At 69.2% G+C, this 56,715-nt stretch carries 52 protein-coding genes and 1 tRNA gene (1 of these 53 only partly in view); 41 read left to right on the top strand and 12 right to left on the bottom strand.

Annotation, left to right across the window (positions count from 1 at the left end; all coding sequences use genetic code 11):
* Positions 1-303 (top strand): OmpA family protein (locus JHB91_RS00005; RefSeq protein ID WP_199470727.1); only part of this gene is annotated, 303 nt, incomplete at its 5' end.
* A 98-nt stretch (positions 304-401) separates the two neighbouring features.
* Positions 402-983 (top strand): hypothetical protein, encoded by a 582-nt coding sequence (locus JHB91_RS00010; RefSeq protein WP_199470728.1) that lies wholly within the window; start codon positions 402-404, stop codon positions 981-983.
* A gap of 88 nt (positions 984-1,071) precedes the next feature.
* Here JHB91_RS00010 and kbl read toward each other — a convergent pair whose 3' ends face one another.
* Both kbl and tdh read right to left on the bottom strand, forming a co-directional pair.
* A complete protein-coding gene (gene kbl / locus JHB91_RS00015) occupies positions 1,072-2,274 on the bottom strand; it encodes a glycine C-acetyltransferase (protein WP_199470729.1) in 1,203 nt (400 codons plus the stop codon).
* A gap of 45 nt (positions 2,275-2,319) precedes the next feature.
* Positions 2,320-3,354: an L-threonine 3-dehydrogenase gene (gene tdh / locus JHB91_RS00020; RefSeq protein ID WP_199373272.1), complete on the bottom strand. Its 1,035-nt coding sequence runs from the start codon at positions 3,352-3,354 to the stop codon at positions 2,320-2,322.
* 227 nt (positions 3,355-3,581) lie between these two features.
* Here tdh and JHB91_RS00025 point away from each other — a divergent pair, with 227 nt between their 5' ends.
* The 7 genes from JHB91_RS00025 (at position 3,582) to JHB91_RS00055 (ending at position 13,418) form a co-directional block, all read left to right on the top strand.
* Positions 3,582-5,675 (top strand): S46 family peptidase, encoded by a 2,094-nt coding sequence (locus JHB91_RS00025; RefSeq protein WP_199472594.1) that lies wholly within the window; start codon positions 3,582-3,584, stop codon positions 5,673-5,675.
* Positions 5,676-5,869: 194 nt separating this feature from the next.
* Positions 5,870-7,960 (top strand): S46 family peptidase, encoded by a 2,091-nt coding sequence (locus JHB91_RS00030; RefSeq protein ID WP_233398550.1) that lies wholly within the window; start codon positions 5,870-5,872, stop codon positions 7,958-7,960.
* Positions 7,957-8,601: a histidine phosphatase family protein gene (locus tag JHB91_RS00035; RefSeq protein ID WP_199470731.1), complete on the top strand. Its 645-nt coding sequence runs from the start codon at positions 7,957-7,959 to the stop codon at positions 8,599-8,601. Before JHB91_RS00030 ends, JHB91_RS00035 begins: the two co-directional genes overlap by 4 nt.
* A 10-nt stretch (positions 8,602-8,611) precedes the next feature.
* Entirely contained in the window at positions 8,612-9,922 is a 1,311-nt protein-coding gene (gene folC, locus JHB91_RS00040; RefSeq protein WP_199470732.1) for a bifunctional tetrahydrofolate synthase/dihydrofolate synthase, read from the top strand.
* Between the two features lie 31 nt (positions 9,923-9,953).
* Positions 9,954-11,072, top strand: a complete 1,119-nt coding sequence (locus JHB91_RS00045; RefSeq protein WP_199470733.1) for an SPOR domain-containing protein — start codon at positions 9,954-9,956, stop codon at positions 11,070-11,072.
* A 64-nt stretch (positions 11,073-11,136) separates the two neighbouring features.
* Positions 11,137-12,609, top strand: a complete 1,473-nt coding sequence (gene purF / locus JHB91_RS00050) for an amidophosphoribosyltransferase (protein ID WP_199373162.1) — start codon at positions 11,137-11,139, stop codon at positions 12,607-12,609.
* Positions 12,606-13,418 (top strand): ferritin-like domain-containing protein, encoded by an 813-nt coding sequence (locus JHB91_RS00055; protein WP_199472595.1) that lies wholly within the window; start codon positions 12,606-12,608, stop codon positions 13,416-13,418. Before purF ends, JHB91_RS00055 begins: the two co-directional genes overlap by 4 nt.
* Before the next feature lie 18 nt (positions 13,419-13,436).
* Here the strand turns inward: JHB91_RS00055 and lpxH are convergent, their stop codons facing one another.
* Genes lpxH through JHB91_RS00070 form a run of 3 tightly spaced genes read right to left on the bottom strand, consistent with a single transcriptional unit; the run spans position 13,437 to position 17,370 of the window.
* Positions 13,437-14,174 (bottom strand): UDP-2,3-diacylglucosamine diphosphatase, encoded by a 738-nt coding sequence (lpxH, locus tag JHB91_RS00060; protein ID WP_199470734.1) that lies wholly within the window; start codon positions 14,172-14,174, stop codon positions 13,437-13,439.
* Between the two features lie 26 nt (positions 14,175-14,200).
* Positions 14,201-14,773 carry an ECF-type sigma factor gene (locus tag JHB91_RS00065; protein ID WP_199470735.1) on the bottom strand — a complete coding sequence of 191 codons (573 nt, stop codon included), beginning with the start codon at positions 14,771-14,773 and terminating at the stop codon, positions 14,201-14,203.
* Positions 14,770-17,370, bottom strand: coding sequence for a serine/threonine-protein kinase (locus JHB91_RS00070; protein ID WP_199470736.1), 2,601 nt, complete (start codon positions 17,368-17,370; stop codon positions 14,770-14,772). Before JHB91_RS00070 ends, JHB91_RS00065 begins: the two co-directional genes overlap by 4 nt.
* Positions 17,371-17,559: 189 nt before the next feature.
* On the opposite strand from JHB91_RS00070, the gene JHB91_RS00075 reads away from it, so the two are divergent.
* From JHB91_RS00075 to JHB91_RS00110, 8 genes are read left to right on the top strand one after another with little or no spacing between them, the layout of a single operon-like run.
* Positions 17,560-19,794: a response regulator gene (locus JHB91_RS00075; protein ID WP_199470737.1), complete on the top strand. Its 2,235-nt coding sequence runs from the start codon at positions 17,560-17,562 to the stop codon at positions 19,792-19,794.
* Complete coding sequence (locus JHB91_RS00080; RefSeq protein WP_199470738.1) at positions 19,791-20,165, top strand: response regulator; 375 nt, start codon at positions 19,791-19,793, stop codon at positions 20,163-20,165. The genes JHB91_RS00075 and JHB91_RS00080 overlap by 4 nt, the downstream gene beginning before the upstream one ends.
* Positions 20,166-20,188: 23 nt before the next feature.
* Positions 20,189-20,965 carry an anti-sigma factor antagonist gene (locus JHB91_RS00085; protein ID WP_199470739.1) on the top strand — a complete coding sequence of 259 codons (777 nt, stop codon included), beginning with the start codon at positions 20,189-20,191 and terminating at the stop codon, positions 20,963-20,965.
* Between the two features lie 27 nt (positions 20,966-20,992).
* Positions 20,993-21,853: a patatin-like phospholipase family protein gene (locus tag JHB91_RS00090; RefSeq protein WP_199470740.1), complete on the top strand. Its 861-nt coding sequence runs from the start codon at positions 20,993-20,995 to the stop codon at positions 21,851-21,853.
* Positions 21,846-22,733: a patatin-like phospholipase family protein gene (locus JHB91_RS00095; protein ID WP_199470741.1), complete on the top strand. Its 888-nt coding sequence runs from the start codon at positions 21,846-21,848 to the stop codon at positions 22,731-22,733. The genes JHB91_RS00090 and JHB91_RS00095 overlap by 8 nt, the downstream gene beginning before the upstream one ends.
* On the top strand, positions 22,730-23,911 hold the full coding sequence (locus JHB91_RS00100; protein ID WP_199470742.1) for a fused response regulator/phosphatase: 1,182 nt from the start codon (positions 22,730-22,732) through the stop codon (positions 23,909-23,911). The genes JHB91_RS00095 and JHB91_RS00100 overlap by 4 nt, the downstream gene beginning before the upstream one ends.
* 31 nt (positions 23,912-23,942) lie before the next feature.
* Entirely contained in the window at positions 23,943-25,340 is a 1,398-nt protein-coding gene (gene gltX, locus JHB91_RS00105; RefSeq protein ID WP_199470743.1) for a glutamate--tRNA ligase, read from the top strand.
* 58 nt (positions 25,341-25,398) lie between these two features.
* On the top strand, positions 25,399-25,899 hold the full coding sequence (locus JHB91_RS00110; protein ID WP_199373151.1) for a transcriptional repressor: 501 nt from the start codon (positions 25,399-25,401) through the stop codon (positions 25,897-25,899).
* Here JHB91_RS00110 and JHB91_RS00115 read toward each other — a convergent pair.
* Positions 25,896-28,100, bottom strand: coding sequence for a TonB-dependent receptor (locus tag JHB91_RS00115; RefSeq protein WP_199470744.1), 2,205 nt, complete (start codon positions 28,098-28,100; stop codon positions 25,896-25,898). The genes JHB91_RS00110 and JHB91_RS00115 overlap by 4 nt on opposite strands.
* A gap of 73 nt (positions 28,101-28,173) precedes the next feature.
* Here JHB91_RS00115 and JHB91_RS00120 point away from each other — a divergent pair, with 73 nt between their 5' ends.
* Together JHB91_RS00120 and JHB91_RS00125 are read left to right on the top strand one after the other, a co-directional pair.
* Positions 28,174-28,578 (top strand): MerC domain-containing protein, encoded by a 405-nt coding sequence (locus JHB91_RS00120; protein ID WP_199470745.1) that lies wholly within the window; start codon positions 28,174-28,176, stop codon positions 28,576-28,578.
* A 34-nt stretch (positions 28,579-28,612) separates the two neighbouring features.
* Complete coding sequence (locus JHB91_RS00125) at positions 28,613-28,846, top strand: 30S ribosomal protein THX (protein WP_255531423.1); 234 nt, start codon at positions 28,613-28,615, stop codon at positions 28,844-28,846.
* A gap of 72 nt (positions 28,847-28,918) precedes the next feature.
* Here the strand turns inward: JHB91_RS00125 and JHB91_RS00130 are convergent, their stop codons facing one another.
* Both JHB91_RS00130 and hutI read right to left on the bottom strand, forming a co-directional pair.
* Complete coding sequence (locus JHB91_RS00130; protein WP_199470746.1) at positions 28,919-30,139, bottom strand: dipeptidase; 1,221 nt, start codon at positions 30,137-30,139, stop codon at positions 28,919-28,921.
* A 14-nt stretch (positions 30,140-30,153) separates the two neighbouring features.
* Positions 30,154-31,374 carry an imidazolonepropionase gene (hutI, locus tag JHB91_RS00135; RefSeq protein WP_199470747.1) on the bottom strand — a complete coding sequence of 407 codons (1,221 nt, stop codon included), beginning with the start codon at positions 31,372-31,374 and terminating at the stop codon, positions 30,154-30,156.
* Positions 31,375-31,475: 101 nt separating this feature from the next.
* On the opposite strand from hutI, the gene JHB91_RS00140 reads away from it, so the two are divergent.
* Positions 31,476-32,729: a formimidoylglutamate deiminase gene (locus JHB91_RS00140; protein WP_233398483.1), complete on the top strand. Its 1,254-nt coding sequence runs from the start codon at positions 31,476-31,478 to the stop codon at positions 32,727-32,729.
* Between the two features lie 27 nt (positions 32,730-32,756).
* On the opposite strand, the gene JHB91_RS00145 is transcribed toward JHB91_RS00140, so the two are convergent.
* The 3 genes from JHB91_RS00145 to JHB91_RS00155 form a co-directional block, all read right to left on the bottom strand.
* Positions 32,757-33,287, bottom strand: coding sequence for a methylated-DNA--[protein]-cysteine S-methyltransferase (locus tag JHB91_RS00145; protein WP_199470749.1), 531 nt, complete (start codon positions 33,285-33,287; stop codon positions 32,757-32,759).
* On the bottom strand, positions 33,284-34,834 hold the full coding sequence (locus JHB91_RS00150; protein ID WP_199470750.1) for a DNA-3-methyladenine glycosylase 2: 1,551 nt from the start codon (positions 34,832-34,834) through the stop codon (positions 33,284-33,286). Before JHB91_RS00150 ends, JHB91_RS00145 begins: the two co-directional genes overlap by 4 nt.
* A gap of 76 nt (positions 34,835-34,910) precedes the next feature.
* The gene (locus tag JHB91_RS00155) at positions 34,911-36,080 is read right to left on the bottom strand and encodes an alkaline phosphatase family protein (RefSeq protein ID WP_233398484.1); all 1,170 of its coding nucleotides are present in this window, start codon (positions 36,078-36,080) and stop codon (positions 34,911-34,913) included.
* Positions 36,081-36,554: 474 nt separating this feature from the next.
* Here JHB91_RS00155 and JHB91_RS00160 point away from each other — a divergent pair, with 474 nt between their 5' ends.
* From JHB91_RS00160 to JHB91_RS00255, 20 genes are all read left to right on the top strand, one after another.
* The gene (locus tag JHB91_RS00160; RefSeq protein WP_199470752.1) at positions 36,555-36,968 is read left to right on the top strand and encodes a hypothetical protein; all 414 of its coding nucleotides are present in this window, start codon (positions 36,555-36,557) and stop codon (positions 36,966-36,968) included.
* A 48-nt stretch (positions 36,969-37,016) separates the two neighbouring features.
* Entirely contained in the window at positions 37,017-37,856 is an 840-nt protein-coding gene (locus JHB91_RS00165; RefSeq protein ID WP_199470753.1) for a type IV secretion system protein, read from the top strand.
* Between the two features lie 14 nt (positions 37,857-37,870).
* Positions 37,871-38,608 carry a TrbG/VirB9 family P-type conjugative transfer protein gene (locus tag JHB91_RS00170; protein ID WP_233398552.1) on the top strand — a complete coding sequence of 246 codons (738 nt, stop codon included), beginning with the start codon at positions 37,871-37,873 and terminating at the stop codon, positions 38,606-38,608.
* Positions 38,605-39,747 (top strand): TrbI/VirB10 family protein, encoded by a 1,143-nt coding sequence (locus JHB91_RS00175; RefSeq protein ID WP_199470755.1) that lies wholly within the window; start codon positions 38,605-38,607, stop codon positions 39,745-39,747. The genes JHB91_RS00170 and JHB91_RS00175 overlap by 4 nt, the downstream gene beginning before the upstream one ends.
* Complete coding sequence (virB11, locus tag JHB91_RS00180; RefSeq protein ID WP_199470756.1) at positions 39,747-40,817, top strand: P-type DNA transfer ATPase VirB11; 1,071 nt, start codon at positions 39,747-39,749, stop codon at positions 40,815-40,817. Before JHB91_RS00175 ends, virB11 begins: the two co-directional genes overlap by 1 nt.
* 8 nt (positions 40,818-40,825) lie before the next feature.
* Positions 40,826-41,578 (top strand): lytic transglycosylase domain-containing protein, encoded by a 753-nt coding sequence (locus JHB91_RS14060; RefSeq protein WP_199472596.1) that lies wholly within the window; start codon positions 40,826-40,828, stop codon positions 41,576-41,578.
* Between the two features lie 53 nt (positions 41,579-41,631).
* Positions 41,632-42,018 carry a TrbC/VirB2 family protein gene (locus tag JHB91_RS00190; RefSeq protein WP_199470757.1) on the top strand — a complete coding sequence of 129 codons (387 nt, stop codon included), beginning with the start codon at positions 41,632-41,634 and terminating at the stop codon, positions 42,016-42,018.
* Complete coding sequence (locus JHB91_RS00195) at positions 42,011-42,316, top strand: VirB3 family type IV secretion system protein (RefSeq protein WP_199373136.1); 306 nt, start codon at positions 42,011-42,013, stop codon at positions 42,314-42,316. Before JHB91_RS00190 ends, JHB91_RS00195 begins: the two co-directional genes overlap by 8 nt.
* Complete coding sequence (locus JHB91_RS00200; protein WP_199470758.1) at positions 42,313-44,784, top strand: VirB4 family type IV secretion/conjugal transfer ATPase; 2,472 nt, start codon at positions 42,313-42,315, stop codon at positions 44,782-44,784. Before JHB91_RS00195 ends, JHB91_RS00200 begins: the two co-directional genes overlap by 4 nt.
* 38 nt (positions 44,785-44,822) lie before the next feature.
* Entirely contained in the window at positions 44,823-45,569 is a 747-nt protein-coding gene (locus tag JHB91_RS00205; protein WP_199373134.1) for a hypothetical protein, read from the top strand.
* A 21-nt stretch (positions 45,570-45,590) separates the two neighbouring features.
* A complete protein-coding gene (locus JHB91_RS00210) occupies positions 45,591-46,724 on the top strand; it encodes a type IV secretion system protein (RefSeq protein ID WP_199470759.1) in 1,134 nt (377 codons plus the stop codon).
* Between the two features lie 216 nt (positions 46,725-46,940).
* Positions 46,941-48,848: a threonine--tRNA ligase gene (gene thrS, locus JHB91_RS00215; RefSeq protein WP_199373132.1), complete on the top strand. Its 1,908-nt coding sequence runs from the start codon at positions 46,941-46,943 to the stop codon at positions 48,846-48,848.
* Positions 48,849-48,917: 69 nt separating this feature from the next.
* Positions 48,918-49,463 (top strand): translation initiation factor IF-3, encoded by a 546-nt coding sequence (gene infC / locus JHB91_RS00220; RefSeq protein WP_199373131.1) that lies wholly within the window; start codon positions 48,918-48,920, stop codon positions 49,461-49,463.
* Between the two features lie 258 nt (positions 49,464-49,721).
* Positions 49,722-49,919 (top strand): 50S ribosomal protein L35, encoded by a 198-nt coding sequence (gene rpmI, locus JHB91_RS00225; protein WP_055249161.1) that lies wholly within the window; start codon positions 49,722-49,724, stop codon positions 49,917-49,919.
* 13 nt (positions 49,920-49,932) lie between these two features.
* The gene (rplT, locus tag JHB91_RS00230; protein ID WP_182820419.1) at positions 49,933-50,292 is read left to right on the top strand and encodes a 50S ribosomal protein L20; all 360 of its coding nucleotides are present in this window, start codon (positions 49,933-49,935) and stop codon (positions 50,290-50,292) included.
* 119 nt (positions 50,293-50,411) lie between these two features.
* On the top strand, positions 50,412-51,407 hold the full coding sequence (gene pheS, locus JHB91_RS00235; RefSeq protein WP_199373130.1) for a phenylalanine--tRNA ligase subunit alpha: 996 nt from the start codon (positions 50,412-50,414) through the stop codon (positions 51,405-51,407).
* Positions 51,408-51,416: 9 nt separating this feature from the next.
* Positions 51,417-53,792 (top strand): phenylalanine--tRNA ligase subunit beta, encoded by a 2,376-nt coding sequence (gene pheT, locus JHB91_RS00240; RefSeq protein WP_199470760.1) that lies wholly within the window; start codon positions 51,417-51,419, stop codon positions 53,790-53,792.
* Positions 53,793-53,805: 13 nt separating this feature from the next.
* Entirely contained in the window at positions 53,806-54,108 is a 303-nt protein-coding gene (ihfA, locus tag JHB91_RS00245) for an integration host factor subunit alpha (protein WP_182820422.1), read from the top strand.
* The gene (locus tag JHB91_RS00250) at positions 54,101-54,457 is read left to right on the top strand and encodes a MerR family transcriptional regulator (RefSeq protein ID WP_199373128.1); all 357 of its coding nucleotides are present in this window, start codon (positions 54,101-54,103) and stop codon (positions 54,455-54,457) included. Before ihfA ends, JHB91_RS00250 begins: the two co-directional genes overlap by 8 nt.
* 59 nt (positions 54,458-54,516) lie before the next feature.
* Positions 54,517-54,593, top strand: a tRNA-Pro gene (locus tag JHB91_RS00255).
* A 71-nt stretch (positions 54,594-54,664) separates the two neighbouring features.
* Here JHB91_RS00255 and JHB91_RS00260 read toward each other — a convergent pair.
* Complete coding sequence (locus JHB91_RS00260; protein WP_199470761.1) at positions 54,665-55,696, bottom strand: diguanylate cyclase; 1,032 nt, start codon at positions 55,694-55,696, stop codon at positions 54,665-54,667.
* A gap of 262 nt (positions 55,697-55,958) precedes the next feature.
* Here JHB91_RS00260 and JHB91_RS00265 point away from each other — a divergent pair, with 262 nt between their 5' ends.
* Positions 55,959-56,715 carry the 5' portion of a TraB/GumN family protein gene (locus JHB91_RS00265; protein WP_233398485.1) on the top strand. It continues 209 nt past the right edge of the window, so the window shows 757 of its 966 coding nt (coding positions 1-757); the start codon lies at positions 55,959-55,961; its stop codon lies off the right edge, out of view.

Below are 56,715 nucleotides of genomic sequence, written 5' to 3' on the forward strand. Positions count from 1 at the left end.
GACGCGGTGTCGATCCTCAACGAGGCGATCGAGATCCTGAAGCGTTACCCGCAGCTGAAGGTCGAAGTGGCTGGCCACACCGACTCGAAGGGCACCGACGCGTACAACCAGTCGCTGTCGGAGCGTCGTGCCACCACGGTCTATGACTACCTGACCAGCAACGGCATCGACTCCGGCCGCCTGGTGGGCCCGAACGGTTACGGCGAGAGCCGTCCGATCGCGCCGAACACCAACGACGACGGTTCGGACAACCCGGAAGGCCGCGCGCGCAACCGCCGCACGGAGCTGAACGTCCAGAACTGAGGACGTCGGCACAAGTAGTCCCGCGAAGCCCGGCCCAGTGCCGGGCTTCGCGCTTTCAGGGGCTGCTACACTTCGCGGCGCAGCAGGAGAAACCCCACATGAAGCGTGCAGCAATGTTGTTGATGGCCGGCCTCGCCGCCCCGGGCATGGCCCACGCGGCGATCGATTGCGCCAACCTTCCGGCCGCGAACGCGTCGGTGCAGCGCGTCACCGTGCTCGCGCCCCTGGCGCAGGAACTGGTCGCGCCCTCGTACCTCCTCGGTGGCAACAGCGGCGTGCTGTCGTACGCCTACGACGAGTCGCAGACCGTCGACGAAGTGCTGCTCCGCCAGCGCATCGAGGGCTGCCGCAACGTGGCCATCGCGGTGCCGGCCCCCAGCGTCGCCAACCCCGACGATCCGGGCGCCTACAAGCCGAAGACAGAGTTCGACAACACGCCGTGGCGGTTCGACATGAACCAGAACGGCAAGCGCATGACCGCCGACGAGTTCGATGCCTGGATGAAGTCGCGCGGCGTGCGCGTTGCGCGCGGCAGCGGACCCGCGCCGGTGGCGGCGACTGCCCCGGCACTTCCGGGCGCTGCGCCAGCGGCCGCGGACGGATCGCCGGCCCCCGCGGCCCCGCCGGCGTCGGATCCGCCTCCGGCCGAAGCGGCCAAAGGCGAAGCCACCCCCGGCTGATCGCATCGCCTGGCGCAGCAGGCCGGTTGCCCGCGCTGCGCCATCAGGCAACGCGCTTCGATGAAGTCGCGTTGCCCGAAAGCCCCGCTCAGCTCGCCAGCACGCCGAGCTCGCGGCCGATGCGCGTGAAGGCGTCGATCGCGCGGTCGAGGTGAGCGCGCGTGTGCGCCGCGGAAATCTGCGTGCGGATCCGCGCCTGGTCCTTCGGCACCACCGGGAAGAAGAAGCCGATCGCGTAGATGCCTTCCTCCAGCAGCCGCTCGGCGAAACGCTGCGCGAGCTTCGCGTCGTAGAGCATGACCGGGCTGATCGGATGCGTGCCCGGGCGCACGTCGAAGCCTGCGGCGGTCATTTTTTCGCGGAAGTAGCGCGTGTTTTCGACCAGGCGCTCACGCAGGTCGGCGGCGGCGGCCAGCATGTCGAACGCCTTGATGCCGGCCGCGACCACATGCGGCGGCAGCGAGTTCGAGAACAGGTAGGGACGCGAGCGCTGGCGCAGCATTTCCACGACCTCGGCCTTCGCGGTGGTGAACCCGCCCAGCGCGCCGCCCATCGCCTTGCCCAGCGTGCCGGTGATGATGTCGATCCGGTCCAGCACGCCCTTGACCTCGGCGGACCCGCGGCCGGTGGCACCCAGGAAGCCGGTGGCGTGGCATTCGTCGATGTGCACCAGCGCGCCGTACTTCGCTGCCAGTGCAGTGATCTCGTCGAGCGGGGCGATGTAGCCGTCCATCGAGAACACGCCGTCGGTGGTGATCATGATCGTGCGCGCGCCATCGGCGCGGGCCTGCTGCAGCTGCGTCTCCAGGTCCGCCATGTCGCAGTTGGCGTAGCGGTAGCGCTTGGCCTTGCACAGGCGCACGCCGTCGATGATCGAGGCATGGTTGAGCGCGTCGGAAATGATCGCGTCCTCTTCGCCCAGCAGCGGCTCGAACAGTCCGCCGTTGGCGTCGAAGCAGGCGGCGTAGAGGATCGTGTCCTCCTTGCCGAAGAAGCGGGCGATCGTTGCTTCCAGCTGCTTGTGCAGGTCCTGGGTGCCGCAGATGAAGCGCACCGACGCCATGCCGAAGCCGTGCGTGTCGAGCGCGTCCTTGGCCGCGGCGATGATGTCCGGATGGTCGGCCAGGCCCAGGTAGTTGTTGGCGCAGAAGTTCAGCACCGTGCGCCCGTCGGCGAGCGTGATCTCGGCCGCCTGCGGGCTGGTGATCGTGCGCTCGGACTTGAACAGCCCCTGGCTGCGGATGGCGTCGAGTTCGTCGGCGTAGCGCGTGGTGAGGCTGGTGTCGGACATGGGGCGGCTCCTGGCATGCAAGGCAGCCGTCATTCTATCCGGCGGTCAGTTCCAGCTCAGGACCACCTTGCCCGACTTGCCGCTTTCCATCAGGTCGAAGCCCTTCTGGAACTCGTCGACCGGCAACTGGTGGCTCAGCACCTTGTGCAGCGGGAACCCCGACAGCACCAGCTGCGTCATCTTGTACCAGGTCTCGTACATCTTCCGGCCGTAGATGCCCTGCACGGTAAGACCCTTGAAGATGATGCGGTCCCAGTCGATGCCGGCGCCCTGCGGCAGGATGCCGAGCAGGGCGACCTTGCCGCCGTGGTACATGCAGTCGAGCATGTCGTTGAACGCGCGCGGGTTGCCGCTCATCTCCAGGCCCACGTCGAAGCCTTCGAGGTGCAGGTCGGCCATGACTTCCTTGAGCGACTGCTGCGCCACGTTCACCACGCGCGTGGCGCCCATGTCGGCGGCGAGCTTCAGGCGGTAGTCGTTGACGTCGGTGACCACCACGTTGCGCGCGCCGATGTGCTTGCAGATGCCGGCTGCCATCACCCCGATCGGGCCGGCGCCGGTGATCAGCACGTCTTCGCCGACCACGTCGAACTCGAGCGCGCAGTGCGCGGCGTTGCCGTAGGGGTCGAAGAACGCGGCCAGCTCGCTGGGGATCTGGTCGGGGATGGGCCACAGGTTGGTGGCCGGCATGACGATGTACTCGGCGAAGGCACCGTCGCGGGTCACGCCGATGCCGACCGTGTTCGGGCACAGGTGCTGCTTGCCGGCGCGGCAGTTGCGGCAGTGGCCGCAGACGATGTGGCCTTCGGCCGAGACCCGCTGGCCCAGTGTGTAGCCGTTCACGCCCGGACCGATCTGCACGATGCGGCCGACGAACTCGTGGCCGATCACCAGTCCCGGCTTGACGGTGCGCTGGCTCCACTCGTCCCACAGGTAGATGTGCAGGTCGGTGCCGCAGATCGCGGTCTTCTCGAGCTTGATCAGCACCTCGTTCGGCCCCGGCGCGGGCACGGGCACTTCATCCATCCAGATGCCCTTGCCGGCTTCGCGCTTGACCAGCGCCTTCATGGTGGAGGGGATGACGGCGGGTGCGGTCTGCGACATGTCGGGCCTGCGGCGTGCGATCGAAAGCGCGATTGTAGCGCCGGCCCATGCAGCGACGCGTGTGCCGGATTTGCCTCGGCCGGTGCCAGCGCCTAAGGTCGCGGGCTTTATGCCTGCCCCGAGGAATGCCCGTGATCCTGCGCCTGCTGCCCGTCGCACTCGCCGCCGCCCTGTTTCCCGCCGCCGTGCTCGCCGATGAAGGCATGTGGATGCCGTCGCAGCTGCCCGCGGTGGCGGCGCAGATGGAGGCCGCCGGTTTCCAGGGCGATCCGAAGGATCTCGCCGACCTCGGCAGGCATCCGATGAGCGCGGTGGTGTCGCTGGGCGGCTGCACCGCGAGCTTCGTGTCGCCGCGCGGGCTGGTGGTCACCAACCACCACTGTGCGCACGGCGCCATCCAGCTGAATTCGACGCCGGAGAACAACCTGATCGTCAACGGCTTCAATGCCGCGACGCCTGCCGACGAGGTGTCCGCCGGCCCGGGCGCCCGGGTGCTGGTCACCGACCGCTTCGAGCCGGTCACGGAGCGGATCCTGGGTGCCGCCAGCGGCCTGCGTGGCCGTGCGTACTACGACGCGATCGATGCCGCCAGCAAGGCCGTGGTGGCCGAGTGCGAAGCCGAGGCCGGCTACCGCTGCAGCGTGGCCAACATGTACAGCGGCAGCGAGTTCCACCTGGTGCGCCAGCTGGAGCTGAAGGACATCCGCCTGGCGTACGCGCCGCCGGACGCGATCGGCAGCTACGGCGACGAGATCGACAATTTCATGTGGCCGCGCCACAGCGGCGATTTCGCCTTCTACCGCGCCTACGTCGGGCCGGACGGCAAGCCGGCGCCGTTCGCCGCGGACAACGTGCCGTACACGCCCGCTGCCTGGCTGGAGGTGTCCACCGATCCGATCGCCGAGGGCGATTTCGCGATGCTCGCCGGCTATCCGGGGCGGACGTTCCGACACCGCACCGCCGCCGAGTTCGCCGACCAGGTGGAATGGCAGCTTCCTTCGCGGGTCGCGCTCAACGCGGCCCTGCTGGAGACCATCGAACGCGCCAGCGGGGGCAGCGCCGAGGCCACCGTGCGCTACGCCGCGCACGTTGCCGGCATCAAGAACACGCTCAAGCGCGCGCAGGGTGAGCTGGACGGCCTGCAGCGCAGCGACGCGGTCGCGGTGCGGCGCGCAGAGGAGGCGGCCGTACTCGGCTGGCTGTCGCAGCAGCCCGACGCCGCAGCCAGCCGCGCCGACATCGACGCCGCCATGCAGGTCATCGCGCAGGCGCGCGCCACCCGCGAGCGCGACCAGCTGTTCGGCATGCTGCGCGGCCAGACCCAGTTGCTGAAGTCGGCGCTGCAGCTGCAGCGCCTGGCGCTGGAGCGCGGCAAGCCCGACCCCGAGCGCGAGAGCGGCTACCAGCAGCGTGACGAAGCACTGGTCGAGGCGGCCCTGAAGCAGGCGCAGCGCCGCTACGACCCGGCGGTGGAGCGGGCCATCCTGGCCACCCTGCTGGCGCGCTATCACGCGCTGCCGGCTGACCAGCGCATCGTCGAGGTGGATACGGTGTTCGGTGGCAACGATGCCGCCGCGGCGAAGGCGCTCGACGCGCTGTACACAGGCACCACGCTCGGTGACGAAGCCGTGCGCCTGCAGCTGCTGGCGGCGCCGCCGGCCGAGGTGCAGGCCTCGACTGATGCGCTGATGCAGGCCGCGGCCACGCTGCTCACCGCCGAGCTGCGCCTGGAAGACGAAGCCAAGGCGCGCGAAGGCGAGCTGCTGCGCCTGCGTCCGGCGTACATGCATGCGTTGGCCGGGCACGCCGCAGCGCAGGGCAGGGCGCTGTACCCGGACGCCAACTCCACGCTGCGCGTGAGCTACGGGCAGGTCAGCGCGCTGGCGCCGCGTGACGCGGTGCACTACACGCCGCTCACGACCGTGGACGGCATCGTCGAAAAGCACACCGGCGTCGCGCCGTTCGACGCGCCCGCGCCGCTGCTCGCCGCCATCGCGCGGCGCGATTTCGGCGCCACGGTCGATCCGGTGCTGGGCAAGCAGACCGTCAACTTCCTGACCAACCTCGACACCACCGGCGGCAACTCGGGTTCGCCGGTGATGGACGCCAGGGGCCGCCTGATCGGCCTGAACTTCGACAGCAACTGGGAGGCGGTGAGCGCCAGCTGGATGTTCGATCCGCGCTACAAGCGCGCGATCCACGTCGATGCGCGCTACATGCGCTGGCTGATGGCGCGCGTCTACCCGGCGCCGCAGCTCCTGCGCGAGATGGGGCTTCCGCTCGACCAGGCGAACTGAGACGGCTGGCCGGGCGGCAACCGTCTCTGGCGCGGTCAACCGGGCCAACCGGCAGGGTCCAGGCTGCGGCGGGGGAGGCTAAACTCCTCCCTTCACTGGCTATCCGGGATCCATCCATGCGCAAGACCTTCCTCGCGGCCGCCGCCGCAGCCGCCACGGCCGCAGTCGCCTTCCCCGTGCATTCGGGCGAGGGCATGTGGGTGCCGCAGCAACTGCCGGAGATCGCCGGACCGCTGAAGAAGGCCGGGCTGAAGCTCAATGCCAACCAGCTCGCCGACCTGACCGGTGACCCGCTGGGCGCGGTGGTCTCGCTGGGCGGCTGCACCGCGAGCTTCGTTTCCCCGCAGGGCCTGGTCGCCACCAACCACCACTGCGCCTACGGCGCGATCCAGCTCAACTCGACGCCCGAGAACAACCTGATGCGCGACGGCTTCTACGCCGCGGCCCTCGGTGACGAGCTGAGCGCGGGCCCGACCTCGCGCATCTACGCCCTGGAGGCCATCGAGGACGTCACCGAACGCGTCCAGGCCGCGGTCGCCGCCGCGCCGGACGCCATCGGCCGCACCAGGGCGCTCGATGCGATCGAAAAGTCGCTGGTCGCCGCCTGCGAGGCAGACGCCGGCTACCGCTGCCGCCTGTACAGCTTTGCCGGCGGCAACACCTACCGCCTGTTCAAGAACATCGAGATCCGCGACGTGCGCCTGGTGTATGCGCCGCAGGGCAGCATCGGCGCCTACGGCGGCGAGATCGACAACTGGATGTGGCCGCGCCACACCGGCGACTTCGCGTTCTACCGCGCCTACGTCGGCAAGGACGGCAAGCCGGCCGCCTATGCCGAGGACAACGTGCCGTTCCAGCCCAAGCGCTGGCTGAAGTTCGCGGACAAGCCGCTGGGCGCCGGCGACTTCGTGATGGTGGCCGGCTACCCCGGCCGCACCGCGCGCTACGCGCTGGCCAGCGAGTTCCAGGCCACCCAGGACTGGACGTATCCGGCCATCAGCCGCCACTACAAGGCGCTGCAGGCGCTGGTGGCCAAGGCTGGCGAGTCGGATCCGGATATCGAGGTGAAGTACGCCAGCACCATGCGCGGCTGGGAAAACGTCTACAAGAACTACGACGGCCAGCTGGCCGGTTTCGAGCGCACTGGCGCGCTGGGCACCAAGCAGGCGGCCGAGGCCGGGGTACTGGCATGGGCGGCCGCACAGGGCGAGGCCGGCAAGCCGGCCATCGACGCGCACGCGCGCCTGGTCGAGCTCGAGGCGGCAAGCAACGCAACGCGCGAGCGCGACCTGGTGTTCGGCCAGTTCAACGGCACCGGCCTGCTGTCGGCGGCCATCCGCAGCTACCGCCTGGCGATCGAGCGCGAGAAGCCCGACGCCGAGCGCGAGCAGGGCTACCAGGAGCGTGACCTGCCGACGCTGGAGGGCGCCATCCGGCAGATGGATCGCCGCTACGTGACCAGCATGGATCGTGCTTTGCAGCAGTACTGGCTGGACGCGTACGTGAAGCTGCCGGCCGACCAGCGCATCGAGGCGCTGGACACCTGGCTGGGCGGCACCGACGCCAAGGCGATCACGCGCACGCTGGACCGCGTCAACCGCAGCGAGCTGACCAATGCCGATGCGCGGATGACCTGGCTCAAGGCCGATCGCAAGACCTTCGAGCGCAGCAAGGATCCCGCGATCCGCTACGCGGTGGCGGTCATGCCCACGCTGCTCGCGCTCGAGGCCGAGCGCAAGACGCAGGCCGGCGACGCCCTGCAGGCGCGCCCGGTGTTCCTGCAGGCGATTGCCGACTACAAGGCCAGCAAGGGCGAGTTCGTCTACCCCGACGCCAACTCCTCGCTGCGCATCACCTTCGGCAACGTCAAGCCGTACACCAAGCTCGACGGCACGCCGCAGCAGCCCTTCACGAAGCTCGAAGAGGTGGCCGCCAAGGCCACCGGCGAAGAGCCCTTCGACGCACCGCCCGCGCTGCTCGAGGCGATCGCGGAGAAGCGCTACGGCGGCCTGGCCGACCGCCGCCTGAAGACGGTCCCGGTGAATTTCCTCGCCGACCTCGACATCACCGGCGGCAACTCCGGTTCCCCGGTGCTTGACGCGCGCGGCCAGCTGGTGGGCCTGGCGTTCGACGGCAATTGGGAGTCGGTGGCGTCCAACTGGGTGTTCGACCCGGTGATGACGCGGATGATCTCGGTGGACCAGCGCTACATGCGATGGGTCATGCAGGAGGTCTATCCGGCGCCGCGCGTGCTGGCGGAGCTCGGCCTGACGCCCAAACCGTGAGGATCCTGCTCGCCCGCCACGGCGAAACCGCCTGGAACCGCGAAGGCCGCTACCAGGGCCAGGAAGACATTCCGCTGTCGGACGCCGGCGCGAAGCAGGCGCTGCGCCTCGGCGAGCGCCTGCACGACGTGCGCATCGCGCGCGCCGTGGCGTCGCCGTTGGGACGCGCCTACGACACCGCGCGCCTCGCCCTGGGCGACGCGCGCGCGGACATGCTGGAGGTCGACAACGGCCTGATGGAGATCGCCCACGGCAGCTGGGAAGGCAAGCTCGCCAGCGAGATCCGCGAGTCCGATCCAGAGCGCCTCGCGGCCTGGCGCGACACGCCCGACAAGGTGCTGATGCCGGGCGGCGAGTCGCTCAAGCAGGTGCTCGCCCGCGCCTGGCCGGCGCTGGCGAATGCCTGCGAGGGCCTCGGCCCGGAGGACACGCTGCTGGTGGTGTCGCACGACGCGGTGAACCGCGTCCTGTTGTGCCGCGTGCTCGGCCTGCCGCTGTTCCGGCTGTGGACGTTCCGCCAGGCGCCGGCCACGCTCAACCTGCTCGAAGGCCCCGACGTCGAGCATCTCGACGTGGTGCGCATGAACGACTGCGCGCACCACACGCTGCTGTTCGGCGAAGCGGTGCACCGCGCACTCTGAGCGCGACGCGATGACCGTCATGCGCAGCCTCGGCGACTGGCTCCGGCATATCGAGGGCCAGCACCCGCATGCCGTCGACATGGGCCTCGACCGCGTGCGCGCGGTCGCCGCACGCATGCCGCTGGCGCGCCCGGCCACGCACGTCGTCACCGTCGCGGGCAGCAACGGCAAGGGCTCGACGGTGGCGTTCATCGAGGCCATCGCGCGCGCCAGCGGCCTGCGCGTCGGCGCCTACACGTCGCCGCACCTGCTCGCCTACAACGAACGCGTGCGCATCGACGGCGCCGATGCCGGCGATGCCGCGCTGGTGCGGGCCTTCGAGGCAGTCGAGGCTGCGCGCCACGACACCACGCTGACCTATTTCGAGTACGGCACGCTGGCCGCGCTTTGGCTGTTCGAGCGCGCCGGCCTGGACCTCGCGGTGCTCGAAGTCGGGCTTGGCGGTCGGCTCGACGCGGTCAACATCGTCGATCCCGACGTCGCCGTGGTCACCACCGTCGATCTCGACCACCAGGACTGGCTGGGTGCCGACCGCGAGGCGATCGGGCGCGAAAAGGTGGGCATCGCGCGCGCCTGGAAACCGCTGGTGCTGGGCGAGGACGATCCGCCGTCGAGCGTGCTCGGCCATGCCTACGCCATCGGCGCGTCGGCGATCCGCGGCGGCAGCGACTTCCGCTTCGGCCTGCACGACGACGCCAGCCCCGGCTGGTGGTGGCGCGAACCCGGCTTCGAGCTCGCGCTGCCCATGCCCCGGCTGGCGGCGCCGACGCAACTGCGCAATGCCGCGACCGCGATCGCGGCGCTGCGCGCGCTGGACGTGGCGATTGACGACGACGCCTGGGCCCGTGGCGTGGCCGCGGCTGATATCCCGGGACGCCTGCAGCGCTTCGAGCGCGGCGGCGTCACGGTGCTGGTGGATGTCGGCCACAACCCGCAGGCGGCGCGCGCGCTGGGCGAGTGGCTGCGCACGCAGGCCGGGCAGGGCGGGCGGACGCACGCGGTTTACGGCGCGCTCGCCGACAAGGACGCCGCCGGCGTGGTGGACGCGCTGGCGTCGCAGGTCGATGCCTGGCACCTCGCCGGACTTGCCGATGCCGGCCCGCGCGGTGGCGATGCCGACGCGCTCGCCGCGCGCCTGGTCGGCACCGCGGCCGCCGCCGGCAGGCGCCATGGCGATGTCGCCGCCGCATTGTCTGTCGCAATCGCACAGGCCGCCCCCGCCGATCGCGTGCTCGCGTTCGGCTCGTTCCATGTCGCCGCCGCCGCGCTGGCATGGTTGGCCGGCACGGGTTCAGAAGCCCATGCGAGTGGCGGCGTATAATTCGCCGGCCCCCTTGCCGCCCCGAGCGCATATGGAATCCGGACTGAAACAGCGCCTGATCGGCGCCGCGGTGCTGATCGCGCTTGCGGTGATCTTCCTGCCGATGCTTGTCCAGGGCCCAGCCCCGGACAGCGGCGTGTCCGACCTGTCACTGCAGGTGCCGTCGGCGCCAGGCGGCGAGTACGAAACCCGTGACCTGCCGCTGGTGGTGCCCAATGCCACCAGCAGCGCCGGCCTCCTTGCCGATGACGGCAGCCTTGCGACGGTCGACACCGCCACTGCGCCAACGCCTGCGGACATGCCGTCCGACGACGCCGCGGACCTGTCCAGCGCGCAGCCCCTGGTCGAGGAAGACGGCGTGGTCGCGACGCCGCTGCCGCCCGATCACGCGCCTGCGGCCGCAGCACCCGTTGCCGCGGCGCCCGCATCGCCGACCGCGGCTGTTCCGCCGGCCGGGACTCCCGCTGCAGCGACGCCCAAGCCGGTGGAAGCATCCAAGCCGGTCGCCACCGCGCCCGCGCAGCGCCTGCCGGCCGCCATCGCGGGCGGTGACTACGTCGTCAGCTTCGGCGCGTACGCCACGCGTGTCGATGCCGGTGCGGTTGTCGACCGACTGCGCAAGGCCAGCCTGCCGGGTTATGTGGAGGAAACCACGGTCAACGGCCGCGACGCCTGGCGCGTGCGCATCGGTCCCTACGCCTCGCGTGCGGACGCCGAGTCCGCGCGCATCACCGCCGGCGGCATCGGGTCGCGTGCGCAGGCGCAGGTGGTGGCGCTCGACGCCCGCCCGACCGCCGCGACGCCGGCAAGGCCGGCGGCCACGACCACCGCGAGCGTGAAGCCGCCAGCCAATACGCCGTCCGCTACGGTCGCGTCGTCCGCGCCGGCCGCCGCCACGCCACCCGCCGCCGCCGGCACCGGTTTCGCCGTGCAGCTCGGCGCGTTCGGCAACGCGGCGGACGCGCAGGCGCTGCGCGACCGTCTGCGCGCGGCCGGCATCGGTGCGTTCACCGACACCGTGCAGACCGACAAGGGCGCGCTCACCCGCGTCAAGGCCGGCCCGGTGCTGACCCGCGCCGAAGCCGAACAGCTCAAGGCGCGCATCAAGTCTTCGCAGGGCATCGACGGACTCGTCCGCGCGCATCCCTGACACCGCCGGTCGACCGACCGGCTGATCCTTTCCATCGCTCCATTCCAGACCCTGGCAGGACCCCATGTGCGGCATCGTCGGCATCGTTGGCACCACTGAAGTCGCGCCCGCGCTGTACGACGGGCTGACCGTGCTCCAGCACCGCGGCCAGGACGCGGCGGGTATCGCCACCGCGGTCGGCACGCAGCTGCGCGTGCACAAGGGCAACGGCCTGGTGCGCGATGTCTTCGACGCGCGGGCCATGGCGCTGCTGGATGGCCGCGTGGGCATCGGCCACTGCCGCTATCCGACGGCGGGTTCGGAAGGCAGCGATGAGGCGCAGCCGTTCTACGTCAACTCGCCGTTCGGCATCGCGCTGGCGCACAACGGCAACCTGGTCAACACCGACGCGCTGCGCCGCGAGGTGTTCGAGACCGACCGCCGCAACGTCAACACCCAATCCGATTCCGAGGTCCTGCTCAACGTGTTCGCGCACGAGCTTGACCGCAGCCGCGCGCTGTCGCCGGAGACCGCGTTCGCCGCCGTTGAAGGCGTGATGCGCCGCGCCAAGGGCGGGTTTTCGGTGGTGGCGGTGGTGCTCGGCCTGGGCCTGGTGGCGTTCCGCGACCGCAACGGCATCCGCCCGCTGGTGCTCGGCAAGCGCGAGACGGCGGAGGGCACCGAATACTGCGTGGCCTCGGAATCCGTGGCGCTCGACATCCTCGGCTTCGAGCGCCTGCGCGACGTGGCGCCCGGCGAGGGCATCGTGATCACCGCGCGCGGCGAGCTGCACGAGCGGCAGTGCGCGGAGCCGGCCGAGCATGCGCCGTGCATCTTCGAGTACGTGTATTTCGCGCGTCCGGACTCGATGATCGAGAACATCTCGGTGCACAAGGCGCGCATGCGCATGGGCGTGACGCTGGGCGAGAAGATCCTGCGCGAGCGTCCGGACCACGATATTGACGTGGTGATCCCGATCCCCGACACCTCGCGCGATTCCGCGCTCGAGCTCGCCAACGTGCTCAACGTGAAGTACCGCGAGGGCTTCATCAAGAATCGCTACGTCGGCCGCACCTTCATCATGCCGGGGCAGGTGGAGCGGGCGAAATCCGTGCGCCGCAAGCTCAACCCGATCCCGCTGGAGTTCCGCAACCGGGTGGTGCTGCTGGTAGACGATTCCATCGTGCGCGGCACCACCTCGCGACAGATCGTGCAGATGGCGCGCGACGCCGGTGCGCGCAAGGTCTACCTGGCCTCCGCGGCCCCGCCGGTGCGCCATCCCAACATCTACGGCATCGACATGCCGTCGGTGGAGGAACTGGTGGCCAATGGCCGCAGCGAGAAGGAGATCGAGGAACTGCTGGGCTGCGACTGGCTGGTCTACCAGGACCTCGCCGACCTCGAGGTCGCGGTGGCCGGGCACAAGTTCCCCGGCAAGAAGTTCGACAGCTCCTGCTTCAGCGGCGAGTACGTGACCGGCATCGAGCCCGGCTATTTCGAGCGCCTGCGCCAGCTGCGCTCCGACGAGGCGAAGAAGAAGCGCCGCGTCGGCGCCTGAGCGTGGGCGCCTCGCTGTTCGACGCCGCGCGCGACTGCCTCGCCGCGGCGTCCCCGGAGGACAAGGTGGCCGCGACGCACGCGGCCGCCGACGCGTTCCGGTGCGGCGGGCTCGCGATCGATGCCGCCGCGCCGCCGCCGCAGCCCATCACCATGCCCGGCCGCCCGCCGCGTCCGCGACTGGTGCATCCGCGCGAGCTTCCGCGCCGCGGCTTCGGCACCGACGAAGGGCGTGCGGCGTTCATCCACGCGATCGCGCACATCGAGTTCAACGCCATCGATCTCGGCTGGGATGCGGTCTACCGCTTCCGGGGCATGCCGGCGCAGTACTACGCCGACTGGGTGATGGTGGCCGACGACGAGGCGCGGCACTTCTCGATGCTGCGCGCGCGCCTGCAGGCAATGGGCTTCGACTACGGCGATTTCGACGCGCACAACGGGCTGTGGGAGATGGCCGAGAAGACCGCGCACGACGTGCTGGCGCGCATGGCACTGGTGCCGCGGGTGCTCGAGGCGCGCGGGCTGGACGTCACGCCGGGGATGATCGTGAAGCTGCGCGCGCTGGGCGACCAGGCGACCGCCGACATCCTGGAGGTGATCCTGCGCGAGGAGATCGCGCACGTGGCCGCCGGCAGCCGCTGGTTCCGCTGGTGTTGCGAGCGCGGTGGCATCGATCCGGAGCCGCGCTTCCGTGAATTGCTGACCGAATACGCGCGCGCGGTGCTGCATGGGCCGTTCAACGTCGATGCGCGCAGTGCGGCGGGTTTCAGCGAGGACGAGCTGGCGGCGCTGGTGCAGATTTCCGGCTGAGCGCTGGAGGTCGTGCGGTCAGGCCTGCAGGCTGTCCAGGCGCATGCCATCGGCGTCCACGCGCAGCACCGATCCCTGCTCGTACCAGTCGCCGAGGACCACGCGGCTGCAGGCGCGGCCCTCGACATCAAGACCGTGCACGGCGGGGCGGTGTGTATGGCCGTGGATCAGCAGGTCCACGCCATGCCCGCGGAACGCGGCGGCGACGGCTTCGGGTGCGACGTCGGTGATGGTTTCCATGGTGCCGGCGTCGCGCAGTTCGCCCTGGCGCGCCTGGCTGGCGGCGCGCGCCTGGCGTGCGAAGGCGAGCCTCGCCGCCAGCGGCTGCGCGAGGAACTGCGCCTGCCACGCCGGGTCGCGGGTCTGGGCGCGGAACTGCTGGTAGGCGATGTCGTCGGTGCACAGGGTGTCGCCGTGCATCAGCAATGCGCGCCGGCCATGCAGGTCGATGACGGTCGGATCGTCCAGCAGAAGCATGCCGGCGCGTTGCGCGTAGGCGGCGCCGAGCAGGAAGTCGCGGTTGCCGTGCATGAAATGCACCGGGACGCCGGACGCGGCGAGCGCGGCGAGGCGCTCCGCCACGAACGCGCCGGTCTCCGACGGGTCGTCATCGCCCACCCAGGCTTCGAACAGGTCGCCGAGGATGTAGAGCGCGTCGGCGCCGCGCGCTTCGCCGTCGAGGAACGCGCCGAACAGGCGGGTGATGTCCGGGCGCGCCGGATCGAGGTGCAGGTCGGAGACGAAGAGGGTGGCCATGCGGCCGATTGTAGAGCGCCGCGGCGTCAGTCCACTTCGAGCTCGCGGCGCAGCCAGGCGCGGGCCATGCGCCATTCGCGCTGCACGGTGGCGGTGGAGAGGCCGGTGGCGGCGGCGATCTGTTCGCCGGTTAGGCCGGCGAAGAAGCGCATGTCGACGATCCGCGCCTGGCGTTGGTCGAGCGTGGCCAGGCGGTTGAGCGCGTCCTCCAGCGCATCGGGTTCGACCTCGTCGCCGAGGTTCTCGGCGATCTCGGTGAGTTGCATGCGATCGCCGTCCTGCGGGCGCTTGGCCGAGAGGCGGCGGCGGGCGTGGTCGATCAGCACCTGGCGCATCGCGTGCGCGGCCAGGCCCAGGAGGTGGCCGCGGTTCTCCAGCGGTGGCAGTGGCGCGCCTGCGAACAGCTTCAGCCAGGCCTCGTTGATCAGCACGGTGGCGCTGAGCATGGGGTCGTGGCGCTCGTGTCCCAGCTGCGCGGCCGCCAGCTGGTGCAGGGCCTGGTACAGCCCGTGCACCACCTGGTCCATCGCCGCGGGTTCGCCGTCGGCGGCGGCCTGCAGCAGGCGCGTCACGTCGCCCTGGGCTGCTTGCGCGCTCATTGCCCGAGCGTCTTGCGCAGGTCCGCCAGGCTCTCGCGCCAGGGCGATTTGGCGGGCTCGCCATGCGCGTCCAGCAAGGCCGCGTAGCGCGCCATGGCCGCACTGGCCTGCCCGTGCGCGCCGAGCATGGTGAGCGCGCGCGCGAGCGGATCGATCACGCCGTCGTAGACCACCAGATAGTCGCCGGCATGCGGCAACAGCACGGCCTCGGCTTCAACGGCAAGGTCGCGGGCCTGTGCCGGATCCTGGCCCTGGTCCACCAGCACACGGGCCAGGGCCGCCAGCGCGTAGGCCAGGTTGACCGCGTCCACGCCGGGGGCGGATCGGCTGCGAAGCCCGGGCAGCACCTCGCGCAGCAGCGTCGCCGATTCGTCGAGGCGTCCCAGGCTGCGCAGCCCGATCGCATGCCCGACGGCAAGCTGCAGGTACAGGCGGTTGTCGGCGCTCGTCGTCTTGCGTGCCACGGCCACCGCCAGGCCACTGGCCCTGGCGGCATCGTCATCGCGGTTGGCGCGCGAATAGCCGACCGAGAGCTGGTTGAGGTTGACGGCGCGCGACAGCGTGTTCTCGCCGATCAGCCTGACGTAGTCGGCATCGAGTGCTTCGAACATGCGGATGCCGCGCTCAAGGTCCACGTCGAGCATGAGTGCGGCCTGGTTGGCGCGCGCGGTCAGCAGCACGACGGGCGCATCCTTCGAATGGCGTTCAAGCAGCGCGACGGCCTCTTCGTGGGCGGCAAGCGACAGGTCGAGTTCGCGCGTGTGCTGGCGCGCGTCCGCCAGCGCGGTCAGCGCATCGGAACGGATCAGCGCCCGGGTCTCGTCGCTCGGTTCGCCGAGCGTGGCCAGCACCTCTTCGAGATCCACTGCCATGTCGGCGGCGGGACGGGTGCTGGCGAGTCCCTCGTTGCGCAGCTCGCGCACGCGGTGGCGGACACGTTCGAGGAATTCCTCGGGATCGTCCTGCAAAAGCCCCGCCTGCGCCTCGCGATGGATGCGGATGGCGTCGGCGTTGCGTCCCTGCTGCGCATAGACGTGCGCCAGCTTCATCTGCAGGCGCGACAGTTCCAGGGGCGTGCCCGTCAGGCGCTTGAGCTCCAGTGCCTCCTGGAACAGCGGCTCCGCGGCGGAATCCAGCGCCAGGCCGTGGTTGGCTTCGGCCATGGCCATGAGCAGGTCGGCGCGGACGTCGGGCGGCAGGTCGGTGCGCGCGCGCAGGTCGGTCGCGCCGCGGTCCAGCACCTCGCGCACGGTGATCTGTTCACCGCGCGAGCGCGAGGGATCGGCATTGGCGAACAGCTCGGTCATGAAGCCGGCCAGTGCCTGCGCCTTGCCGCGTTCTGCGGTCACCTGTTGCAGCTGGCGTTCGCGCTCGAATACGAAGCCGGTGCCGACCACCAGCAGCACCATGCCCGCGACCAGCGGCCAGCGCCGGCGCCAGGCGAACCTCCGCAGCCGGTACAGCGCATGCCCGCGCCGCGCCGACACCGGGCGCGAATCCAGGAACCGGCGCAGGTCCTCGGACAATGCGGCGACCGAGGGATAGCGCTGCTCGGGCGCGTGGCGCAGCGCCTTGAGCACGATCGCGTCGATGTCGGCGGGGATCCTGCCGACCGCGTGGCTGATCGTGCGCGCGTCACGGTCGGCGTCGCGATTGCCGGTGTGCGGCGCGTTGCTGGGCGGGCGGATCTCGCCGGAGACGATGGCATCGGGCAGCAGGTGGCCCGACTCCATGGCCTGGTGCGGGCGCGTGCCGGCCAGCAGTTCGTACAGCACGATGCCCAGCGACCAGACATCGGTGGCGGTGGTCAGGCGCTTGCCGGCAACGTGCTCGGGGCTGGCATAGGCGAGGGTGAGGGCGCGATGCGCGGTGCCGGTCGGGTCGGCCGGCGCGTTCTCCTCGACCAGGCGTGCGATGCCGAAATCGAGCAGCTTGGGCTCGCCCTCCGCGGTGACGAGGATGTTGGCGGGCTTCAGGTCGCGATGGATCACCAGGCGCTGGTGCGCGTGCTCCACCGCGGAACAGACTTTGAGGAACAGCGCCACGCGCTCGCGCAGGGGCAGAGCGCGGACCTGGCACCAGCGATCGATGCGCTCGCCCTCCACGTATTCCATGGCGATGAAGGGCTGGCCATCGCCGGTGCTGCCGCCGTCCAGCAGGTGGGCGATGTTGGGGTGCTGCAGCGTGGCGAGGATGCGGCGCTCTTCGGCCATGCGCTGCGCCAGCCGCGCGCCATGCGGGCCGGCGCTGGCCAGCAGCTTGAGCGCGACCAGCTGGTGGGCATCGCCATCGTCGCGTTCGGCCAGGTAGACCACGCCCATGCCGCCTTCGCCGAGCAGGCGCAGCACGCGGTACTGGCCCGGCTGCGCGGCATCGACCCGGGTCCCTTCGTGCAACGGCGCAGGACCCGGTTGTGACCAGCCCGGGGCGAGTGGATCGTCCGGGCCGGTGCGGGCGGAGGCGATCAGCCAGTCGACTTCCGCACGCAGCCCGGCATCGTCCGCACAGCGTTGCGCGAGCCAGGCATCGCGCGCGTCCGGCGCAAGTTCCAGCGCTTCCATGGCAAGCGCCTTGGCCTGCAGATAGCGGTCTTGCATCGGGGTTCCCCTGCCGTGCCGGACGGATGTCGCGCCGGCATGGCGGTTCCCCGCGCCGGGACATGCATGGCAAACGTGCAAGCCGGCTGAAACCGGTCAAGCGAAGGCGGTGATCAAATCCGTCGCCGTCCTGCGCAGTCATGGGAAACGGGCAGCAAACGCCCGCCCACCGGACCTTGGGCCGCACGCATGATCACCTCGCATACCATCGACACCCCGCGCGGCAGCGTAGCCCCGCTGCTGCCGTATTTCGTGCGCCAGCCGCGTGTGCGGGCGGCGAGGCCACGTCCCGGCCTGCACCCGATCGTGAGGCTCGACTACGTCTCACGGATGTCGTGCATGCCGCTGCTGTCGGCGGTCATCTACTCCGTCTTCCACGCCAGCGGGCGCGACAGCGCACTGGTGGTCGCGCTGTTGCTGTTCTGGGGCGTCATATGGCCGCAGTTGGCCTACCTGCACGCGCGGCGGAGTCGCGATTCCAAGCGCGCCGAGCACGCCAACCTGCTGGTGGATGGCGTGATGGTGGGAGTGCTGCTCGCGGGCATGCATTTCAGCCCGTGGCCCAGCGTCATGATGTTGATGGGCATGAGCCTGGGCAACATGGGCGTGGGTGGCGCGCCCCTCGCCGGCCGCGGCCTGCAGGGCATCGCCGTGGGGGTCATCGCCTGCGGCTGGTTCACCGGGTACCAGGTCGACTTCGCGTCCACGGTGCTGCCGACCGTGGCCAGCATCATCGGCATTTTTCTTATCGCCGCGGTCTTCGCGCTGTTCACCCACCAGCAGAGCAAGCGCTTCGTGCGCAGCCGCCGGCTGCTGCAGGAGCAGAACCTCAAGATCGAGGAAAAGAGCGCGCAGCTGGCCCAGGCCAAGGAGGAAGCGGACGCCGCCAACCGTTCCAAGAGCCTGTTCCTGGCCAACATGAGCCATGAGCTGCGCACACCGCTGAACGCGATCATCGGTTACAGCGAGCTGCTGGTGGAGGAAGCGGAAGAGTCCGGGGGCGAGCACCTGGTATCGGACCTGCGCAAGATCCACAAGGCCGGCAAGCACCTGCTGCGCCTGATCAACGACGTGCTGGACCTGTCGAAGATCGAGGCCGGCAAGATGCAGATCGACCTGGAAGACGTCGAGGTACGCGCGCTGCTCGACGACGTGGTCACCACGATGCGCCCGCTGGTGGACAAGAAGGGCAACCGGTTCGCGATCGAGGCGGGCGAGCTGGGGACGATGCGCACCGACGTCACCAAGCTGCGGCAGCTCCTGTTCAACCTGATCGGCAACGCCGCCAAGTTCACCGAAAACGGCGCCATCCGCCTGCGCGCGCGCCGCAAGACCGGAGCCTCCGGCGACTGGCTGGTGTTCGAGGTCGAGGACACCGGCATCGGCATGTCCCCGGAGCAGCAGCGCGGCCTGTTCCAGCCGTTCTCGCAGGCCGACGTGTCGACCACGCGCAAGTACGGCGGAACCGGCCTGGGGCTGGTGTTGACGCGGCGCTTCGCCGAGATGCTCGGGGGCGAAGTGGGCATGCGCAGCGCGCTTGGCGCCGGCACCACGTTCACCATCCGCCTGCCCGCGGAATCCGTCGACGCCGAACAGCTGCACCCCGCCGCCACGCCGGAAGAGCAGGCCACCGAACAGGCCGCGGCCGAGGCGCGCACCGTGCTGGTGATCGACGACGACGCCGCCGGCGCGGACGTCATCGGCCGGATGCTGCTGCGGCAGGGCCTGCGGGTGGAGTTCGCGAGCAACGGTGCTGACGGGCTGCGCATGGCGCGCGAGCGCGCGCCCAAGCTGATCCTGCTGGACGTGCTGATGCCGGGCGCCGACGGCTGGAGCGTGCTGACCGCGTTGAAGACCGACCCCCGGCTCGCGTCGATCCCGGTGGTCATGATTTCGGTGACCGAACAGCAGGCACTGGGCCAGGCGATCGGGGCCGCCGATTACCTGGTCAAGCCGGTGCAGCAGGACAGCCTGGTGCAGGCGGTTGCGCGGCACCTGCCGTCCGGCATTCCGCGCCCCATACTGGTGATCGACGACGACGCGACCACGCGCAGCATGTTGCGGCGGCAGATGGAACGCCAGGGGTGGCGCGTCGTGGAGGCCGCGAACGGCGCCGAAGGGCTGGCCTGCGTCGGCAGCCTGGCCCCGGCCATGATCCTGCTGGACCTGATGATGCCGGCGATGGATGGCTTCGCATTCCTCGATGCCCTGCGCGGCGAGCTCGGCGCGGCATCCGTCCCGATCATCGTGCTCACCGCCAAGGAACTGTCGCGCGACGAGGAGCGCGGGTTGTCGAGCCGCGTGTCCAGGGTCATCGCCAAGGGCGGCTACCGCGGCCGCGAGCTGGAAGACGAGGTGCGGCGCGTGATGCAGGGCATGGACCACGTGGTCGACGTGCCGGTCGGCGAGGCGCTGCCGTCATGAGGATCCTGCTGGTCGAGGACAACGAGATGAACCGCGACATGCTGTCGCGGCGGCTGGTGCGGCGCGGCTACGAGGTGGTCATCGCCGAAGACGGCTGCGTGGCGCTGGAGGTCGCGCTGCGTGAGGTGCCCGACCTGATCCTGATGGACATGGGCCTGCCGGTGATGGACGGCTGGGAAGCGACCCGCCGGCTCAAGGCGGATGCGCGGACGGCGTCGATCCCGATCATCGCGCTCACCGCGCATGCCATGGCCGACGACCGCATGCGCGCGCTGGAGGCCGGCTGCGACGACTTCGACACCAAGCCCGTCGACATCGACCGGCTGCTGGTCAAGGCCGGTGCCTTGCTGTGGGACGACGTGCCGCGATGAACGTCGTTGATGCAGGAGGACGCATGGCATTCCGGGCGCAGCGGCTGCAGGACCTCGCGCCGCTGGCGGCGTTCCTGGACACCGCCTGTGCCGGCGTCGATGCCGATGTGCGGGCCGACCTGCGGCTGGCGACCGAAGAAGTGTTCGCCAACATCTTCAAGCATGGCTACCGCGGCCACGCGGGCCCGGTCGAGATCCGTGTCAGCCGCGCACCCGGACGGATCACGGTGCTGATCGCGGACGAGGCGCCGGCGTTCGATCCGGCCATGGCGCCGGTACCGGATCTCGCATCCGACGCCACCGAACGCAGTGTCGGCGGGCTGGGCTGGCACCTGGTGCGCCATGTCATCGACGAGGTCGGATGGGAGCGCGCCGCGGAGCGCGGCAACGTCTATCGACTGGTCAAGCACGTCGCACCGGATCCATCGGATTTACCGGCACAGAGAAAGGATCACACGCACATGAACATCGAACTCCAGCCCGGCGAACACGCCGCGGTCGTCGTCATCTCCGGCAGCGTGGACGGCCTGACCGCCGACCACCTGCTGGGGACCCTGCAGGGCTTTGTCGATGCCGGCCAGACGCGGCTGGTGGCTGACCTCGCGGGCGTCCTTTACACCAGCAGCGCCGGATTGCGCGCGCTGCTGGCCACGGTGAAGCAGGCCCGCCAGGGCGGCGGCGACCTGCGCCTGGCCAGCATCAATCCGCCCGTTCTGAAGGTGCTCGAGCTGAGCGGCTTCACCACCATCATGAAGTGCTACGACAACGTCGCCAGCGCCATCGACAGCTACGCGGGCTGAGGCCCAGGGAGAGACGGGATGGACGCAATGACGAGGCCGGCCCGGCGCAAGCGCGTGGCGGTGGTGATCGGCGCGGGCAGCGTGCAGTGCGCGGCCGCGCTGGGCATGTGGAAGGTCCTGCAGCGCGAAGGCATCGAGATCGACCTGCTGGTCGGCTGCAGCGGTGGAAGCCTGTACGCCTCGGTGATGGCCCTGGGATACGACCTGGACGCGTGCGAACGCCTGACCCGCGGCCTGTGGACGCCTTCGCTGACCCGGCGCCGCGACATGCGCTCGATGCTCAGCGCGTTCATGCCACGCCTGTTCAAGTTCGATGGCGCGTTCGGCATGGTCGACGATCGCCCGATGATGGCGGCGCTGGAGAAGATCTTCGGCGACCGGCGTTTCGAGGACGCGCACACCCCGCTGCACGTCGTCGCCACCGACCTGCAGAACGGCCAGAAGGTGGTGCTGGGCGAGGGCCGGGTGCGCGACGCGATCCGCGCGAGCATCGCGATCCCGTACGTATGGAAGCCGTGGAAGATCGACGGCCGCCTGCTGCTGGACGGATGCGCGTCGGACCCGTTGCCGATCGATGTCGCGATCCGCGAAGGCGCGGACGTGATCCTGGCGATGGGCTTCGAGAGCCCGTATCCGAGCCGGATCCGCTCCGCGACGCGTTTCGCGTTCCAGGTCAACAGCATCTACACCAACAACCTGCTGCGCGCGAACTACGCGTTCCACAACCTGGCGCACCATGCCGAGATCATCCCGGTGCTGCCGGATTTCGGGCGCCCGATCCGCCTGTTCGACACAGCCGAGATCCCGCACGTCATCGAGCAGGGCGAGCGCGCCACCGAAGCGCAGCTTCCGCACATTCGCCAGGCGCTCGAGGCCGCCGGTGTCTGAGGCCTCGCCGGCGCCTTCGCTGCGCGCACGGCCACGGGTCGCGGTGGTGGTCGGCTCGGGCGGCGTGAAGTGCGCCGCCGCGGTCGGCATGTGGAAGGTGCTGGAGCGCGAAGGCATCCGCGCCGACATGGTGGTCGGCTGCAGCGGCGGCAGCATCTACATGGCCGGGATGGCGCTCGGCAGGACCGCGGCCGAAGCCGAGCATTACAGCCACGAGATGTGGAGCGGGCTGTTCAGGCGCCTGCATGTCCGCTCGGTGCTGCGCAGCCTGTTGCCGCGGCGCTTCGGCTTCAGCGAGCGCATCGGCCTGGTCGATGACGCGGCGGTCTGCGCCAATATCGCCCGCCTGTTCGGCGCGGCGACCTTCGCCGATGCCGGCATTCCCCTGCACATCGCCGCCACCGACCTGCATTCCGGTGAAAAGGTCGCATTGAGCTCCGGTTCGATCGCCGAGGCGGTGCGTGCCAGCATCGCGATGCCGCTGTTGCTGCGCCCCTGGCCGGTGGACGGACGCTTGCTGGTCGACGGCGGCGTGTCCGATCCCCTGCCCATCAGCCTGGCGATCCGCGAAGGCGCGGAGATCATCCTGGCCATGGGTTTCGCGCGGCCGCCGCTGCCGCGCATCGATTCGCTGCTGGGCATCGCCAACCAGGCGATCTCGGTCACCATCAACAACCTGCTGCATTCGACGTACGCGTTCTACAGCGCCGTGCACCATGCCGAGATCGTGCCGATCATGCCGGCCTTCGATGCCCCCATCGAGGTGGGCGACAGCCACCTGATCCCGTACATCATCGAGCAGGGCGAGCAGGCCGCCCTGGCGGCCTTGCCCTACCTGCGCCAGCTGGGGCTGTGCCACGCCGCGGCGGTGGCGTCATGAACGGCACGCACATGGCCGCCGATCCGGCCCGCATCCTGGTGGTCGACGACACCGAGGCCAATCGCGACCTGCTGGTGCGTCGCCTGCGGCGCGAAGGCCATGCCACCGAGGTTGCGGCCAACGGTCGTGAAGCGCTGGACTGGCTGCACGCGGTGGCATTCGACCTGATGCTGCTCGACATCATGATGCCGGAGATGACCGGCTACGAACTGCTGGAGCGCGTGCGCGCCGACCCCGAGCTGCGCCATGTGCCGGTGATCCTGATCTCGGCGCTGGACGACACCGACAGTGTGATCAAGGGCATCGAGCTGGGTGCCGACGACCACCTGCCCAAGCCGTTCAACCCGCACATCCTGCGCGCGCGCGTCGACGCCAGTCTCGCCCGCAAGCGCCTGCGCGACCGCGAGCAGATGCATGCCCGGAGCATGGAGCGCGAAATGGACATCGCGCGCACGATCCAGGCGGGCTTCCTGCCGCACGCGTTGCCGCATGCCGAAGGCTGGGACCTCGCGGCCTGGTTCCAGCCGGCGCGCCACGTGGGCGGCGATTTCTACGATGCATACACCGTCCAGGACGGCCGGCGCATCGTGCTGGCGGTCGCCGATGTCTGCGACAAGGGCGTCGGCGCGGCGCTGTTCATGGCCCTGTTCCGCAGCCTGCTGCGCGCGCAGGCGGAGCGGATCCTGGACGGCGAGGGCGACCTTGCAGCGCAGGCCTGCGAGCTGGTCGCCGGCGTGAACGACTACATCGCGCGCGTCCACGAGCGCGACAGCATGTTCGCCACGGTGTTCCTGGCGATCCTCGACCCGGCGTCCGGCGAGCTGGTCTACGTCAACGGAGGGCACGAGGCGCCGGTCGTCTGCGGACCAGACGGCGTGCGCACGCGCCTGGTGCCGACCGGGCCCGCGGTGGGCATGCTGCCCGGCGCCGCGTTCACCGCGGCAGGCATCCGGATGGGAGAAGGCGAGACGCTCGTCGCCTTCACCGACGGCGTGACCGACGCGATTGATGCCGGTGGCGCCGTCTATTCCGAGCAGCGCCTGCTGTCGCGGTTGGCGTCCGCCGCGGGTCGCGCCGACGACACCCTCTGCGCCATCCGGCACGACCTGCAGGCCGCGATGGGCAACGCCGCGCAGTTCGACGACATCACCCTGCTGGTCCTGCACCGCGCGGGCTAAAATGCGCGCATCCCGCACGTATCGACACGCCATGACCGTCCGCACCCGCTTCGCCCCCAGCCCCACCGGCTACCTGCACATCGGCGGCGCCCGCACCGCCCTGTACTGCTGGCTGGAGGCGCGGCGCCGCGGCGGCCAGTTCATCCTGCGCATCGAGGACACCGACCGCGAGCGCAGCACCCAGGGTGCGATCGATGCCATCCTCGAAGCGATGGACTGGCTCGGTCTCGATTACGACGAAGGCCCGATCTACCAGACCGCGCGCGTCGACCGCTATCGCGAAGTGGCCGAACAGCTGGTCGCGGCCGGACAGGCCTATTACGCCTACGAGTCGAAGGCCGAGCTCGACGCGATGCGCGAGGCCGCCATGGCCAAGGGCGACAAGCCCCGCTACAACGGCGCGTACCGCGACCAGGCGGCGCCGTACCGCGACGATCCCAACCGCGTCATCCGCCTGAAGAACCCGCTCGATGGCGTGGTCGCATGGGAGGACAAGGTCAAGGGCCGCATCGAGATCAGCAACACCGAGCTCGACGACCTGGTGATCTTCCGCCCCGACGGCTACCCGACCTACAACTTCGCCGTGGTGGTCGACGACCTGGACATGCGCATCAGCGACGTGGTGCGCGGCGACGACCACGTCAACAACACCCCGCGCCAGATCAATATCTACCGCGCGCTGGGTGCCGAGGTGCCGGCGTTCTCGCACCTGCCGATGATCCTCGACGAACAGGGCGCCAAGCTTTCCAAGCGCACCGGCGCGGCGGACGTCATGCAGTACCGCGACGCCGGCTACCTGCCGCACGCACTGCTCAACTACCTGGCGCGCCTGGGCTGGTCGCACGGCGACCAGGAACTGTTTTCCATCGACGAGCTGAAGGCGCTGTTCGATCTCAAGGACGTCAACGCCAAGGCGGCGCGCCTGGACATGGCCAAGCTCGGCTGGCTCAACCAGCAGTACCTGAAGGGCGACGATCCGGCGGATGTCGCGAAACATCTCGAGTGGCACCTGCGGGCGGCGGGTTACGACCTCGCGGCCGGGCCCGCGCCGGCCGACGTGGTGCTGGCGCTGCGCGACCGCGTGCAGACGCTCAAGGACATGGCCGAGCGCGCGGCCGTCTGGTACCGGCCGCTCACGGAATACGACGACGCGGCCGTGGCCAAGCACCTCACCGCAGCCGCCGGCATGCCGCTGGCCGAAGCGCGCGCGCGCTTCGAGGCGCTTTCCGAGTGGAGCGCCGAGGCCATCCACGGCGCGCTGCAGGCGGTGGCCGAAGCGCTCGGCATCGGCATGGGCAAGGTGGCGCAGCCGCTGCGCGTGGCGATCACCGGCACGCAGGTCAGCCCGGACATCGCGCACACCGTGTACCTGGCAGGGCGCGATGAAGCCCTGAAGCGCATCGACGCCGCCATCGCGCGCACCGGCTGACCGCCGCCGCGCGGCGCGCCGGCTTGAGTCGGCGCGCAATGGCCACCATCATGGCTGCATGCCTGCACACGTCCACGCCTGTACGCACCCCACGCACCACGTCCACGACGGCAAGGCCTTCGTGGCCGCAGTGGAGGAGGCGTGCCGTGAACGCGGTCTGCGCCTGACGCCGATCCGCGGCCATGTGCTCGGCCTGATTGCCGAGGCCGGCCAGCCCATCAAGGCCTACGACCTGCTCGACCGCGTGCGCGATGGCAAGGGCCCGGGCGCCGCGGCGCCGCCCACGGTCTACCGCGCGCTGGACTTCCTGCTCGCCAACGGCTTCATCCACAAGCTGCAGTCGGTGAACGCGTTCGTGGCCTGCCACCATCCCAGTACGGCGCAGCACTCGGTGCCGTTCCTGATCTGCGACAGCTGCCACGCGGCGATCGAACTCGAGGATCTGCAGGTAGTCGGCGCGCTGCGCGATCGCGCGCTGGCGCTCGGCTTCCGGCCGCGCGCGCAGACACTCGAAGTGCATGGCACCTGCGCGCAGTGCCTGGCCGGCGAAGAAACCTAGAAGAACACGCGCACGCCCGCGGTCACGCCGCGGCCGGCCAGTGGCGCCAGGTCCTTCAGCACCGAGGTATGCACGCGTGCCTCCTCGTCGAGCAGGTTGCGGCCGTCGACAAACAGTTCCATCGCGTTGCCGTGGGCGCCGTCGCGGTGCCAGGCGACGCTGGCATGCACCAGCGTGTAGCCGGGCGAGGTGGTCTCGAACTGCGCCACGTGGTCCTGGCCCGCGTAACGCACCGCACCCAGCGATGCCCGCCACTGCGCGCCCTGCCAGCGCAGCTCGCTGCCGAGGCGGCGCGGTGCGATGCGCGGCAGGTTGCCTTCCGGCACCAGTTCGGCGGTGTAGTCGTGCACGTGGTCGCCGTGCGGGATGCTGGCGTCGAATCGGCGGCTGGCGCCACCGTCAAGGCGCCCGCGCACCACGTCGGCAAACGACCTCAGGCTCCATGCGCCGTACTCGGTTTCGGCGAAATCCCACTGCGCCTCGACCTCGCCGCCGTGGAAGCGTGCGTCGGCCTGGTGCCAGGCGCGCAGGGCGAGGCCATCGTCCTCCAGCCCGGTATCGGCGAGGTAGATGAAGTCGTCGTAGCGCACCTGGAACAGCGATGCGCCGAGCCGCAGAGGCCCGTGGTGCCAGTGCAGGCCGATCTCGGCGCGATTGGCGGTTTCGGGGTCGAGATCCGGGTTGCCGAATTCGAAGCTCTGCGTGGCGACGTGCATGCCGGTTGAGTAAAGCTCCTCGGCGGTCGGCGTGCGCTGCGCGCGGTCGAGGCCGAAGGAGAGATGCAGGTCGCGCGAGACGTTCCAGCGCATGGCGAGCGATGCGCTGGTGGCGTCGAACTCGCGCGAGGGGCCGATCGCGTCCGCGGCCGCCACATCGATCCGGTTGCGGTCGTGGCGCAGGCCGAGCTCGACGCCGAACGCGCCGAAATCGCGCTCGCCGATCCAGAACAGGCCGGCGTCGCGCGCATTGGAGTCGGGGACGAACGCCTCGTCGCCGACCGCGCTGAAATCGCGCTCGGACAACTGCAGCCCGACCGCGCCCTGCCAGCCGGCGATCGCGCGGTGCACCAGCTCCACGCGGCCCTCCAGCGTGGTGTTGTCGAACACCGTGCCCACCGTGTCGCCTTCGTACTCGGTGTGCGTGTAGTCGGTGTGCGCCAGCTTGATGCGCAGGCTCTCGAACGCGCCGATATCGTCCAGGCCGCCGCGGACCTCGTTGCGGCGCTGGTCCATCACGACGTGCACGGCGCCGTGGGCGTCGCTCTCCGATTCGTCGTGGTCATGCGCGTGGCCGTGGTCGTCCGACGCGGCGTGGCTGTGGCCCGGAACGCCGTAGCGCGTGTTGAACAGGCTGTGGCCAACGCCCAGGAAACCTGCGTCGCCGATGTACGACACGCCCAGCGCGCCGCTGTCGGTGCGCACGAAGCTGTTGGGCAGCTGCCCGCGGGCCGCGTCCTCGGCCGCGTGTCCGACGTCGTGGTCGTGGTCGTGGTCATCGTGGTGCAGGTCCGCGCGCTCGGCGAACCCGGGGATGTCGTAGTCGCCGGTCTCGCGGTGCAGGGCGTCAAAATGGAACACCACCCGACCCGATGCCGAGGTGCCATCAAGGCGCAGCATGCCGGTGCGCTCGTCGTTGACGCTGCCGGCGCGCAGCTCGGCGCGGCCTTCGAGCGGCGTCGACGTGGCGGTTTCCGGGATGCGGCCGTCGATCACATTGACCGCGCCACCGATGGCGCCGCTGCCATACAGCAGCGTCGCCGGACCCTTGAGCACTTCGATCTGGTTGGCGAGGAACGGCTCGATGCTGACCGCATGGTCCGCGCTGACCGTGGACACGTCGCCGGCCGACAGGCCATCGCTCAGCACCTGCACGCGCGCGCCTTCGAGGCCACGGATGACCGGGCGGCCGACACCGGCACCGAAGAACGACGACTGCACGCCCGGCAGCCGTGACACGGTCTCGCCCAGCGAGGCGGCCTTGGCCTCGTCCAGCTGCTCGCCGGCCAGCACCGCCACCGGGCGCGCCAGGTCCTCGGCGGTGCGGGCGAGGGGGTTGGCGCGCACCACGATGCCGCTGAGGTCGGCGATTTCTTCGTCGTGGCGGGGATCGTCCTGGGCGGCGGTGGCCACGGTGGGCAGGCCGCCGAGTGCGAAAGCGAGGGCGAGGCAGAGCGGGGTCGGGCGGAAGCGCTGGGGGAGCATTGGACAGCCTGGACTTGGATGGCGGCGGGAAGTGTTATAACATTTCATCCCTGACGCAACCCTTACGGAAGTCATGGCCTCACCGACCGCCCTCCGCAATGCAGACCGCTTCGGTTTTGCCGCGTCATTCCTGTGCGCCGTCCACTGCGCGCTGTTGCCGGTCGCGCTCGCCCTGCTGCCGGCGTTCGGCTTCACGGTGGTGGGTTGGGTGGACATCGACCAGGCGTTCGTGGTGTTCGCCTCGCTGCTCGGCGCGACCACGCTGTCGCTGGGCTACCGCCGCCATAGGGCGTTCCGGGCCTGGGCGCTGCTGCTCCCCGGTCTGGGTCTGGTCTGGGCGGGCGCGTTCACCGCATTGCACACGCACGGCTTCACGCACGCGGCGGTGATGGTGTCCGGTGGGCTGCTGCTGGCCGCGGCGCACCTTGTCAACCTGCGCCTGACACACGCCGCGGCCGGCAGCGTTTCAGCGCCGTAAACCGGCATGCGTGCTAGGATTCGCGCCCTGCGGCGTGCATGCGCGCGCCGGATCGAACAACCTCCAGGAGCATCACATGGGCAAGGGCGACCGCAAGACCGCCAAGGGCAAGCGCTTCAACGCCAGCTACGGCAATTCCCGTAGCCAGGTGACCACCAAGGCCGCCGGCACGGCTGCCGCGCCGGTCGCCAAGAAGGCCGCGAGCAAGACTGTTGCCAAGGCGCCGGCCAAGAAGGCCGTGGCCAAGAAGACCGTCGCCAAGGAATAACGCGCCCTTCCAGCGCGATCGAGAGAAGCCCCGCCCGTGCGGGGCTTTCTTCGTTTCACGGCCCGTGGCGCGTCAGCGCGACGCCGCCCCTGCCTCCACCAGCGCCCATGCGCGCAGCAGGTTGCCCCCGAGGATCGCGCGGATGTCATCGTCCGAGTGCCCGCGCGCCTGCAGGCCGGCAATCAGGTTGGGGTAGTCGGCCACGGTACGCAGGCCATCGGGCAGTTCGCCGCTGACGCCGTCGAAATCCGAGCCGATGCCGACGTGTTCGACGCCAAGCAATTTCACCGCGTAGTCGATCTGGTCGAGCACGTCGGTGATCGGTGCCTGCAACGGCGGATTGGCCGCCTCCCAGTCCTTTTCGAACGCGGCGCGGTCGGCCGGCGGCTGCCCTGCGGCCACGCGCCCGGCATTGGCGCGGTTGAAGGCGTCGGACGCGCGGAAGTACGCCTGGGTCTTCGCCGCCGCTGCCGGGGTGACGAAGGCGATCCCGAACGGAATCTGCACCACGCCGCCCTTCGCGGCGATCGCCAGCGCCAGTTCGTCGCTGAGGTTGCGCTCGAAGCCCGGGGTGAAGTGGCGCAGCGCGGAATGGCTGGCAATCACCGGCACGCGGCTCAACGCCACCGCCTGCGCGACGGCGGCATCGGACAGGTGCGATACGTCGACCATCATCCCGAGGCGGTTCATCTCGGCCACCACCTCGCGGCCGAACGGGCTCAGCCCGTCCCATTTTTTCTCGATCGTGTAGGACGAATCGCTGATGCGGTTGTTGGCGCTGTGCGCGAGGGTGATGTAGCGCACGCCGCGGGCGTGGAAAAACGCGACCTGCGCGAGGTCGTCGCCGATCGGCGCGCCGTTCTCCATGCCCAGCGGCAGGAGCACGCGGCCGCCCTGGCGCAGCTGTTCAACATCGCGTGGCGAGGTGACGATGGCGAAGCGGTCCGGGTGCCGCGCCGCCAGCGCCTCCACGGCGTCGATCTGCGCGTTGGCCGACTGCCAGGCGCTGCCGGCGTCGTCCTCGCGCGGAGAGGTGTAGATGGACATGAAGGCGACGTCCAAGCCACCCGTGCGGGCGCGCGGGTAGTCGAACTCGCGGTCCGGCGCGCTGACGCCCAGGTCGGCCCAGGTCTCGACGAGGATGCCGGGCGCATCGATGTGGGTGTCGACGATCACCGCGTCGGCCGCCAGCGCGCGCGCGGCGTCGGTGGCCTGGGCCAGCGCCAGGGTGGGCGCGGCGAGCGCGATGGCGAGCAGGCAGCGGGGCAGGGCATGGCTCGGCACGTGGATCATTCGGGTCTCCAGGGTCAGGCGACGCGGCGGCCGCCGCAGTGGACCGAGGCGGCGAGGTCGCCGCCCAGCCAGTAACAGAGTGCCGCCGGCTCGCGCACGCGCCAGCGAACGAAATCGGCGCGCAGTCCCGCGCGCAGGACGCCGCGGTCATCGAGGCCCAGCGCCTTCGCGCCATTGACCGTGGCACCGCGCAGCGCGTCCTCGGGCGACAGCCGGAAGTGCGTGCAGGCGAGCTGCATCGCCTGGCGCAGCGACTGCAGCGGCGAGGTGCCGGGGTTGCAGTCGGTGGCCACGGCCATCGCCACCCGCGAGGCGCGGAAGGCCTCGATGGGCGGCAGCGTGGTCTCGCGCAGCACGTGGAACGCGCCGGGCAGCAGGACCGCGACGGTGCCGGCCGTGGCCATTGCCGCCACGCCTTCAGGGGAGGTGTGTTCGACGTGGTCGGCCGACAATCCGTCGAACTCCGCAGCCAGCGCCGCACCGCCGCCGTCGCTCAGCTGGTCGGCGTGCAGCTTCACCGGCAGGCCGAGCGCGCGCGCCGTTTCGAACACGCGCCGCGTCTGCGCGGCGCTGAACGCGATGCGCTCGCAGAACGCGTCCACCGCGTCCACCAGGCCCTCGGCGTGGAGGCGCGGCAGCCAGTCGAGCACGGCATCGATGTAGGCATCCGCATTGCCGGCGAACTCCGGCGGCAGCGCGTGCGCGCCAAGGAAGGTGGTGCGCACGCCGATGCCGAGCGTGTCGCCGATGCGCCGCGCCACGCGCAGCATCTTGCGTTCGTTGTCGAAGTCCAGGCCGTAGCCGGACTTGATCTCCAGCGTGGCCACGCCGTCGCGCAGCAGCGCGCGGGCCCGCGGCAGCGACTCGGCAAGCAGCGCGTCCTCGTCGGCGGCGCGGGTGGCGCGCACCGTGGAGACGATGCCGCCGCCGGCACGCGCGATCTCCTCGTAGCTCGCGCCCATCAGCCGCTGCTCGAATTCCGCGGCGCGGTCGCCGGCGAACACCAGGTGGGTGTGGCAGTCGACCAGCGCGGGCGTGACCAGGTCGCCGCCGGCGTCGATCACCTCATCGGCCAGCGTGTCCACTGCGGCGGGCAGTGACGAAGCCGGGCCCGCGAAGACGATGCGGCCGTCGCGCCAGCCCAGCGCGCCGTCATGCACGAGGGCGTAGCCCGCATCGCCATCCAGGGTGGCGAGCGTGGCGTTGCGTAGCAGCCCGTCCCAGCGCTCAGGCATGTTGGACATCCGGACGGTGTTCGGGAGCGCGGAGCATGGCGGGCCTGTCGGCATGGTGGCGACGCGGTAGCCTAGCGCACTCCCGACGCACACCCGCCGCCATGCCTGCCACCGCCACTCCACTGCCGCCGCTCGTCCAGCCCGTTGCCGGCGGCTGGCGCGTACCCGCGATCGCCAACCTGCATTCGCACGCCTTCCAGCGTGCGATGGCCGGCATGGCCGAGCGCCAGACGCATCCCGAGGATTCGTTCTGGACCTGGCGCGAAACCATGTACCGGATGGCCGCGCGCTTCGATCCCGACCTGCTGCACGCCGTCGCCTCGCAGCTGTACGTCGAGATGCTGGAAGCCGGCTACGGCAGCGTCTGCGAGTTCCACTACGTGCACCACCAGCCCGACGGCCGTCCGTACGCGGCGCATACGGTGATGGCCGATGCGCTGCTTTCCGCCGCGCGCGACACCGGTATCCGCATCACCCTGCTGCCCGTGCTGTACATGACCGGCGGCTTCGATGGCCACGCGCTGGGTGAACGACAGAGGCGCTTCGGACACGACGTAGACAGCTACCTGCGCCTGTTCGACGCCCTGCGCGCGCACACCGGCGACAGCGTGCGCATCGGCTGCGCGCTGCACAGCCTGCGCGCGGTGCCGGAAGCGGCGATGCGCGAGGTCCTGGCCGCGCTGCCGGCGGATGCGCGCATCCACATCCACGTCGCCGAGCAGGTCGGCGAGGTGCAGGACTGCCTGGCGCTGCGCGACGCGCGGCCGGTGGAATGGCTGCTCGGCCACGCCCACGTCGACGCGCGCTGGACGCTGGTGCATGCCACGCACCTGGACAACGCCGAGCTCGCCGGCATCGCCAGCAGCGGCGCCACGGTCGCGATCTGCCCGACGACGGAAGCCAACCTCGGCGACGGCCTGTTCCGGCTGCGCGACTTTCTTGATGCCGGCGGCAGCTGGGGCATCGGCTCGGATTCGCACATCTCGGTGTCGCCGGTCGAGGAGCTGCGCTGGCTCGAGTACGGCCAGCGCCTGGACACCCGCCACCGCAACATCGCGGTGTCGGCGGATTCGACCAGCGTCGGCGAGACGCTGCTGCAGGGCGTGGTGGCGAGCGCAGCGAAATCGACCGGCTTCGACGCCGGCGATGACCATGTCGTGCTCGATGGCGAAGCTGCGATTTTCGCCGGGACCAATGCATCGGATGTCGCCGACCGCTGGATCTTCAGCGGCAACGTGCCCTGCGTGCGCGAGGTCGAAGTGGCGGGAGTGAAGCTCGTGTCCGAAGGACGCCACCGCGACCGCGACGCCGTGGCCGGCCGCTATCGCCAGGCGATGGTGCGGCTGCTCGCCTGAGCGTCAGCGCGTCAGCGCGTCAACGCGTCAACGCGTCAACGCGGCAGTGTCGCCGCCGGCGAACAGGTCGTCATCGCCCGGCGGCAGGGCACCTTCCAGCCGCAGCAGGAACGCCTTGGTCGGCAGCCCGCCGCCGAAGCCGGTGAGGGAGCCGTCGGCGCCGATCACGCGATGGCAGGGCAGCACGATCGGCAGCGGGTTGCGGCCGTTGGCGGCGCCCACCGCGCGCATCGCGCTCGGCTTGCCGATGCGCTGCGCAAGGTCGCGATAGCTCCAGGTGTGCCCGTAGGGGATCGCGGCGAGTTCGGTCCACACGCTGCGCTGGAATTCCGTGCCCTGCGGCGACAGCGGCAGGTCGAAGCTGCGCCGGCGGCCAGCGAAGTATTCCTCCAGCTGCCTGCGGGTCTCCGCGATCACCGCGTTGCTGCCTTCGCGCCATGCGGAACCGGCGGGCGGCAGCCTGGGCGGCGGGAAGTCGATGCGCTGCAGCCCGGTGTCGTCCGCGGCGAGGGTGAGCACGCCGATCGGCGTGTCGAAGTGCTGGTAGACGAGTGTCATGGGCGCGGAGCCTCTGCGATGGATGGACGCGCGCGGCGGCGCGCGGGAGCGGACACCTGGGCCTTGGCCGCGGTTGCCGTTGCCGCCGCGTCGCGCCAGAGATGGATGACGGCGTAGGCACGCCACGGTCGCCACGCTTCCGCGCGCAGGCCGAGCGCCTTCGCCGTGAGCCGGTCGTCGTCGGGCGCGGCGGCCTTCTGCAGCACCAGGTCTTCGGCCGGGAACGCATCGGGATGGCCGAGCGCACGCATGGCGATGTACTGGGCGGTCCACGGGCCGATGCCCGGCAGCGCGACCCAGCGTTCGGTGAAGTCCGCAAGCGTGCGCTCGGGACGGAAATCCACGCGGCCGTCGAGCAGCGCACGCGCCACGCCGCGCACGGTGTCGGCGCGTGCGCGCGTCAGGCCGATGGCCGCGAGGTCGGCATCGGCGAGTGCTTCCGGCGTCGGGAACAGGTGTTCGAGGTCGCTGGCGAACGGCGTGGCCAGCGTGGTACCGAACTGCCGCGCCATGCGCGTGGCCAGCGTGCGCGCCGCGGCCACGCTCACCTGCTGCCCCAGCACCGCGCGCACCGCGATCTCGAACCCGTCCCAGCCGCTCGGCAGGCGCAGCCCGGGATGCGCGCGCAGCAGCGGTTGCAGGCGCGGATCGGCGGACAGCGTGGTGGCGATGGCCTGCGGGTCGGCGTCGAGGTCGAACATGCGCCGCAGGCGCTGCACGATGTCGAGCAGGCGCGCGGCCAGCGGCGCATGCAGCTCCAGCTTCAGCGCGTGTTCGCCGCCAGGCCACGCACTGACGCGCAGCCAGCCGTCCGGACCGCCGTTGCTGCCGGCGATGACGCGCGCGTAGCTCGCATCGTCGACGGCCTCCACGCCCGGCAGCGCGCGCCCGCGCAGGAACGCGAGCATTGCGGCGAAATCGTAGGGCGGGCGGTAGCCGAGGCGGAGCACCAGCGAATCGCCGCCGGTGTTGCGCGCCGCACCGGGCTGGCGGCGCAGGTCGCGCGGCGCCATCCGGTAGGCGTCCTTGAACGTCGTGTTGAAGCGCCGAAGGCTGCCGAATCCGGCCGCGAGCGCCACGTCGGTGATCGGCAGCGCGGTCTCGGTCAGCAGCTGCTTGGCGAACAGCAGCCGGCGCGTGCCGTGCACGCCCACCGGCGGCGCGCCGAGTCGCTCCACGAACAGCCGCCGCAGCTGCCGCTCGCCGATGCCGACGCGCGCGGCCAAGGCGGCCAGCGGCGCATCGGCCAGCGCACCCTGGTCGATCAGCGTGAGCGCGCGCGCCAGCGCCGCATCGCCGCGTCGCCACGCGCCATCGTGCGGGGACAGCTCCGGCCGGCAGCGCAGGCAGGGGCGATAGCCGGCGGTCTCCGCCGCCGCGGCATTCGCGAAGTAGCTGACCCGCTTTGCGAACGGCGCCGGGCACACCGGCCGGCAATAGATGCGCGTGCTGTGCACGGCGGTGAAGAACAGTCCGTCGAAGCGTGGGTCGCGGCTGCGTCGCGCCTGTTCGCAGACCTGCACATCGGGGAGGGCGGGGGAAGCCATGGACGCAGGCTAGCACCGCCCGGCGTGTCGGACTCGCCGCTTTCGGACATCAGGGCCGGCGCCTTTCCGGCGCGGTTCAGGGCCCCGCGACGGCGGGCACCAGGGCCGGCAGCAACGCCTCGGGATCGCCGTCGTTGTCGGCGGCCGCGATGCCCAGCAGCCGCGCCAGCAACGGATACACGTCGACGTTGTCGACCGCATCGATCACCGCGCCACGACGGAACGCCGGACCGCTGGCGATGAACACCGCGCGCATCGACGGCAGCGCCGGGTCGTAGCCGTGCGAGCCGCGCGTGCCGCCGCGTGCGCGCGCGTCCAGGACCCGTGGGAGCACCACATCCCAGTTCTCGTCCATCTGGCAGACGATCGCCGGCACGCGCGGGTGGGTGCCGTAGTGCCAGCGCGCCGGCACGTCCCCGCGGCGCCAGCATTCGTGGTGCGCGTGGCGGCCCAGCAGCCGCGCCTCCACCTGGGACTCGAAGCCGGGGTTGGGCTGCACCTGGATCACCTGGCCGATGCTCACCACGCGCGCCTGCTCCATGGTCACCAGGTCGTCGATAGAAAGCTGGTTGCCGGGCGGCACCTCGGCCATGCCGTGGTCGGAGACCAGCACGATGTTGGTGTGGCCAAGGCGCCCGTTGCTCTGCAGCGCGTCCAGCAGGCTGCCGACGGCAGCATCGACGCCTACGAGCGCCGCGCGCGCCTCCGCGGAGCCCGGGCCGTAGGTGTGGGCCGCGGTGTCGACATCGTGGAAGTACAGCGTGGCCAGGCGCGGGCGCGTGGCCTCCGGCTCCAGCAGCCAGCCGGCCACCGTGGCCGCGCGCTGGGCGGCGGATGCGGATTCGTCATACACATGCCAGCGCGTGGGCCGCACGCCGGCCACCTCGGCTTCGGAACCGGGCCAGAACATGGTGGCGGTGCGCAGGCCGGCGTTCTCGGCGCCCACCCAGATCGGCTCGCCGCCCCACCAGCCGCTGGCACCCACCGCGTCGCGGTCGGACAGGCGGAACGTGCCGAGCGCGGCATCGTGCATGGAGTTGTGGACGATGCCGTGGCGGTCGGGGCGAAGCCCGGTGGCGATGGTGTAGTGGTTGGGGAAGGTGAGCGACGGGTAGGAGGGGGTCATCCAGCGCGCCTGCGTGCCGCTGGCGGCGAGGCGGACGAGATTGGGCGAGTCGGCTGCGTTGATGCGGTCCGGATGCAGGCCGTCGATGGAGACCAGCAGCAGTGCGTCGCCGCTGAACATCGCAGCCGGCGCATGGACGGCAGGTAGCGACCCTGTCCGTGTGGTGGGGCCGGTGCAGGCGGCGGTGGAGAGGAGGGTAACGAGTAGCGCGGCGATCAGGGCCGGAGGTCGAAGAGGCAGGTGCATGGACGGAATGATAGGACGTGCCCATGACGGCTGTAGCCGCGGAAACGGGAATCGGCACGCTGCTGGTGTCCGTGCATGGGCCGCATCGCGCACATCTCCGTCTGACGCGCATCGGATTTGTGCACAACTGTGCATGGGATTTGTCCGTTCTCTCGACGCCATCACAGAAATGCGTACGTTCGCGTATTGACCCGTTCACGCGCGACGTTTAGCTTCGAGTCATGGCGCATGTGGAGTAACGCAGCGCACGTGTCGTAGCGAGGGGGCCACGACACACACGGAGTTTCACGGCCGAGGACAAGGATCGTTCCGGCCTCTACATTCAAGCTTGTCGCCGGGGAGGGGGGCATGGACGTCAAGGATGACGTGATCGGGTACTGCGGTGCCGCCCTCGTGGCGTTGATGCTCGGCGGTTGCGCGGCGCGCGAAGTGCCCGACGTCCGCGGCCGCTGGCAGCCGGTCAACCACTACGCCGCAACGACGCACGCCATCCCATTGCGCGGTGCGTACGTGTTCCAGGCGTCTCCGCTGGATCGCACGCTGCGCAGCCTGCTGGTGCGCTGGGCACGCGACACGCAGTTCACGCTCGATTATCGGCACCATGCCGATTTCACGCTGCACCTTCCGGTGCAGGCGTTGCGCGCGCAGCGCATTGAGGATGCGGCCGCCCAGTTGAGCGAGATCTACGCCGCGCAACAGGTGCTGGTGGCGGTCGACGGCGATCGACTGGTGGTGACAGCACGGGAAGGAGACCCGGGCTGATCGCGAGGCAATAAAACCAACTCACACGAACCTTGCACGGATTGCATCATGTTCGGAAGGAAGCAGGCGTCCCCGGCGATCGAGGAAGCGATCGCCAGGGCGACAAACTATGAGGTCACCATCGCCGACCTTGCGCGGCGCAGTGAACGTCGTGCATGGCTGGTCGCGCTGGTAGCGGCTATCACCGCGCTCGTGCTGGGCGCCGGATATTTCCGCATCATGCCGCTGAAGGAGCGGGTGCCGTTCCTGGTGATGGCCGATGCCTACAGCGGGAACGCCACAATTGCCCGCCTCGATGACGACTTCCGGCACCGTGCGGTGACCGCCAGCGAAGCCATCAACCGGGCCAACGTGGCCCGCTTCGTGGGCCTGCGTGAATCGTATGACGTGGCGATGATGAATCTGCGCGACTGGCGGGCCGTGCACGCGATGACGGTCCCGGAAGTCGGGCGCGAGTACGCCGCACTCCACGCCGCCAACAATCCCCGCAGCCCGTTCAACACGCTTGGGCGGACGCGCGCCATCCGGGTGCGGATCCTCAGCATCCAGCTGATCGATGGTGCCGATGGACATCCCGGTGGCGCCACGGTGCGCTTCCAGCGCAGCGTCTACGACAAGTCGTCCGGTGCGACCCGGCCACTGGACAGCCGTATCGCGACGCTCGGCTTCACCTACAACCTGGCGCTGAAGATGGAAGAGCCCGATCGTCTCGAGAACCCCCTCGGATTCCAGGTCACGAATTACCGCGTCGACAACGACTATGCCGCCTTGCCGCCCGCCGAGTCGGAGCCGACGCACGCAGTCTTTGAGCCCGCCGCCGATGCAGCGGTGGATGACGGTGCCGATGCTGGCGCTGTGGCAGATGAGAACCAGGAGGCGAGCCCATGACCAGGACCCTGTTCATGACCATCGGCGGCATGCTGCTGTACGGCTTGCTCACGGGGCCGCCCGCGCGCGCGCAGCATGTCGACGTCTACGAGTACCAGCCAGATCAGGTCTACGCGGTTCGCGCCGCGCTCGGAATCGCCACCCAGATCGAGCTCGATCCTGCGGAAGAAATCCTCGATTACAGCACCGGATTCAGCAGCGGCTGGGACCTGACCCGGCGCGGCAACGTGTTCTATCTGCGGCCACGCGATGTCGACGTCGACACCAACATGCTGGTTCGCACGAAGTCGCATGCATACATCTTCGAGCTGAAAGTCGTTGCAAGCGACTGGACATCGCTGGAGCAGGCGCGCCGTGCTGGCGTGCAGTACAAGATCGCGTTCCGCTATCCGGCGGACGCCAGCTTCAAGGCGCCGATCGAGGAATCACCTACCCAGGGCTTGAGCGTCGCGCTCGACAAGGGGCGTGAGTACAACTTCGACTACGACTATGCCGTGCGGCGAGGCCAGGCTTGGCTGGTGCCCGCCAATGTCTACGACGATGGCAGCTTCACCTACCTGCAGATGGGTGATCAGGCCAGGTTGCCGACCGGCGGTTTTCCGGTGGTGTTCGGACGCGAGCGCGAGGATGGTGAGGACTTCGTCGTCAACACCACAGTCGACGGCAGCACGGTGGTGGTGCACGGCACCTATCCATATCTCGTGGTCCGCCACGGGCGCAGTATCGTCGGCCTGAGGAGGAACCCGCGATGAGCGATCGTGATTTTCCCCCTGCCGACGGACGATCAGGCCACTATGCGGCGCGCCAGGCGGGGCCGGACCTCGACTCGGCGGCCCCGGTGCTGCGAACCGAGGACCTCCGGCGCCTCAATCGCAAGGCGCTGGGATTCCTCGCAGGCATCGTACTGCTGCTCGTGCTTGCGATCGTGTGGATGCTGCGCGCGATCGGTGGCGAAGGAGACGTGCCCGCCGAGCCGCGTGAGCAGGCGCTTGTCATCCCCGAATTGCCGAGAACTGATCCATCACGCGAGCGACCAACCGTGGCAATGCCGACAATGCCGGCCGTTCCCATTCCAGTGCTGCCTGTTCCGATAGAGCAGCGGCCGACGGCATTGCCCAGCTTCGCGATTCCCGCGCGCCCCGACGGTCCGTCACTGCGCCAAAGGCGGATGCAGTCCGGCGAAGGTGACGCGGTGCCGAAGGGCCCGGACGCGTACATGCAGGCCATGCTCGCGGGCCTCCCGACTGCGGAGCCCGCTCATGTCGAACCCGATTCCGCGTCCACGACCCGTGCCCGATACATCGCCCGGCCCGACGCGCTCCTGGTTCGCGGCACCTACATCCGCTGCGTGCTCGAGACGCGCATCATCACCGACATACCCGGGTTCACCTCATGCGTGGTGACCGAGCCCGTGTATTCGATCAACGGCCAGCAATTGCTGCTCCCGCGCGGCTCCAAGGTGCTTGGACGTTACGACATGGAGCCGACGGGACCACGCGTGGCGGTGGTCTGGGACCGGATCACCACGCCCAACGGGCTGGATGTCGCCATGTCGAGCCCCGGGGTGGACAATCTTGGCGGAGCCGGGCATCCGGGTCACTACAGCGCGCATTGGGGCAGCCGGGTCGCATCGGCGTTGTTGATCAGCCTGTTGAGCGATGCGTTCAAGTACGCGGCCGCCGAAGAGGGTCCGTCATCGTCCACCATCGGTCCGGCTGGCGTGGTCGTGCAGTCCCCGTACGAGAGCGCGACAGGGCGCACCATGGAGCGGCTCGCAAACCAGGCACTCGACAGCCGCAGGCCGCCGACGGTGACCATCCAGCACGGCACGGTGGTCAACGTCTATGTGGCCCGTGATGTCGACTTCTCCGCCGTGGTGGCGCAGCTGTGATGGCCGACGGCAGCTCATCGCTTGGGGCGCAGCGCGATTGCGTGCGTGGCGGGCCGCGCAGTGGCTTCCTCGACTACCAGTACGAGGTGCTGGGAATTCTCGGGTACATGGCGTCGCCCGACGTCACCGAGATCTGCATCAACCGCCCGGGAGAGGTCTGGCTCGAGGCGCGTGGCGCTTGGCAGCGCGTCGAAGTCCCGGGGCTCACGTTCGAGCGCGCCCGCCAGTTCTGCACCGCGGTGGTCAACGAAAGTGATACCGGCCAGCGCATCACGGATGCCGATCCCGTGGTCTCGCTGACGTTCCCGACCGGCCAGCGAGCGCAGTTCGTGGTGCCGCCGGCTTGTGACGCCGGCAAGGTGTCGATCACCATCCGCCTCCCGTCGCGGCAGGCACGCAGCCTGGACGCGTACGAGGCGGACGGGTTCTTCGACGCGGTGCAGCCGGCCGCGGACGCCCTCGACGCCGGCGACCGCGAGCTTCTGTCGCTGCGCGCCGCGGGTCGCTACATCGATTTCTTCCGGTGCGCCGTCCAGCAGCGCAAGAACATCGTGGTTGCGGGCGCCACCGGGAGTGGCAAGACCACGTTCATGAAATCCCTGGTCGAACACATCGACGCGGACGAGCGCCTGGTCACCATCGAGGATGCCCGGGAGCTGTTCATCAGTCAGCCGAACGTCGTCCACCTGTTGTATTCCAAGGGCGGGCAAGGCACGGCCAACGTCACCGCCAAGGGCTGCATGGAAGCCTGCCTGCGTATGAAGCCCGACCGGATCATCCTTGCGGAGCTGCGTGGCGACGAAGCCTTCTACTTCATACGCAACTGCGCGTCCGGACATCCCGGCTCCATTACCAGCTGCCACGCCGGGAGCACGGCGCAGGCCTGGGACCAGCTCGCACTCATGGTCAAAGGCTCGCCCGAGGGGGCGGGGCTGGAGTTCGCCACCATCCGGCGCCTGCTCATGTCGACCATCGACATCCTCGTCCACATCAGCGCGCGCGGCGGGCGGCGGCATGTCACGGGTATCGATTTCGAGCCGATGCGCGCGTCACCAGGGGGCGAATCGTGATTCCGGGGATCGAAGCGCTTGCGTGCCAGGATCTTGCCGTGCCGGCCGAGGTCATGCATCACATCGTGCGGGTGGAGTCGTCCTACAACCCCTATGCCATTGGCGTGGTCGGTACTCGCCTGGCGCGACAGCCCCGCAACCTCGCCGAGGCAGTCGCGACTGCGAGGCAGCTGGAACGCGACGGGTTCAACTTTTCCCTCGGGCTGGCGCAGGTGAATTTCCATAACCTCGCAAAGCAGGGGCTCGGCAATTACGAACTGGCTTTCGACCCATGCCCGAACCTGGCCGCCGGCTCCCGTATCCTCGCCGACTGCCATATGCGTGCCGGTGGCGACTGGGACAAGGCGTTCAGCTGCTACTACTCCGGAAACTTCAGCACCGGCTTTCGCGACGGTTACGTGCAGAAGATCCGTGCTTCGATCGCGCGCGGAGACGGTAACGTCGACGCGGTCGCGTTCGCCCAGGCTGGAGCGCCTGCGCGACAGTGGAAGGCAAGTCGCGACAAGCGCGCTGATGGGGGCAGTGGAAGCCTGGTTGGTCGGAGAGGAGTTCCCGCCTTGGACGTGCATGGCGGAGGGGCGCAGCCGGTTGCGACCGCACCCACAACGCCGACGCTGGCACCGGCTGCACAGACCGCCCTCCACCACACGGCAACCGAACCGTTCGTCCCGCCGGTCAGCACCACCGCGACTGGACGCGGCAGCGAAACCCGGGATGACGCGGCACCAGCAGCGGAGCGCGACACCGCATTCGTGTTCTGAAAATCGCCCCCCGCCAGGATCGCGGGAATCCATCACCAACGCAGGGATGCATCATGAACGCACGCAAGCAAGGCAGGAGACACCAACGTCACTTCGGCATGCGCCGGCCCGTTTTCGTCGCCACGATCGCGGTGCTGGGGTCGGCGCCATACCTGGCGCTCGCGCAGGGCTTTGGAGGAGCGGACACCAAGGTCTGCGGCTTCTTCGAGAACGTCAACGGTCTTCTCAACATGGCATCGATCGCCGTGGTGACGATCGCCATCATCTTCGCCGGCTATCAGATCGCGTTCGCGCACAAGCGCATTGCAGACGTCGCGCCAATCCTGATCGGTGGGCTGCTGATCGGCGCGGCCGCGCAGATCGCGAGGATGCTGCTCGGCCCGGAGGCCGGCGAGTGCACGGCGATGCTCGGGGCGGTGCTGCCGGTGCCGTATGCGTAGAGACGTGCTCTTCCGCGGTTGCACCCGCCCTGCCATGTTCCTTGGTGTGCCATACGTGCCGTTCTTCATCGGCGCCGGGGCATGCCTGCTGCTTGCGGTGTACGTAAACCTGCTTCTTCTCGTCACGCTGCCGGTGGTGGTGTTCGCGATGCGGCAGATGGCGCGCCGCGACGAGATGGTGTTCCGCATGCTGGGGCTGCGCTGGCGCATGCGCACCAGCGTGCGCAACCTTGGACTTCGCGACGGCGCGTGGTCGTTTGCGCCGAACAGATATCGTTCGCGCGGAGCGTCCGGATGAACGCCGTGGCGGATGCGGCGGTGGGCGATTTCGTGCCGCTCTCGTCGCACGTGTCGCCCACGGTCGTCAAGACCACGGGCGGCGACTTCCTGGTGGCGTGGCGGCTGGCCGGCCTGCCGTTCGTAGGACGCGAGGCGTGGGACCTCGAGCATCGCCATGCCACCTTCAATCGCCTGTTGCAGTCCCTGCGCGCCCCGGATTTCAGCAACGTCGCCTTCTGGGCGCACGACATCCGCCGGAAGCGTGCGATCACGGGTGGCGGACGTTTTGCGCAGGCGTTCAACCAGGAATTGTCGGATGCCTACTTCGCGCGGCTGTCGGAACAGGACGCGCTGCAGAACGAGCTGTACCTCAGCATGCTGTACCGGCCGGTGGTCACTGGTCGGCGGATGTCGGAGCGCAGCTCGGACCTGGGTCGACTACGGGCGGAGCAGGAGCAGGCCGTGGCGCGGCTGCAGGAGCTGGCAGGCAATGTCGAGGCGGTGCTGGTGGACTACGCGCCGCGACGCCTGGGCATGTACGAAGCGGGGAACGGCGTGCTGTTCTCCGAGGTCCTTGAGCTTTACGGCTACATCGTCAACCGGCTTGACGAGCCGGTCCCGGTACTCGCCGCGCCGATAGGCGACTACCTGCCGGTGAGCCGCCACACGTTCTCGGCCAGGACAGGCGACTTCGTGGTGGCCACCCCGTGCGGGCGCCATGATTACGGGGCCATCCTCAACATCAAGGAGTATTCCGAGGCCACCTGGCCCGGGATCCTCAATGGCTTGAAGTACCTCGATTTCGAGTACGTGATGACGCAGTCGTTCAGCCCGATGGGACGTCAGGATGCGCTTCGCGTGCTCGATCGCACCAAAGGCATGATGGTGTCTTCCGGGGACAAGGCGGTCAGCCAGATCGCCGAGCTCGACCATGCGATGGACCAGCTGGCCTCCGGCAACTTCGTCCTGGGCGAGTTCCACTTCTCGCTTGCCTTGCACGCCGCCAGCCAGGAAGCGCTCTCGCACAACATCGCTGCCGCACGCGCGGAACTTTCGAATGCGGGATTCGTTTCGGCCAAGGAAGACCTGGCAGTAGCGTCGGCGTTCTATGCGCAGCTGCCCGGCAACTGGCGATATCGCACACGACTCGCCAACGTCAGCTCACTGAATTTCCTCGGCCTTTCGCCCCTGCACAACTTCGCCAGCGGAAAGCAGGCCAGGAACCCGTGGGGCGAGTGCGTGACCACCCTGCAGGCGACAAACGGCCAGCCGTACTTCTTCAACTTCCACGCCACCCATGGCGGTGAGGATTCGCGCGGCGAGAAAGCCCTCGGAAACACCATGATCATCGGCAAGTCCGGGACGGGGAAGACCGCGCTCGTCAACTTCCTGCTCAGCCAAGTGCAGAAGCTGGATCCGTCGCCAACGATCTTCTTCTTCGACAAGGATCGTGGCTCCGAGATCTTCGTGCGGGCATGTGGCGGAAACTACTTGGCGCTGGAGAACGGCCGCGCCACCGGGTTCAACCCGTTCCAATGCGAGCGCACGGAAGGAAACGTTCAGTTCCTCGCCGAACTGGCCAGGATCCTCGCCGGCAAGCCCTCGTACACCGCGCGCGAGGACGAGGACATCCATCGCGCGGTGGAGGGCATTCTTGACACGCCGCCGCCGCTGCGAAGCATGACCAACTTCCAGAAGAGCCTGCCCAATATGGGGGATGACGGCCTTTACGCGCGCTTGCGGAAGTGGACCGCCGGCCACAGCCTGGGCTGGGTGTTCGACAATCCGGTCGATACCGTCGATCTCTCACGCGCCAACATCATCGGGTTCGATTACACGGATGTCGTCGACAACCCCGAGGTCAGGGTGCCCGTGGTGCGCTACCTGCTGCACCGCCTCGAGGGGCTGATCGACGGACGCCGGCTGATCTATGTGATGGACGAGTTCTGGAAGATCCTCGACGGTGGCGGTGCGCTCAAGGATTTCGCGCGCAACAAGCAGAAGACCATCCGCAAGCAGAATGGCCTGGGGATCTTTGCGACGCAGAGCCCGGAAGATGCGCTGTCCAGCGACATTGCTGCCGCGCTTGTCGAACAGACGGCGACCCTGATCCTGCTGCCCAACCCGAACGCCAAGCGCTCCGATTACGTCGATGGCCTGAAGCTGACCGAAGCCGAGTTCCGCGTGGTGCTGTCGCTCGACGAACGATCGAGGTGCTTCCTGGTCAAGCAAGGGCACGCTTCAAGCGTCTGCCGTCTGGATCTCAATGGTCTAGACGATGCGCTTGCGGTGATTTCGGCATCGACCGACAACATCGAAGTGATGCACCGGGTGCTGGCCGAGCGCGCTCACGCCGAAGGCGTCGCGACTGACGCTCTTCACCCCGGGCAATGGCTCAGCGCGTTCCAGGCTGAGAGGCGCGGAACCGGACGCGAAGGTGTGCGCGCCATGTCTCGAGGCAGTCAGGGCGTATTGGTGGTGCCCTGATTCACATTGGACACATGTATCAACCCAAGGAGCTGGACATGGACGACAAGGAAGTCGGCAGGCGTGGAAACGGGGCTGCGGTGAGGCCCGTAAGGTGGGCAGCAGGCCTGCTGATGGCGGGCGTGCTAGCCGCAGGCCCGGCAAACGCTCAGGTCGCGGTATTCGACGTGCCGCATACCATCAAGACCATCCTCGGCTGGATCGCGCAGTACCAGCAGATGTGGCAGGACTACCAGAGCCAGATCGACCAGTTGAGCACGCTGGACAAGCAGTACCAGCAGGCGCTTGTGGCCGGCGCAGCCTACCAGGGCAACCCCGGGCATCGCGAACAGTTCGCCCAACGCGGGCTGGACGATGGTCTGGCCGACCGCTGCGGCAGCGAGCCGCGCAACAATCCCTCTGGCGTCGAGCAGCACATGTATTGCAGCGCGATCGTCAACACCGAGAACCGCAGGTTCAACGCAATGGTGGCGATGCTCGAAGATGTCGAGGCACGCGACGGGGAGCTGCGTGCCACCTATGCGGAGCGCGCGGGCATCGGCGCGGACGAGCAGGGCAAGCTGGCGTCCAATACGAACCGCATCCTTGCCATCCAGGGGCAGCTGCAGAACGACGTACAAAACGCCGAGACGTTGCTGGGTGCGTATGACGCAACCCTGCGGACGTTGCAGGCCGACCAGGTGCGGGCGGCCAACAAGAGCTTCAGGAACCCGGGCACCGATGAGCTCATCCAGGGCGCTGCGCTCAAGGTCGCCTTGCGCGCAGCGCGCCTGCGCGAGCGCTGAGCAGGTACGACAACAATGGCCATGGAAGACACGCTGCGCTTCGTCATGGGAGGGATCGACTGGATGCAGGTCCAGGCCGGTCTCCCCAACATGATCTTCTTCCATGAGATCAGCAGCTTCCTCGACGACGAGATCAGTGAATTCGCAGGCAACCTGTTGGGACGCGTGCTGCGTGTGGTGGGCACCGCAGCGCTGAGCCTTTTGACGCTCTGGATACTGGTGCATGGCTACCGGATCGCCACCGGTCAGTCACGCGAGCCGATGATGGCGCTGGTCACCGATGCGCTGAAGGCGGTGCTGGTGATCGCAATTGCCACCGGGGCTGCCGCCGGCTCGGGGTCGATCTACCGCACGCTCACGCATGGCCTGACCGAAGTCGTCGCCGAAACAATAACGGGCGAGCGTGACGGCGGGCCGTATGAGGACATCGACCGGACGCTGGCCATCATGCAGGTGGCGTTGGCTGCGATCGATTCGGTTGATTCCGGCGATGACCTGCTGACTGACAAGCGAAAGGATCGAGCGTTGTGGTTTACCGGCGTCGGCCTCGGCGGGCCTGCGATCATGGCGGCGGCAACCATGCTGCTCAACAAGGTGGCGATCGCGCTGGTGGTCGGGTTGGGGCCGATCTTCATCCTGTGCCTGTTGTTCCGCGCAACGCAGCAGCTGTTCACGAAATGGCTCTACTACGGCATCGGCACCCTGTTCTCGCTGGCGCTGCTCACGGTGATGGTGACGCTCGCGCTCGACATGGTGATCGCGGTCGGCATTGCATTCTGGGTCGCCGGCTGGACCACCGGTGCCAGCCAGGAGAGCCTGACCGCGATGGCGATGCAGCAGGGCGGAATGGGGCTGATCTTGACCATGCTCATCGTGAGCGCACCGCCGATGGCTGCGGTGTTCTTCAACGGCGTGCTCGGGCAGTTCTCCGCCTACAACGCGCTCAACGCGCTGTCGCCGGGGTCTGGGCAAGGCGCGCCGCCCGGTTCCGGGCTGCCGCCCGGCGTCACGGCGGCGCATGCCCCGGCCCCGACAGGCCATGGTGCCGCAGCCGCGGTGGACGCGAGCGATCCCGCGGGGGCGGCGCGGCTTGCCGGGCAGCGGTCAGCCCGCGTCGACGTCGATGTCATCCGCCCCGCCGGGCATTCCGGTTAGCCGGGCGCCGACGCGCACGATTTGTTCTAGAATCGTGCGCCACACCCCTTGGCGCAAAGGTGGCCCGCGGCAACGCCGGCCGAGCGTGCGACATGAGCACTACCACCGCCCACCGCTGATCCCCGCCCGCGGCCGATTCCGGAGGGCGCCCGCGTGGCGCTTTTTTCTTGTCCGCGGCCTGCAGCCCTTGCCGACCGCCCAGCCAGCAGCCCATACATGATCACCATCACGCTCCCCGACGGCAGCCGCCGCGAGTTCGACCACCCCGTCTCCGTCATGGAGGTCGCGCAGTCCATCGGCCCCGGCCTGGCCAAGGCCACCGTGGCCGGCAAGGTCGACGGCCGCCAGGTCGACGCGTCCGACCTCATCGACCAGGACGCCAGCCTGCAGATCCTCACCCCCAAGGACGCCGAGGGCGTGGAGATCATCCGCCACTCCTGCGCGCACCTGGTGGGCCACGCGGTCAAGCAGCTGTACCCGGACGCCAAGATGGTGATCGGGCCGGTGATCGAGGACGGCTTCTACTACGACATCTGGCGCGCGCAGCCCTTCACGCCCGACGACATGGCCGCGATCGAAGCCCGCATGCGCGAGCTGATCGACACCGAGTACGACGTCATCAAGCGCATGACCCCGCGCGACGAGGTGGTGGCGGAGTTCCAGGCCCGCGGCGAGGACTACAAGCTGCGCCTGATCGAGGGCCTGGGCCCGGAGGTCACGGCCATGGGCCTGTACCACCACCAGGAATACGTGGACATGTGCCGCGGCCCGCACGTGCCCAACACGCGCTTCCTGAAGGCGTTCAAGCTGACGCGCGTGTCCGGCGCCTACTGGCGAGGCGACTCCAAGAACGAGCAGCTGCAGCGCATCTACGGCACCGCCTGGGCCGATGCCAAGCAGCTCAAGGCCTACGTGCAGCGCATCGAGGAAGCCGAGAAGCGCGACCACCGCCGCATCGGCAAGCAGCAGGAGCTGTTCCACCTGCAGGAAGAGGCGCCGGGCCTGGTGTTCTGGCACCCCAAGGGCTGGGCGATCTGGCAGGTGGTGGAGCAGTACATGCGCGGCGTGTACCGCAGCAGCGGCTACGGCGAGGTGCGCTGCCCGCAGGTGCTGGACGTGAGCCTGTGGCAGAAGTCCGGTCACTGGGACAACTACAAGGAGAACATGTTCTTCACCGAGTCCGAGAAGCGGACCTACGCGGTGAAGCCCATGAACTGCCCGGGCCACGTGCAGGTGTTCAACCAGGGCCTGCACAGCTACCGCGACCTGCCGATCCGCTACGGCGAGTTCGGCGCCTGCCACCGCAACGAGCCCTCGGGCGCGCTGCACGGCATCCTGCGCGTGCGCGGCTTCACCCAGGACGACGGCCACGTGTTCTGCACCGAGGGCCAGATCGAGTCCGAGGTGACCGCGTTCCACGCCCAGGCCATGAAGGTCTACGCCGACTTCGGCTTCGAGGAGGTGCAGGTGAAGCTGGCCCTGCGCCCCGATTCGCGGCTGGGCGACGACGCCACCTGGGACAAGGCCGAGACGGCGCTGCGCTCCGCGCTGCGGTCGGCCGGCGTGGAGTGGACGGAGCTGCCGGGCGAGGGCGCGTTCTACGGCCCGAAGATCGAGTACCACCTGAAGGACGCCATCGGCCGCACCTGGCAGCTGGGCACGATGCAGGTGGATTTCATGATGCCGGGCCGCCTGGGCGCCGAATACGTCGACGAAAACAGCCAGAAACAGACGCCGGTCATGCTGCACCGCGCCATCGTCGGCTCCATGGAGCGCTTCATCGGCATCCTGATCGAGCACCACGCAGGCAGCTTCCCGGCGTGGCTGGCCCCGGTGCAGGCGGTGGTGATGAACATCACCGACGCCCAGGCCGACTGGGTCGAAGAAGTCAGGAAAACCCTTGTCAATCAAGGGCTTCGGGTCGAGTCCGACCTGCGCAACGAGAAGGTCGGCTACAAGATCCGCGAGCACACGATGCAACGGGTGCCGTACCTGCTGGTGGTGGGGGACCGCGAGAAGGAGCTCCAGGCGGTGGCCGTGCGCACCCTGGCGGGGGAGGACCTGGGCAGCATGCCGCTTTCGGACTTCATCGCCCGCGTGCATGCAGAACGGGCCCCTTGCTGAGTATCATGTAGCTCTGCGCCCGCCAGATGGCAGGCGCCATGGGGCCCGGGATCCGGGTCCTGCCCGGTAGTGTTCACCCACGGAGATTGCAACATCAGCACACCTGACAAGCAGAATAGAAGGAACGGCGAAATCCGCGTGCCCCGCGTGCGCGTGATCGGTTCGGACGGCGAGATGATCGGCGTGCTTTCGCGCGACGAGGCCATCGCCATGGCCGAAGAGGAAGGACTCGACCTCGTCGAGATCCAGCCCAATGCCGATCCGCCTGTGTGCAAGGTCATGGACTTCGGCAAGTTCAAGTTCGAGACGCAGAAGAAGGCGAACGAAGCCAAGAAGAAGACCCGCCAGGTCGAGATCAAGGAAGTCAAGTTCCGTCCGGTGACCGACGAGGGCGACTACCAGATCAAGCTGCGCAAGATGCGCGGGTTCCTCGAGGAAGGCGACAAGATCAAGGTCAACATCCGTTTTCGTGGCCGCGAGATGAGCCACCAGGAGCTGGGCCGCGAGATGGCCAACCGGATCGAGACCGACCTCGGCGAGGACATCGTCATCGAGTCCAGGCCGCGCCTCGAAGGCCGGCAGATGGTCATGATGATCGCGCCGAAGAAGAAGTGACGCCGCGCGCCAGCGGCGCGTGACGCGACACCCCTCCCGCCGCGCCACGCGGGAAGGGCGCTTGAACCCGGTGATTGCCCCAGGGACCCGAGTCCGTGCATAATGCGCGGCTCGGTGTGCCGTTTTGGCGGCGCGCCGGATGGACCCGTCCTGGATCCGCAGTGGATTCCAGGGCCTAAGACCGGCAGGGGCAGGACGGAAAGCGTGGCGCAAGCCACCGCCCGGGCCAGTGACAGAAACCAAACAGGGATCCCAGCAATGCCCAAGATCAAGACGCACCGGGGCGCGGCCAAGCGCTTCAGGAAGACCGCGTCCGGCAAGTACAAGGCAGGCCACGCGAACCGTAGCCATATCCTCACCAAGAAGGCGACGAAGCGGAAGCGCAACCTCCGTCAGACGAACCACATTCCTGCGTGCGACAGCGGTCGTCTCGATCGCATGCTGCCGTATCTCTGAGGAGGACTGAACAATGGCACGAGTAAAGCGTGGCGTGCAGGCGCGCCGCCGTCACAAGAAGGTCCTCAAGCAGGCCAAGGGTTACTACAACGCGCGCCGCAAGGTGTTCCGCGTTGCCAAGCAGGCCGTCACCAAGGCCCTGCAGTACGCCTATATCGGTCGCAAGCAGAAGAAGCGCAATTTCCGCTCGCTGTGGATCGTCCGCATCAACGCGGCGGCCCGCATCAACGGCATGAGCTACAGCCGCTTCATGAACGGCCTCCTGAAGGCCGGCATCACCCTCGACCGCAAGGTGCTGGCGGACATCGCCGTGCACGACGCGGCGGGTTTTGCCGCGCTGACCGAGAAGGCGAAGGGCGCGCTCGCAGCGTAAGTGTGTCGCCGGCCACCGCGCGTTCGCGCGGCGGTGGCCAGGCGGACAACGCAGTACACGCATGGGGAAGGGCGCAAGTCCTTCCCCATGTTTCGTTTTGGCTCCCCGAAGGTGCCCTGATGACCGACATCGAACACATCCGCCAGCAGGCGCTCGCCGACATCGCCGCCGCGCAGGCACCGGATGCGGTTGAAGCGCTGCGCGTCGCGCTGCTCGGCAAGAGCGGCAGCATCACCGCACTGCTGAAGACACTCGGCACGCTGCCGGGCGACCAGCGCAAGGCAGCTGGCGAAACCATCAACCGGGCCCGCGACGCGATCGGCGAGGCGCTGGCGGAGCGCAAGGCCGCACTCGATGCCGCCGCGCTCGACGCGCGCCTGGCCGGCGAATCCATCGACGTCACGCTGCCCGGCCGCGATGCCGACCGCGGTGGCCTGCACCCGGTCAGCCGCACCATGGAGCGCATCGCCGAGATCTTCGGCCGCCTGGGCTACGCACTGGCCGACGGCCCAGAGATCGAGGACGACTTCCACAACTTCGAGGCGCTGAACTTCCCGCCGCACCACCCGGCGCGCGCCATGCACGACACGTTCTACTTCGGCGATGGCCGCCTGCTGCGCACCCACACCTCGGGCGTGCAGGTGCGCTACATGCAGGAGCACGCGCCGCCGCTGCGCATGATCGCGCTGGGCAAGGTGTACCGCAGCGATTCCGACCAGACGCATACCCCGATGTTCCACCAGTGCGAAGGCCTGCTGGTCGGCGAACACGCGAGCTTTGCCGACCTGAAGGGCACGCTGGTGGAGTTCGTGCGCGCGTTCTTCGAGCGCGACTTCGAGATGCGCTTCCGGCCGAGCTATTTCCCGTTCACCGAGCCGTCCGCCGAGGTCGACATCGCCTGGGCCCAGCCGGATGGCTCCACCCGCTGGCTGGAAGTGCTCGGCTGCGGCATGGTCCACCCCACCGTGCTGCGCAACGTCGGCATTGATCCGGAGCGCTATACCGGGTTCGCGTTCGGCCTGGGCGTGGAGCGCTTCGCGATGCTGCGCTACGGCGTGGACGACCTGCGCAGTTTCTTCGACAACGACGTGCGCTTCCTGCGCCAGTTCGCCTGAGGCCGCCGCATGAAATTTTCCGAGAACTGGCTGCGCCAGCACGTCTCCACCACCGCCTCGCGCGATGAGCTCGCGGCCACGCTGACCGCCATCGGCCTGGAGGTCGAAGAACTCACGCCGCTCGGCGCCGCGCTCGACGGCGTGGTGGTGGCGCGCATCGTGTCCGCCGAAAAGCATCCCGAAGCCGACCGCCTGCAGGTCTGCCAGGTCGACGCCGGCGGCGGTGCGCTGCTGCAGGTCGTCTGCGGCGCGCCGAATGCGCGCCCGGGCCTGGTCGCGCCACTCGCCACCATTGGCACGCAGGTTGGCGAGCTGGTGATCAAGGCCGCCAAGCTTCGCGGCGTCGACTCCAACGGCATGCTGTGCTCGGCGAAAGAACTGGGCATCGATGCCGACGCCTCCGGCCTGCTGGAACTTCCCGCCGACGCGTCGCCCGGAACGCCGCTGGCGGCCTACCTCGGCCTGCCGGACGCCAGCATCGAGCTCAAGCTGACGCCCAACCGCGCCGACTGCTTCAGCGTGCGCGGCATCGCCTATGACGTGGCGGCGGCTTGCGGCAGTGCAGTGGTGGAGCTCGACGCCACGCCGGTGCCCGCGCAGGGTGCTGCGACGCTCGCGGTCACGCTCGATGCCGGCGCCGATGCGCCACGCTATGTCGGCCGCGTCATCGAAGGCGTCGACGCCAGTCGTCCGACGCCTGCGTGGATGGCCGAACGCCTGCGCCGCAGCGGCGTTCGTCCGCTGTCGCTGCTGGTCGATGTCACCCAGTACGTGATGCTCGAACTCGGCCAGCCGATGCACGCCTACGACCGCAGCCTGCTGCACGGGCCGGTCGGTGTGCGCCGCGCGCGCGATGGCGAGGCGCTGAAGCTGCTCGACGGCCGTGATGCCGCGCTTGATCCCGGCTTCCTGGTGATCACCGATGCCGACCGCGCCGTCGGCCTCGCGGGTCTGATGGGCGGCTTCGATACCCGCGTCACCGACGCGACGCGCGATGTCTTCCTCGAGGCCGCGCACTTCGCGCCGGCCGCGATCATCGGCCGCGGCCGCAAGCTCGGCCTGCATACCGATGCCGGCCATCGCTTCGAGCGCGGCGTGGACCCGGAACTGCCCCGCACTGCGATGGAATACGCGACGCGCCTGATCCTCGACATCGCCGGCGGCGTGCCCGGCCCGGTGGTCGCGGTGGAACAGGCGCAGCATCTCCCGCGGCCGGCGATCATTCCGCTGCGCCGCGCGCGCCTGGCGAGCGTGCTCGGCATCGCCATCGCCGATGCCGACGTGGAGCGAATCCTGCGCGCGCTGGGGCTGGGCGTTGCGGCGGGCGACGAAGGCTGGACGGTGACCGCGCCGACGCGCCGCTTCGACCTCGCGATCGAGGAGGACCTGATCGAAGAGGTCGCGCGCATCCACGGCTACGACGCCATCCCGACCACGCTGCCCGGCGGTGCGATGCGGCTGGTGGCGGCGTCGGAAACCGTGTTGCCGGAGCACGACCTGCGCCGCGCGCTCGCCGCGCGTGGCTATCTGGAGGCGATCAACTACGCCTTTGTCGATGCGGGGCTGCTAGCCACGTGGCAGGCGGACGAGGCGCTGGTGCCGCTGGCCAACCCGCTCAGCGCCGAGCTCGGCGTGATGCGGCCGCGGCTGCTGCCCGGGCTGGTGGACGCGCTGGCGCGCAACGTCGCGCGCCAGCAGGGCCGCGTGCGCCTGTTCGAACTCGGCAAGGTATTCACCGCGGCGGGCGAAGGCGCCGCGCCGCTGGAAACGCCGCGCATCGCCGCCGTGGCCTGTGGCGAGGCCGCCATCGAGCAGTGGGGCGTGCCCGCCCGTCGGGTCGACTTCCACGACCTCAAGGGCGACCTGGAGGGCCTCGCCGCGCTCTCCGGGACCACGCTGGCGTTCCGCCCGGCCACGCCTGCCTGGGCGCATCCGGGCCGGGCCGCGGAGGTGCTGCGCGACGGCCAGGTGGTCGGTGCGATCGCCGAGCTGCACCCGCGCCTGCAGCAGGCGCTCGGGCTCGACCACCCCGTGCTTGCGTTTGAACTCGACCTGGCCGCGCTGCGCATGCGCGAAGTGCCGCGCGCGCGGGCGCAGTCGAAGTTCCCCTCGGTGCGCCGCGACCTCGCATTCATCGTCGCCGACACGGTGGCGTGGGCGGCTCTTGAAGCCTCGGCGCGGGCCGCCGCAGGTCCGGTGCTGCGCGCTCTTCGCGTGTTCGACGTCTACGCCGGGAAGGGCGTAGAAACGGGATTCAAGAGTGTCGCGATGGGCTTGATTCTGCAGGACGATTCACGCACGCTGACCGACCGCGATGTGGATGCGGTGGTGGTTTCGGTCACCAGCGCGGTGGCGGTTGCGCACGGAGCGCGGATCAGAGGTTGAGCAGGGGGATGGCATGGCGTTGACGAAGGCGGAAATGGCCGAACGGTTGTACGAAGAGGTTGGCCTGAACAAGCGCGAAGCGAAGGAATTCGTGGACGCGTTCTTCGTCGCCCTGCGCGAAGCCCTGCAGGGCGGTCGCCAGGTGAAGCTCTCCGGCTTCGGCAATTTCGACCTGCGCCGCAAGAACCAGCGTCCCGGCCGCAACCCCAAGACCGGCGAGGAAATCCCGATTTCCGCGCGCACGGTGGTCACCTTCCGTCCCGGCCAGAAGCTCAAGGAACGCGTGGAAGCGTACGCGGGAGGCACCCATGCTTGACCCCGGCAGCAACCGAGAACTCCCGCCCATCCCGGCCAAGCGCTACTTCACCATTGGTGAAGTCAGCGAGCTGTGCGACGTCAAGCCGCACGTGCTGCGCTACTGGGAAACCGAATTCCCGAGCCTCAGCCCGGTCAAGCGCCGTGGCAACCGGCGCTACTACCAGCGCCACGACGTGCTGATGGTGCGCCAGATCCGCGGCCTGCTGTACGAGCAGGGTTACACCATCGGTGGCGCCCGCCTGCGGCTCGAGGGCGAAGACGCGAAGGATGAGTCCGCGCTCAGCAGCCAGATCATCCGCCAGGTGCGGCTGGAGCTCGAAGACGTCCTGCAGCTCCTGCGTCGTTGAACAACCTGCCGGCGAGAGCGCGCATGAAGGCGCGGCGCCGGCTATAATCCGCACCCATCCGGGGTATAGCGCAGCCTGGTAGCGCACTTGTCTGGGGGACAAGTGGTCGTCGGTTCGAATCCGGCTACCCCGACCAAATTTGTGTGACTTCAACGGCCCGCGATCATTCGCGGGCCGTTTTTTATTGGCCGCGCGTGGGCGGTCGGGTCACGTGCGTGCGAGCACCATGCGATTGCGACCGCTGCGCTTGGCGTCGTACAGCGCTGCGTCGGCGGCGTTGACCCAGTCTTCGATGCGTGCGTGGTTGGGCCGCGCCGACGCGATGCCGATGCTCACCGAGTGCGACAGGTCGGGCGCCTGCGGCAGGCGGATGGTCTCGACGGCGGCGCGGAACGCCTCGGCCGTCGCGGCCGCCTCGGCCAGGCCGGTGGCCGGGCATACCACTGCGAACTCGTCCCCGCCGTAACGCCCGCCGATGTCGCCGGGTCGCAGGGTTTCCTGGAGTAGGGCAGCCACCGCGCGCAGGAGCGCATCACCGGCGATGTGGCCGTAGCGGTCGTTGGCCTGTTTGAACCCGTCGATGTCGATCATCACCAGCACTGCGGGGGACGCTCCCGCGTGCACCTCGTGCAGGGTGCGCGCAACCTCGCGTTCCCAGTGATCGCGCGAGCGCAGCCCGGTCAGCATGTCGGTGCGGCTGAGCAGGTCGAGCTCCTGGTTCTTGCGCAGCACCTTCGCCACCAGTCTGCGTCGCCCATGGCTCACGGCCAGCGTGTGGATCAGCAACATCGGCATGCAGGCCAGCACCACCGCGGTACTGGACGAGGGCGCGAACGCAAAGCCCGTGGCCAGGCCGCCCGCGAGGATCGCGACGCATGTCGGCAACAAGGTGCGCCGGTACAGCCCGGGAATGTCGGTGTTGACCTTGTCCGCGGCAGGGAGTGCCAGCAGCAGCACGGCCGGAAGCAGGTTGAAATGCAGCAGCGGGACCCAGAGCGCCGCGAGCGCCGAGTCGGCGATGAGGTTGCGCTGCTCGGCCGCGAAGGGCGACGCGCTGCGCTGTGCCAGCAGGTGGGCGAGCTGTGGCCAGACCACTCCGGTGAACACGCACAGCGCCCAGAGGAGCGTTCCCGCCTGCAGTTCGAGCAGCACGGTTGCAATCGCCAGCGCGCCGAGTGCCATGCCCAGGACGCGATACGGGTAGACGCGCCGCGGCAGCGTCAACTGGGTGCGGAGCAAATCGAAGCCCGTGCCACGTGCCGGCGCCAGGCGTGCCGTTTGCGGGTCCTGCAACGCGTTCCCCCCGTTTGGCCGGGGCGATGCCCGGCGCAGCGGGATTATAGTGCGCGACCGGCGGGTGTGACGGCCGCTGGACCTTCGTCCCGCGGCTTGCTCCTACAATGTCGTATTCACAATCGGGGAGTCCTGTATGAGGGTCTTGCATGCTGTGCGCTGTTGCAGCGCTGCGCTCGCCGTGGCCCTCGGGCTCTGCCTGGCGGTCATGGGTATCCCTGCCGCAGCGCAACCTGCCGCGCCCACCACCGGGGCCCCCGACATCCGCGACCTCGAGGCAATGGTGGTGTCGGGCACGCGGCCCGGTCCCGGCATGTGGAAGGTGACCAAGGCTGATCACGTGCTCCACATCCTCGGCACGGTGTCGCCCCTGCCGCGGCGCATGGACTGGAATTCGTCCGCCGTCGAGGCGGTCATCGCGCGCTCGCAGGCGGTCATCGAGGCGCCTTACGTCGCCGTGAATTCCGACATCGGGATGTTCCGGGGCCTGGCCCTGGTGCCGGCGATGCTGCGCGCACGCAACAACCCGGCCAAGCGGCCGCTGCGCGAAGTGGTTTCGGCGGACCTGTATGCCCGGTGGGAGGTGCTCAAGGCGCGCTACATGGGCCATGACCGCGGCGTGGAGAAGCGGCGGCCGCTGGTGGCGGCGCAGGAGCTCTACGAAGCGGCATTGAAGAAGTCCGGCTTGCGCATGACCGGCGTGGTCGCGCCGGTGGTGCGCAAGGCGGCGAAGGATGCCGGAGTGCCGCTGGTCGAAAGCAAGGTCGCGCTCACGCTGGAGGACCCCAAGGCCGCGTTGAAGGAACTCAACGACAGCGACCTGGCCGACCGCGAGTGCTTCGCGGGCACCATGGCACGCATCGAAACCGACCTCGACAACATGCGCGCGCGCGCCAATGCCTGGGCCGACGGCGACCTCGAAGCGCTCCGCGCGCTCCCCTACGAGGACCATTACCGGTCGTGCG

Origin of the sequence: Luteimonas sp. MC1828, from assembly GCF_016461615.1 — a bacterium.
Taxonomy (GTDB): domain Bacteria; phylum Pseudomonadota; class Gammaproteobacteria; order Xanthomonadales; family Xanthomonadaceae; genus Luteimonas.

Excerpts from the sequence above, each read along its gene's own strand:
- virB11 (WP_199470756.1), top strand. The coding sequence starts at position 39,747 with ATGGCCGACGGCAGCTCATCGCTTGGGGCGCAGCGCGATTGCGTGCGT.
- JHB91_RS00085 (WP_199470739.1), top strand. The coding sequence starts at position 20,189 with ATGGCATTCCGGGCGCAGCGGCTGCAGGACCTCGCGCCGCTGGCGGCG.
- JHB91_RS00010 (WP_199470728.1), top strand. The coding sequence starts at position 402 with ATGAAGCGTGCAGCAATGTTGTTGATGGCCGGCCTCGCCGCCCCGGGC.
- JHB91_RS00200 (WP_199470758.1), top strand. The coding sequence starts at position 42,313 with ATGAACGCCGTGGCGGATGCGGCGGTGGGCGATTTCGTGCCGCTCTCG.
- JHB91_RS00045 (WP_199470733.1), top strand. The coding sequence starts at position 9,954 with ATGGAATCCGGACTGAAACAGCGCCTGATCGGCGCCGCGGTGCTGATC.
- lpxH (WP_199470734.1), bottom strand. The coding sequence starts at position 14,174 with ATGGCCACCCTCTTCGTCTCCGACCTGCACCTCGATCCGGCGCGCCCG.
- folC (WP_199470732.1), top strand. The coding sequence starts at position 8,612 with ATGACCGTCATGCGCAGCCTCGGCGACTGGCTCCGGCATATCGAGGGC.
- JHB91_RS00030 (WP_233398550.1), top strand. The coding sequence starts at position 5,870 with ATGTGGGTGCCGCAGCAACTGCCGGAGATCGCCGGACCGCTGAAGAAG.
- JHB91_RS00210 (WP_199470759.1), top strand. The coding sequence starts at position 45,591 with ATGGAAGACACGCTGCGCTTCGTCATGGGAGGGATCGACTGGATGCAG.
- gltX (WP_199470743.1), top strand. The coding sequence starts at position 23,943 with ATGACCGTCCGCACCCGCTTCGCCCCCAGCCCCACCGGCTACCTGCAC.
- JHB91_RS00170 (WP_233398552.1), top strand. The coding sequence starts at position 37,871 with ATGACCATCGGCGGCATGCTGCTGTACGGCTTGCTCACGGGGCCGCCC.
- JHB91_RS00115 (WP_199470744.1), bottom strand. The coding sequence starts at position 28,100 with ATGCTCCCCCAGCGCTTCCGCCCGACCCCGCTCTGCCTCGCCCTCGCT.
- pheS (WP_199373130.1), top strand. The coding sequence starts at position 50,412 with ATGACCGACATCGAACACATCCGCCAGCAGGCGCTCGCCGACATCGCC.
- thrS (WP_199373132.1), top strand. The coding sequence starts at position 46,941 with ATGATCACCATCACGCTCCCCGACGGCAGCCGCCGCGAGTTCGACCAC.
- JHB91_RS00025 (WP_199472594.1), top strand. The coding sequence starts at position 3,582 with ATGTGGATGCCGTCGCAGCTGCCCGCGGTGGCGGCGCAGATGGAGGCC.
- rpmI (WP_055249161.1), top strand. The coding sequence starts at position 49,722 with ATGCCCAAGATCAAGACGCACCGGGGCGCGGCCAAGCGCTTCAGGAAG.
- JHB91_RS00155 (WP_233398484.1), bottom strand. The coding sequence starts at position 36,080 with ATGTTCAGCGGCGACGCACTGCTGCTGGTCTCCATCGACGGCCTGCAT.
- JHB91_RS00205 (WP_199373134.1), top strand. The coding sequence starts at position 44,823 with ATGGACGACAAGGAAGTCGGCAGGCGTGGAAACGGGGCTGCGGTGAGG.
- JHB91_RS00160 (WP_199470752.1), top strand. The coding sequence starts at position 36,555 with ATGGACGTCAAGGATGACGTGATCGGGTACTGCGGTGCCGCCCTCGTG.
- JHB91_RS00065 (WP_199470735.1), bottom strand. The coding sequence starts at position 14,773 with ATGAGCGCGCAAGCAGCCCAGGGCGACGTGACGCGCCTGCTGCAGGCC.
- JHB91_RS00070 (WP_199470736.1), bottom strand. The coding sequence starts at position 17,370 with ATGCAAGACCGCTATCTGCAGGCCAAGGCGCTTGCCATGGAAGCGCTG.
- JHB91_RS00130 (WP_199470746.1), bottom strand. The coding sequence starts at position 30,139 with ATGATCCACGTGCCGAGCCATGCCCTGCCCCGCTGCCTGCTCGCCATC.
- JHB91_RS00120 (WP_199470745.1), top strand. The coding sequence starts at position 28,174 with ATGGCCTCACCGACCGCCCTCCGCAATGCAGACCGCTTCGGTTTTGCC.
- hutI (WP_199470747.1), bottom strand. The coding sequence starts at position 31,374 with ATGCCTGAGCGCTGGGACGGGCTGCTACGCAACGCCACGCTCGCCACC.
- JHB91_RS00165 (WP_199470753.1), top strand. The coding sequence starts at position 37,017 with ATGTTCGGAAGGAAGCAGGCGTCCCCGGCGATCGAGGAAGCGATCGCC.
- JHB91_RS00150 (WP_199470750.1), bottom strand. The coding sequence starts at position 34,834 with ATGGCTTCCCCCGCCCTCCCCGATGTGCAGGTCTGCGAACAGGCGCGA.
- pheT (WP_199470760.1), top strand. The coding sequence starts at position 51,417 with ATGAAATTTTCCGAGAACTGGCTGCGCCAGCACGTCTCCACCACCGCC.
- JHB91_RS00075 (WP_199470737.1), top strand. The coding sequence starts at position 17,560 with ATGATCACCTCGCATACCATCGACACCCCGCGCGGCAGCGTAGCCCCG.
- JHB91_RS00140 (WP_233398483.1), top strand. The coding sequence starts at position 31,476 with ATGCCTGCCACCGCCACTCCACTGCCGCCGCTCGTCCAGCCCGTTGCC.
- JHB91_RS00110 (WP_199373151.1), top strand. The coding sequence starts at position 25,399 with ATGCCTGCACACGTCCACGCCTGTACGCACCCCACGCACCACGTCCAC.
- JHB91_RS00100 (WP_199470742.1), top strand. The coding sequence starts at position 22,730 with ATGAACGGCACGCACATGGCCGCCGATCCGGCCCGCATCCTGGTGGTC.
- JHB91_RS00080 (WP_199470738.1), top strand. The coding sequence starts at position 19,791 with ATGAGGATCCTGCTGGTCGAGGACAACGAGATGAACCGCGACATGCTG.
- JHB91_RS00145 (WP_199470749.1), bottom strand. The coding sequence starts at position 33,287 with ATGACACTCGTCTACCAGCACTTCGACACGCCGATCGGCGTGCTCACC.
- ihfA (WP_182820422.1), top strand. The coding sequence starts at position 53,806 with ATGGCGTTGACGAAGGCGGAAATGGCCGAACGGTTGTACGAAGAGGTT.
- JHB91_RS00090 (WP_199470740.1), top strand. The coding sequence starts at position 20,993 with ATGACGAGGCCGGCCCGGCGCAAGCGCGTGGCGGTGGTGATCGGCGCG.
- purF (WP_199373162.1), top strand. The coding sequence starts at position 11,137 with ATGTGCGGCATCGTCGGCATCGTTGGCACCACTGAAGTCGCGCCCGCG.
- JHB91_RS00175 (WP_199470755.1), top strand. The coding sequence starts at position 38,605 with ATGAGCGATCGTGATTTTCCCCCTGCCGACGGACGATCAGGCCACTAT.
- JHB91_RS00190 (WP_199470757.1), top strand. The coding sequence starts at position 41,632 with ATGAACGCACGCAAGCAAGGCAGGAGACACCAACGTCACTTCGGCATG.
- JHB91_RS00250 (WP_199373128.1), top strand. The coding sequence starts at position 54,101 with ATGCTTGACCCCGGCAGCAACCGAGAACTCCCGCCCATCCCGGCCAAG.
- kbl (WP_199470729.1), bottom strand. The coding sequence starts at position 2,274 with ATGTCCGACACCAGCCTCACCACGCGCTACGCCGACGAACTCGACGCC.
- JHB91_RS00195 (WP_199373136.1), top strand. The coding sequence starts at position 42,011 with ATGCGTAGAGACGTGCTCTTCCGCGGTTGCACCCGCCCTGCCATGTTC.
- rplT (WP_182820419.1), top strand. The coding sequence starts at position 49,933 with ATGGCACGAGTAAAGCGTGGCGTGCAGGCGCGCCGCCGTCACAAGAAG.